Raw genomic sequence first — 57671 nt, 5'->3', positions numbered from 1 at the left:
GGATGGAGCGTTTGTTCGGACACTTGCTCCTCTCCCAGTTTCGGTAAGAAGTCTGGGGAGAGGTTAGTCGGCGCAGGCCGACTTTGTGTAGTTGTTGCCGCGGTTTTAACCGCAGGGCATGCGGTTTTGCGTAGCCTCATCTTGCACCCCCGTCCGGCCCCAGCACGATGATTACGGCTTTTGTCGGGTCGAAATATTTGCGCGCCGCTCTCATAATGTCGTCATTAGTTACCGCCTGAATGCAGTCGATATACTTGTTTGCAAACTGCGCATCGGATACCGCAAAATAGAAGCCTGCAGTGTTTGCCCGGCCTCCGTATGTCTCGTTCTGAAACGCATAGTCACCAAGGACCTCCCGCTGTGCAAGAGCCAGATTCCCAGCCGGTATGCCCTGTCGTCTGATCTCGTCTATCTTTTTGAATATCGCGTTTCTAGCTTCCTCAAAATTGGTGCCGGTGGTCGCGGCCACAAGAGATATCATGGATGGGTATTTCTGAGTAAGAAAATCACCCGAAGTCTCAGCAGCCAGCCCCATCTTCTTTGAAAGCTCGTCCTGCATCCAGTTCCATCGACCATAACCGATGTATGTCATCAGCACATCCGTCGCGCATACGTCCGCGAAGCTGTCACCCGACGGCCCCAGGAAAGCTATTGCCAGATAGTCATATTTGTATGGCGCTTTGAATGTCTTGTAAACCTGTGCGGCAGGTGGGGTGATTTCGACAGGTTTTTGATCCGGCGCAGGTGTTTTCGGCAGAGTCTGAAATGCTCTGCCAATTTCGGATATAGCCTGTTGGCTGTCTATATCGCCGACCAGCACAACAGCTATATTCGACGCCACGTATAGCTTGTGATATTGGTCCACCATCTGCTGACGAGTGATTTTTGCGACTGTCTCTTCCGTGCCTTCGATAGGCAGTGAATACGGGTGACTGCCGTAAAGCTCTTTTGCCAGATAATCTTTGCAGATGTCGAACGGTTTCGTTTGCTTCTTAATGATCTCGTCTGTAACTACAAGGCGTTCACGGTCCAGTTCGGCCTGATCAAACTGCGCGCCCGTAACGATGTCTGCAAGTATATCCAGCGCCTTGGGCAGGTAGCGAGAAGATACTGTAGTAGAGAAATGCGCCCAGTCGCGGGATGTGTGAGCATCGAGCGTAGCCCCCAGGCTCTCCATCTCAAGGTCCATCTCACCCTGCTTGTGCTTTGTTGTGGAGCCGAACGCGAGGTGTTCTATCAGGTGCGAGATACCGTTAGTTTCAGCGGTCTCCATGGCAGAGCCCGCCTTGACCCATACATCGACTCCTACAAGCCCGACCGCATGGTCTTCCTGCAGGATTATGGTCAGGCCGTTGTCCATTTTTACTATTTGGAACTCGGCAGGCTGCGCAAATGCAATAGATTGGAGTAAAAGAAATATAAACCCGGCTAGAAAGATTGTTCGAGTCATGACATCTCCATTGTTGGGTTGCAGTAATTCAATTATAATATGTTGGGACATGAATTGCGAGACTACTTAAGAGGACGCATGAATACGGTGCGGATGTTCCCCACAGGACTGAATTAAGATGATTGACAGCATTGATGGAATAGTCGACAGCAGGCATGTAAAGAATTTCGATTTCTCGCTGCTTTTTATAGCTCTGGCTATAATCGCGTTTAGCTGTGTGATGATATACAGCGCGAGCCGCGGCGGCACGACCGGCACCGGATATGTAGAGCGACAGATAGTATGGGCAGTGCTGGGTCTGGCGGCAGCAGCATTGATGGCTTCGATAGATACGAGCCTGTATCATCGATATGCCGGTAAGCTATATGTTGTCAACCTGTTGATGCTCGCCGCAGTGCTCGTAACTGGTCATTCCTCCAAGGGCGCACAGCGATGGATCGGTTTCGGCGCAGCCAAGATTCAGCCGTCTGAGTTCGCAAAGATTATATTGATAATAGCGCTGGCTGTTTTTCTGGTCGAGCGCAGAGAACAAATTCGGTCTATGGGTGTTTTCGCAAAGTCATTTATTTATCTGGCGGTCCCGATGCTCTTGATATTCAAGCAGCCGGACCTCGGCACCAGCCTTGTGCTGATAGCAATCTGGCTGACGATGACCTTCGTGATGGGCACGGACATCAAGAACATCCTGATTTTTGTCAGCGCAGGAATTATACTGGTGCTGGCTGCCTGGAACATCCCGGGAGTGATGAAAGACTATCAGAAGATGCGCGTGATCACATTTATCAATCCTGCGGCGGACCCACGCGGCAGCGGGTATCATGTAACTCAGTCGCGAATTGCAATCGGCTCCGGCAAATTTAGTGGAAAGGGCTTTTTGAAAGGCACCCAGCGTGAGCTTCACTTTATTCCGGAGCAGCATACCGACTTTATCTTTACCGTTGTCGGCGAAGAGACAGGCTTTGTCGGCGCTGCAGGGTTGGTCGCTCTATATTTCGCGCTGATATGGCGCGCCCTGATGATTATGAACGTGACCGAGGACCTTACAGGCCGAGCGATTGCCGCGGGCGTGACGGGTATGTTCCTCTTCCATATTGTCGTTAATATCAGCATGACTATAGGTATCATGCCGGTTACGGGTGTGCCTTTGCCTATGTTCAGCTATGGCGGCAGCAGCCTGATGGCCAATATGATGGGTGTCGGCCTGCTCGAAGGCGTAAGTATGCGCAGGCATAAGATCAGTTTTTAGGCAACAGGTAATAGGCAATAGTATCTTACCAGTTAATCTTTCAATATCTGGTATAGAAACAGTGGAAAGCTGAAAGTGGAAAGCACTGATCGTGTGGGGAATCTTTCCCCGGGTGCACATTTCAGTGGATTCTATCCCAAATCCGGCACTCTGAGCATTTATTGATTGCGTGTGATATCCAACGAGCAAAATGTGGTATACTAAATTGTTTGTAAAACTCTTCTGCATCGATCATGTGAGGTAAAACCATGTCTGTGGTTCGCGCATCGTCAAAATATCAAGTAGCTATACCAAAGGCAATCCGCAACAAGTTGCATATAAAGCCGGGGCAGAAAATGACGATTTCGGAATCCGACGGCTTGATCGTCCTTGCTCCTATCCCGCCGGACCCTACTGATTTTCTATGTGGAATTTTTAAGGACGAACCGTCTATGGCGGACGAGCTGGCCGCTGAGCGGAAGCGAGACGTCGAAGATGAGTAAATATGTTCTGGACTCTTTTGCTTTATTGGCTTTCTTTCAGCAAGAGCGGGGTTGGGAGAGGGTCAGAGAACTCATCAAGTGTGCTGAGGATGGCAGAGTTGAACTATACATGTCGGTTATCAATATGGCCGAGGTCAAGTACATGCTCGCCCGTCGCGGGAAAAACAATCCTCAGGTGATGGCAGCCATCGAAGCTTTGCCGATCAATATTGCGTCTGCAGATGAACACATTGATCAAGTAATCACCCTCAAAGCCATGCATGCAGTATCATTGGCTGATTGCTTTGGCGTAGCAGTTGCCATAGGTCTCAATTGCCCGATTATTACGGCGGACCCCGAATTTGAAAAGCTGGAGTCTGTCGTTCAGGTAGAATGGCTCAGATAGCCGTATCCTGATCTTGGCTGTCTTGATCGTCCGGGGGATCGCACATTCCAGGGGATTCTATCCCCAATATATATATCCAGTAGCTAAATGCAAACCAGCTCTTTAGTCGCGCTTGTGAGCACTTCACAGCCGCTCTCAGTCACCAGCACATCGTCTTCAATTCTCACTCCGCCCCAGTCTTCGATATAGATCCCCGGTTCCACAGTCATCACCATCCCCGGCTCCAGCACCACGTCGCACGTCTGTGAGAAGCGCGGCTCTTCATGAACATCTATCCCCAGCGAGTGTCCCAGCCCATGGCCGAAGTTATCGCCATAGCCTTTGGAGGTGATATAATCACGCGCAACCGTGTCTATATCGCGGCAGTTTTTACCCGGCGCAATCGATTCTATAGCCTTCATCTGAGCATCCAATACTACTTGGTAGACCTCACGGTGTTTTGCAGTGGGCTTGCCGAAGCAGATAGTGCGCGTAATGTCCGAGTTGTATCGCATATACTGCGCGCCGTAGTCCATCTTGAGGAACTGACCGGTTTTGAGTACGGCATCAGTCGGGCTGTGGTGCGGGCATGCCGAGTTTGGTCCCGCAGCCGCTATGGTCGAAAAACCTTCGTGTTCAGCGCCGAGTTTGCGCATATTGGTGTCGATAAATAGTGCTATTTCATTCTCGGTCATCCCCGGTCTGATCTCATTGACTATCCTCTCAAATGTCGTATCGACAATCGAGCAGGCATGTCTGATAAGCGCAAGCTCGTCTGAGTCTTTGATCCTGCGCACTTTCTCGACCATACCTGTTGTCGAGCGAGATTTGATTCCGGGTCCCAGTGCGCGCCTTAATTTCCCAAATGATGAGATCACTATATTATCAGCCTCATACCCGACAGTCTTCACACTGAGTTCTTTGATAAGAGAGGCAGCAGCAACTATTGTAGCGACACGAGTATAATCCCGCACTTCAGACGTTTTGCACTCATTTCGCGCCTGGATCGAGTATCGCGGGTCGACCAGGATATACGATTTATCGCCGGTTATGACCATAGCAGCGGTAGATCCGGTGAACCCGCTCAGGTAAAAGATGTTGCGCATATTTGTGATGAGCATGGCTTCGAGACCCTTTGCGCTCATATGTTTACGTATTCCAGCCAGCCTTGCATCACGCATTTCTAATTATCTCCACAACCGCTCTGATTCCCAACAGATAGCTTTCTTTGCCGAACCCGCAGATCTGTCCGGTCGCCACCGGCGCGATGACCGATGTATGTCTGAACTCTTCTCTTGTATAGATATTTGATAGATGCACTTCGACTATAGGCAGTTTAACAGCCGCCAGCGCGTCTCGTATTGCGATGCTGTAGTGCGTGAACGCTCCGGGGTTGATTACGATTCCCTTTACAGTCTTGCCCGCTGCCTGAATCATATCGATAATTTCGCCTTCATGATTGGACTGCTTTATCTCCATCTCGATATTGAGCTCTTTAGCAAGTCCCATACAGCGATCATTAATCATATCGATAGTTTCTGTCCCGTAGACACCGGGCTCTCTCTCGCCCAGCATATTCAGGTTGGGACCGTGTATCAAGAGTATTTTCATCATTGATTCTCCTCGTTGCGCTTTACAAGTTATGGGGTTCGATCACCATCCAGAAAAGGTTCACTTCCTCTTAAATCTGCGATAAACCTCATCATCATTGCGTTTTCCAATTGTAGCCACAAACAGGGTGTCACCATCTACTCTGTAGATAACGCGATATTCGCCAATATCTGATCGCATATATCCATCATAACCTTTCAGTGCCTTGGAGTCGGTTGGCGCCGGGTCGTCCCGCAGAGTCTGAATTTTGGCTGCTATCTGTCGCTGATGCTTAAGCTGTCTTTTGGCAAGAAACTCGCCTGCATCTTTTGTGAGTTTAAGCCTCAGCATTCAGGATCTCACTAATAATAGCTTCGCTCTCGTCTGCGCTCTTGTAGCCTCTTTTCTCTGCCTTTTTGGCTCGCGTAATCCATATTTCATCTTCAAGCGCTTCAAGCTCGGCATATCTTTCGCTGGAGATTACTACCACCGCCGGACGATTATGCTTGGTTATAGTTACGGGCTCTCTTCTAGCCGTATCTACCAGCATCCCAAATTTTTCCTTTGCTTCCTTTGACGTGAGCGATACCATATGTGCCACCTCATTCTAAAACAACTCTTATGGACATTATAGCCATAATAATTATTCCAGTAAAGAGGTGCATTTTAACCCTAATCCTAAGCGCTGTGCTGATGCGCAGGCACTGTAGACAGATACGCGTCAATCACCTCGCGAGTCTCGCCGTCAGCACGAATTTCGCCTTTGTCGAACCATATCGTGCGGGATGCCACCGACCGCGCCGCCTCCAGGTCGTGAGTGACAAAGACTATAGTGCGCCCGGCAGCCTTGAATGAGTCTATGCGCTCATAACACTTCCCCTGAAACGCCGCATCCCCTACGGCTAACACCTCGTCTATAAGCAGTATGTCCGGGTCCGTCTCGACTGCTATAGCGAACCCGAGGCGCATCAGCATACCCGCCGAGTATGTCTTTATGGGTGAGTCTATGAAGTCGTTGAGTTCGGAAAAGTCGATAATCCTGTCTATCCTGTCTCTAATCTGAGCAGTGGAAAGCCCCATAACGGCAGCGCTGAAGAATATATTTTCTCGACCGGTGAGGTCCGGGTGAAACCCCGCTCCCAGGTCAAGCATGGTCGACATCCGGCCGTCCACTTCGACTGACCCGGCGGTCGGTTTATAGACTCTGCCGATTATTCTCAGCGTCGTGCTTTTGCCCGAGCCATTTCTTCCTATGATCGCGACAGTCTCGCCGTGTTCCACGGTCAGGTTCAAGTCCTTTATCGCAACAAGCTTTTGCGGAGGTGTCCGCCTGAACGATAGAATAGCCGACTTCAGCGAGGTCTGCTTCTCTCTGAACAGCTCGAAAATCTTGGTTATATCAATCAGTCGTATCGCGGGCTTCATCATACACGCTCCGCGAATACCCACTTGCGGGCATTGAAATAAGCATATCCGCCGACAGCCACCAGAATGCATATTATCGCGCATACGCCGAGCATGCCGTAATCCAGTGGCACGCTCTGAATTTGTAAACCTCTCGCGCCTCCATGAAATGCCGGCAGCAGCGTCTTGCGATAAGCCTCAGTCAGCATATTCAGCGGCAACAACAGATAGAGCTTAAACAGCAGCGTGCGGTGCACATGCGGCAAGCCGGCATAGACCAGTTCCGATACATACATCACCGGAGTCAGGTAGAAGAGCACATTCAAGAGGACCGTGAGCAGATACTTCGTATCCTCAAAGAAGACGTTCAGGCACGATACCACAAATGTCAGCCCTACCAGCAGCAGCGTTTCCAACAGGACCAATACAGGCAGCCATGCCGCGCTGTGAGCGACAGGCGCGCCATGCAGGAATATTTGATAGAAGAGCAGATATGCAAAGAACACCACCAGTGCCAACATGAAGTGTATCAGGTTCGCAATTACGACCGACAGCGGCAGGAGTTCCCTGGGGAAATAGACTTTTCTGAGCAGATCGCGGTGCATCAAAATGACCTGGCTGGAGTCCAGCAGAGCCATCTGAAAGAAGACCCACGGGAGGTAGCCCACCAGCAGATACGCCGAGTAGTTGGGTATATCCAGCCGCATTATATATTTGACCACGATCGTTATAGTCGCCACCTGCACCAGCGGATTCAGCAGCGACCAGAAGAACCCGAGCACCGAGTTCTTGTACCTCACCTTGAGGTCTCGTATCACGAGTTGCTTGAGCAGGTCTTTATATTTTAGTGATTCTTTTATCTCTTCAATCATAGTTTATCCAGTCGCATTTTCACGGAAAATGCGATTCATAATAGCATTTTGTTCTGCAAATTATGCTCACCAACATGGTTGAGTATACGTTCAGGAGGTCGAAAAGTCAAAAAATCAGGCAACAGGGAATAGGTAACAGGTAACAGGAAATGTCATTAATGAGGTGAGACCTCCAAATTCCGCTCCTATAGATCGTGCGCGATATCCGATCGCGTGCGAAACAGAACCTCTGGACTTCAAATCCTCAAGTTGTAGTTTGTTCCCAGTCTTACCCGTAGGGGTGAAGCATTTGCCGATCACATTAGGCGGGCTGTTGGAATTTCGCCGCAAATGCTTCGTCCCCAACTGATGTTGTAAGCGGACTGTTACTTGCCGATCATTCTGCTAGCCTGTGCGATGAGTTCTCCAATAGGATCTTCAGACGGAATCGGCACTTCTTCCTCGCCGTATTTTTGTCTGAGGATGTTGGCTTAGTATACATAGCAAAGAGGTCACAGTCAAACACACCGTTAATATGCAGAATCCGTCTCATTTTACAATATTTAGCTGAGTCTCTTTATCGCACCCGGAAATGTTTAATACCATAAACTAAATGCCTGCTCATTGGCACAATTATTGCATAGCTTGTTTCCTAGTAATTGTACGGTTATGTACGCTACCAACAAAAAGCCAGGAGACAATATGAACACTCAGAAAAGATCAGGCTGCTTGCGTGCAGCATCTTTGATTGTCGTGATAGTAACACTTCTTGCAGCGAGTTGCATCTCGGCATGGGCGTCTGTCAGCGCTTATACGGCTGAGTCCGCGGATTTCTATCCGGGAAACACAGGAGTTACAATCCCGGGTTTTGATGAGTCACTCAGCCAATATGATCCCGGTACTGCGGGTGTAGCCACAGCTTCCTACAACTACCCAACTCAATCGGGAGACGATCCGCCTCCTCCGTTTTTTTATGCTGGTGTAGACACGGTTACTGCAGACAAAGGCTACAGCACCTATGCATATGTCAACGAATCCGCCGGTATCCTAAAGGCTTACGCGTCTACATGGCTGCAGGTAAGGGGCGCTATGACTTCCATGATCAACATCAACACCCATGCCGGCGCCAGCGCTGAGATTTCCGATACTATCATACTCTCAGCGCCTGCAACCCTCTTGCTGTCGGGTAATGTCAGCGGTTGTCTCGGCGGCAGCTCTAATTATTCCAACTATGATGTGTTCCAAAAGTATATATGGACGCCGATGAGTGTGGATTCATGGGTTCGGTTCAGCTACAGAACGTCTGGAGAAGAGGGGTCAAGCAGTCAGGGCTTTGAAGCCTATTTTGACCAGGCGGGAAACATATCAAACCCATTCTCAGTTCCCATCTATCTCCCTGCCAATACACCGATAACTGTCTCAGCAGGGCTTAACATTACGACTACAGTGGATCCTGACACCAGCACTATCCTTGGGGTGAGCTGGCGCGACAAAGTTGGTCCTCTAACCAGCATTACGGGCAACATATGGGCCGATTTTGCCAACACCATGGATTTCGGCATCCAGGTGCCTGATGGGGTAACAGTGACCTCCGAATCCGGATTGCTTCCACTCCAGACGGCAGCCGTGCCCGAACCTTCTGCCCTGCTGGCTCTTGGCTCCGGCCTTGGCTTGCTGGGCACATGCTTCAGACGCAGACAGTAAAGAGGTTATCCGGCATTTGACCTGTTCAAATGGGGGGCATATGTCCCCCCATTTAATGTACTAACCATACCCTTAACTAATGCCTCACATAGTTGCGCCCGTCGAGGGTCGGCTTCATCCAGAGGTTATAATCATGTTCGGGCAGTTCCTTAAGTCCGAGCCTGGTCGGGTCGCCCGTGTTAAGTGCTGGGTCTTTGATCGCAATTGCCAAAGTTATGGTTGTCCTTTGTTGTCACCGTTTATTTGCTTAGCCAGAGCTTCAGCTTCAGCGAGACTGCCGAATCCTGTTATCTCGAACCTGGTGATATGCATCGCTTGTAATATAACCGGAGCAGAAATCAGCCTGCCGTTGGCAAAAACACCTGTACACTCGCCAATATGCTTGCCGGTGAAATCAGCAAACACTTGTGCGCCGCGCTCAGTAAACTCAGCATTCAGAGTCGGCTTTCCGTCACCTTTTCTTATCTGGGCCTCGGCATTCGGAAGCAGGTCATTGGTTGTGATAACCGGAGGATTTTGTTGGGGGTTAACTATTTTGTCCATGATCTCCTTTGGCTGCTTTGCGCTGTCAATCGCTTCTGTTGTGCCGTTAATTACACGTTCAAAGATATAACCTTCACCTGCCTGCTTTGGAGCAGTTACCCGCCAGGTTCCGTGAGTTGTATCCGGCAAGAGGTAAATCTGCAGCACTGAAGAGTCTCTCTTGACCACTTCGCCGCTAGTGGAAGCGACCTCGCTTGATGCAGGGCTCGTGGTGCCGTTTGCATATATCATGTGTCCCACTACCAGAGACGCGGCGAGAATGCTCAACGCAAGAGCGGCCTTCCCAAGGCCGGTACCCAAAGCAGCTTTTGCAGTCGCAAAGAAACCGCCTGACAACGTCGTTGTCCCGATCCCCGAGACCGCAATCTTGCCGATCGCTGCCGCTACTGAAGCCGGGACCGATGCCTTTGCGCTCTCTGTGAGAAGAACGGTGAGCGCACCTACCGTCAACACAACTCCGGACTTCTTTAGCTCTTCGCGAAGAGAGTCTATTGCCCGGTCAAGGTATCGAGAAATTGTCGACTGGTTGATGCCTAGAATAGCTGCAGTTTCTGCCTGCGTCAGCCCTTGGAAATAGTGTAATACTATCGGCTCACGCAGCTTATCCGGCAGTTTGTCCAGCGCTTCATCGACAATCGGCACTATTTCTGCCCACCCAGGCTCAGACCGGTTGTCATTCGCGTTAACAGCCGCCTGCTCATATCGCCTGCGTACAGTATCCTTGCTGACGGCATTGAGCGCGCGGTTTTTTGCCACTTTATGCAGCCAACCGGGCAGGCATGACCTTACGGTTCCAGCTCTTCGCGCAAGCTCCAAGAAACAATCCTGAGTGATGTCTTCGGCTTCTTGCGTATTGGCGGTAATGCGAAGACACGTGCTATAGACCAGCCGCACGTAACGTTTTGCCAGTTCTGCGAAAGCCTCCGCGTCTCCTGTTCTGGAATATCGCTCCAGTAGCGCCATGTCGTTTTGCATCGCGTATCCTCCTGGACCGCTGAGGTGAATTGCGGTCTCTCGTAATATAGACATGCGCCGGTAGTTATTTTATGCAAATATGTTAGCCGTCCTCATAGAGGAATCCTATGCCCGTCTGCTGAAATTTCAAAATCTGCGGATGAGAATACTGGGAATTGCGATGTAGGGGCGAAGCATTTGCCAGTCGCATCTGGTTGGCCTTTGAAATCTCGCCGCAAATGCTTCACCCGCTGAGTTTAGATATCCGGGGACGAAATCATACCAGTGTCGATCAAAACAGCTCGTCCAAAAGTCTGTAGTATACACCCTCACATTTTGCACAAGGAAAGTAAATTGTGAAGGCGTTTGAGCAGCCGATCTTCACCTGCTGCCATTCGCGGCCTGCTATTATGCAACGAAGCTCACTCGGTGCAGCATCCAGAATTGTGGTGCAAATATCGGGTGTTGGCATAATGCTTTTGATCTTAACCTTGTCCAGGCAGATTGTCAATCTTCGATATATCCACCCATCTCAAAGCGCCAGTCAGCTTGTGGCGATACGTCGACAACTGTAAAATATAAACTATACTCTGTGTGCATGCCGAACTATTATAGACGCAGAGTTCGTATTCAATACGTCTGTGCTGAATTCCGCTCTCAGTTATTTTAAGGAATAAATATGACACCAAGCGAATTGAAAGAGATGCCGCGCCGCTCGGAGTATAAACGACCCGAGCCATGTCCACCGGAGAATATTCCTCCATGCCCGCCTGAAAGGGCAAAACGAATCAAGACTTTTCTTGCCAAGCAGTGGAAACGGCTCATTCAACTGGCAGTGGTGCTGTCCATATCATTCGCCTTGTATGAGTATGTAGCGCTGCCGAATCCGGTCAATGTCGCAGTGGTGAAGACCGTGACCACCACCGAGACAATCGGCGCCACCGGCAAAATCCGGGGCAATAGAGTGGCCGATCTGGGTATGGACAGTTCGGGAATCATCAGCAGCATATATGTCAAAGAGGGCGACCATGTCAGTGTGGGTACACCCATCTTATCGCTTTCCCAGCCCGAACTTAGGGCAAGTTCCGATGCAGCCTTTGCGGGCCTTGAGAGCGCGAACGCTGAACTCGCCCGAGCGAGCAGAGGTCCACTTCCATCCGAAATTCGTGAAGCCAGAGCCAATCTTGCGCAGGCAAGCTCCGTCGGTCAGGCTAGAATAGCTCAGGCTCAAGCCAAACTCAGAACAGTGAGGCGCGGCCCACGCTCTCAAGAGATAGCTGAAGCGAACTCCGAACTCCAGCGCAGACAGGATATCCTTTCCAAAGCACAGCTCGACTACAAGCGTCTGGACAAGCTCGTCAAACAGGGTGCTGTCTCTCAGTCTCAGCTCGATGACGCTAAGACCGCAGTCGATACCTCCAGGGCAAGCGTCGATGCCCAAAAGGCCCGCGTGAGCCTGCTTAGGGAGGGTGCGACCTCCGACGAGATAGCCGAGGCGAATGCAGCTCTAGCAGAGGCCAAAGCGAGCCGCGACACCAACGTTGCTGCTGCAAAAGAGCGTCTGAACACACTGCTTTCCCAACCTCGACGTGAAGATATAACAGCCGCCCGAGCGAAAGTCAACCAGGCGCGAGCCGAGTATGAGCGCGCACTGGATATGTCCTCCAAGTCGGAGCTTAGAGCGCCATTTACCGGCGTAGTGGCGGATATTCCGGTCGAGCAGGGTCAATCGATCTCACCCGGCCAGAAGCTCGTGGTCCTTCATGAGATGACAAGACCTGTGATTGAAGTCGAGACTGATGAAGAGAACCTCAGCACCCTTGCCGTCGGTCAGAAAGCGATTGTAACCGCAGACGCATTCCCCGGCCGCGAACTCAGCGCAGTCGTGACCGATCTTGGCTCAAAGGTCAACTCAGAGCGCGGGACCATCCAGGTCCTGCTTACCCCCACAAGTCACGTGACCTGGCTCAGGCCCGATCTCACGGTGGACGTCAACGTAATCACCCAAAAGTCTGCCCGGCGGATCATACTCCCGGCGGATACGGTGACTCGTCACGGCGGCGGTTCGGCGGTGTTCGTCGTAAGGCATGGCAAGGCTGTTCCCGTCCGTGTGACTGCAGGTGCAGTCGGCAGCGCAGGCGTAGTCGTGACCGGTAATCTCAAGGATGGCGAACTGGTGGTCCGCAACGCAGACAATGTCACCGCCAATTCCGATGTTCAGCCGAACCGGAGGCGCTAGTTGAGCAAATTTGAACTGAGGGTCGCCTGGCGGCATCTGCTTACCAGCCATGGCCAGACCGAGCTCACAGTCGGAGCAGTGGCGGTAGGCGTGCTGCTGGTAGTCTTTCTCTCTTCGCTGATCAACGGCCTGCAGATAGGTCTTATAGATGACGTCGTCGGCTCGATCCCGCATGTCAGTGTCGAGGCCGATACACCCGGCGCAAAACCGCTGTGGCAGGTTCCGGGCCAGGGTGGGGTAGGCGGCATGGTCGTTACCAAGATCGAGAAGATGTCCACCCAGAAGCGCAAGATCGCGCAGTGGCAGCGGGTGTGCCGCACGATCCGCGCTCTGCCCGATGTAGCGGGTGTCGCGCCGTCAGCCGAGGGCAGCGGGTTTGTGAGCCGCGGCGCCAAGACCATGGGCGCGATCATCATAGGCGTGGTCCCGTCGGAGCAGATCAAAGTCCTCTCACTCAAAAATAGAGTCGTCGAGGGTGACTTCAATGCAGTCGACAGCCAGAACGCCGCAATCGGAATCAAGCTCGCCGACGATATCGGTGCAAAGCTGGGCAGTCGCATCAGGCTCGTCTCAGATCAGGGGATCATCCAGACGTTCAGGGTCGCATGCCTCTTTGACATGGGGATCGACCAGGCTAACGAGTCCTGGGTCTATACAGGTCTGTCCGCAGCACAGGCTATGTTCAACATCGGCAAGGATGTCACTACCCTAAACGTGCGCGGCAGTGGCCTTTTCGATGCCCAGCGCATAGCCGATGAGATCAGGAGCTTCTCGCCGCTGATGGTATCGAGCTGGATGGAGTCCAACAAGGCCTTCCTCGACACTCTGCGTGCACAAAATACCGCCGCCGCGATTATCCAGGCTATGACCCTGCTCGCATCCGCGTTCGGGGTTGCCAGTGTGATGATCGTGTTCGTGGTCCAAAAGTCGCGCGATATAGGTATCCTCAAGAGCATGGGCGCGACAGCCCGGCAGATCCGAAAGATATTCGTGCTCGAGGGGCTGGGTGTAGGGATAGGCGGAGCGGTCCTGGGCTCGGGGATCGGCACGGGGCTCTGCTTCCTGGTGACCAATATCCAGGTCCCCGGCGAGACGTTCGGCGGCAGGCAGGCGACAATCGTGCCTATGAGCTGGGACATCCGGTATGTGCTGCTGGCCTCGGCTGTGGCAATCATAGTCGGGCTGCTGAGCAGTGTAGTTCCCGCGATGCGCGCCTCAAAGCTCGACCCGGTGGAGGCTATAAGACGTGGATAGTGTAGTGCAGACCGTAGATCTGGTCAAAATATACGGCGACGGAGTGGGGACGATGGCCCTGCGAGGGGTCAATTTCAGAGTGGAGCCAGGCGAGTTTGTGGCCGTGGTCGGCGCATCAGGCTCGGGTAAGAGCACGATGCTCAATATGATCGGCGCACTGGACAGGCCCAGTTCCGGCCATGTCATAATAGACGGCTGCAACACCTCGACCCTTGATGACGAGGGTCTGGCGGCACTTAGGGGCGACACCATAGGCTTTATCTTCCAGTTCCACTATCTGCTGAACGAGTTCACCGTGCTGGAAAACGCCATGATGCCTCTCTCGATCCGCAAAGGCACCCCGACCAAGGACGAACTGGAATGGGTCAAGCACCTGCTGGCGCGTGTGGGCCTGGCAGAGCGCATGAAGTGCCGCCCGAGCCAGCTCTCCGGCGGTCAGCAGCAGCGCGCGGCTATCGTGCGGGCGCTCGCCAACCGTCCAAAGTTGATTCTTGCAGACGAGCCCACCGGCAACCTCGACAGCCAGAACGGCGCGCTGGTCTTTGACATGCTCCGAGACCTCAACTCGCAGCTTGGGATCGCGTTTATGCTCGTCACGCACGATGACCGCCTGGCGCAGGAGGCCGAGAGGATAGTGATGGTGGAGGACGGGCAGATTGTGGCCGACTACGACGTAGACAAAGTGGCCGAAGAGATAGACGGGCAGGCGTCTGCGTAGGTATCGGGAAGGGGCTTTCCTATACAACAAATTTACAAATATATCAAAACGAACTGAGCGTGAAATTTGAAATATTGAGCGTGAGGAGTTCGTTTTGGCTGTTTTTTTTATATCTGTAATTCCTTCCTCCTGCAAAGATGCTTTGAGAGCGTATGCTCCGAAGCGGCTGCACGGGGCTTCGGGACATACGTCCGCGAAGCATATGGCGCTGAGATTGTTCTCTCATGATTATAAGACGACAACTCGACCAAAATGTGGTTAACAGACCATGGTATTTTAGTTAAATGTTGTTCACGGGTTGTGAATGGGTGATGGGTGTCAGGTGTCGGGTGCTGGACTTGGGCTAGCTGATGGTCCGGGATTTGAATCCCGGATCTGTGTGTCAGGGACTTGAGTCCCATTTCCAGCTTTCATTGCCAAACACGACAGTATCGCGGTTCGGCGGATTCGGCAGCGGGGCTGGTGTAAATTGGGATGTGCTGCGCTAGTAAAATTAATAATCCTCTTTTTTATTACATAACTTGCCTGCCGGTAGAGCTGGACCATATGCCCGCAATCTCACCATTAAATCAAAACATAGCCCATAAATACCTCCAGCAGTCACCAATGTATTGTTTGGTATGTGACCAAATCTGTATAATGAAAACATATGCCACAATATAGGTATACATGCATCCAGCCTGTCTACAACTTGACATATATAGAATAAACAACTAGAATAATATTCTATGGTCTAGACCTCAGCTTTGGCAATGGCCTGTAGTTAGCGCAAACTCAGGCGATTTGTATTTATCTCTTCTGCATATTAGACATTCCGTATATTGGCAGAGAGTCTCGAAAGGGGGCGGTTTCCAGCATGGAAATCGGTGACGCAGTATTACATCCAAGATATGGTATTGGGACCATAGAATCAATTGAGGGACGCCTGGAAGATGGCAAAACTCGAGATTATTACGTTATTCCTAAACCATCCATTTCCTCAACAATACTAGTGGCAGTAGAGGCGGCAGATGAACTCGGAGTGCGGCCGCTGGCCACCACTGAAACACTCAAACAAGCAATAAGTATCCTCTCCGGCGAAGCCGATGATACCGATCTTTGTGCTGAAGAGCAAACAATAAGATGGAGTGATCCGATTGATCTCGCACGTGCTATCCGATATGGTGTGATCCAACCTAAACAACGTTATCCAAGGACAAGTATGCAGCGTCAGCTGAAACATGCCAAAAAGTTACTTGGCGAAGAGCTGTCTGCTGTACTTGGTATGTCCGAAGAAAGCATTACTGCATTAGTCAATAGAACAACAGCTTAGGTTTTTAGCAGAGGGAATATGTCCTGATGGACTATGTCCCCTCTGCTTTGTTTTGTACAATGTGTGTTATCCCTAAAGGTTTGTCCGAATTGCGCAAGAAGAATTATCCCACCTAGATTATCCACAACAACAGGACACTATTGATGGTCTTGGATTGGCTGCTGCACGAAGCAACAATACGCTTGGCCAATTACTGCTCGCTGATATCGCTGCTGTTGTTGCGTGGGACCAGGAGCCTTACAGGCATACCTGAAGGGTTGGGGATCGCACGGAGTATGCCGGTCACCTTCACAAAACCGGATGGAGTATAAAGCAGGCCCGGAGGCATCAGCACTGCAAGCCCTGAGGATGCGCTGTTCTGAGAGGTTGTGAAGCCATCCTTGAGGTTGGAGCCGTCGTTTATCCAGAACACCGTGCCCAGGGGCGTCTCGCCGGAGCCTGTAACCATTCCCCATGTTCTAATCAGCTTGCCTATGGATGATGCGCCTAATGAGCTTATAGGGGATGGCACGGATGTGTCGTCATAGACAGCGGGTTGATCGCCGAAAACCGAGCCTCCGGATGCGCTGTTGTTCATACCCAAAGGCTTGGTCGCATTGCCAGTATCCCCCGTGTAGGCCGAAATTACGTCAGGCTCAAGCACAAGTTCGGAACCATCCAGCAGGCTTGTCTTGCCGTATATGTCCGTGCATTGCCCTATAGAGTATGCGGCATTGCCCGACGCCAGCACTCCGATTCCTGCCGTGCGGTCATCCTTTTGGACATAGAACATATTGAGTTTGCCCGAGGGCGGACGGAGGTCGCCTGTAACTATCGCGTTAGTCATAAACACCCGGCTCCCGGCAGGCGCTGATTTGGCTTGAGCGACGTTGACCGCATTTTCTGTCAGTGAGGTTAGAAGCTGCGCCCTCGCCGCGCGGAAAGTCGCCGGGTCGCGCGTGTAGCTTGTCCATGAAGTCACCACCGAGTCACATATCAACCGTGCCCTGGTCGGGTTCGACTTCTCGAGGAGCTTTAATAGCTCATAGTCTTCGATCCCATCTCGCAAGGCTTCGAGCCTGATGGAACTCATCGGGCCGTTTGCGCCCTTATAGACTATATGCGAATCACCGGGAGGGCTGAATGCAGTGGTGGTGGAGCCGTAGTTGGCCTCGATCTTGGTAAAAGGGTCCCCATGCCAGGCGTTGAAGCCCCAGTGCAGATAACCGGGAATCTTATACTTATAGTTAGCCCAGTGCAGCAGCCGCGTATCGATCAGAGGGAAATCGACGAACCTGTTCATATACAGACCTTTGGGTGTCAGACAGGTGTATATCCAGACCTCATCGCCGGCAGTTTTTCTCTGCTCATAGAAGGTCGAATTGGCGGCATAATCCTGAGGCTGCGGGACCCATATGTTGATTGCGCCCACGAGGTTGGTGGTCATAACCGCATCGACAATCTTGAGGCGTGGGGCGTATTGATGCACTATTGCCGCCACGTTTCTATAGCTTGCCGCGCTCTGCGAAAGCGGTTCATCGCCAACGTGCTGGATATACATGTCGATCCAGCCCTTATCGATAAGGTGCTGCTGAAGCGCGGGCAGATATACAGAGTAGAATGCTCTGGCCTGATCTGATGTTGCTATTACGTTATACGGCCTGACGTTATTGCCGCCGGTGTCGTATATATCGGGATACCACACATAATAATCCGTGCCCTCCCAGGATTTTCTGCCGGAGAGGTGTCCGCCCTCGATGATGTCGAGCGCGCCCGCGTCAATAAACGTCTGGACCCATTTATCGAACCGCTCGAAGTCTTTTTCCGAGAATGTCAGGTTTCCATTGTCGTCTTGATGACCCACAATGAGTTTATTTAACCGCGTAAGATGCACATTCATTCGGTGGCTTGCCATACACTGAGCGTAGGATGACACCAGGTTCCAATATTTCGTGGTCCATAGAGAAGTGTTGTAGTAATCCGCTATAGGGTCATAGCTGAGCCAGTTGGTGCATTTGAACGTGCGTGTGCTGGGCAATATTGCTGAGGCCACATCTATGACCAGTGGAACCGATATCGACGCGCCGTCGCCGGTTATTGTCACGGTTCCCGTGTAGGTCCCGGGTTTTGTATTAAGGGGGACATGTATCGTAAGCCATATCGGCTGGTTGTTGGGCGCTGTTACTGAAACGGATGTCGACTCCAGCAGCGGATCCGGAAAATTGGCTGGAGCTGTGGCTACAAGGTTCTCCGACGGTGTATACGGCGTGCCGTGCTCGACGGGTACATACCCCACGAAGTTGAGCGATACCGCCGGTTTTGGGCTTGCCGGGCCCGATATCGTGCCTACGCTTGCGGTGAGTGTGGTTATATTGGCCGTTGGCGTAACGACAATCTGTGCGCTTTCATACTCGTTTCGCGCGGCAACCACGTGTATTTGGGTCGGCGTGCTCGATGGCTGTGCGGTGTTTTGCATAATATTGACGAGCGGATCGGATACCCATACTTGGAAGTTGGCGCTTGCATAGGCTATCTGGGCTGCAATTGTAAGCAGCATTACTACCGGAAATAATATCTTGCGCATCACTTATCACCTTTGATGTGAAATTACTTCCATTTTACTATTACTCTTCTCCATGTTTGCCTGTAAATCATCCTGATTTAACTATTACAATGGGTTGTGCGGATTAATTTACTGCTTTAGTCCCCGTGCGCCGACTGAAAAGAGGACGCTATTTACGCTCAATTTAATCCGCATTATGTGTATTACTATTATCTTCAGCTTGATTTTGATATAATTTGAGCACAGAGTATGAGTAATAGCTCAGAAATCATGAGAAAAAAGCCAAGTTGCTTCGGCAGCAATTCGTTTATTTCAACGTTATGGTATTGACAGACACCGCTGCCGAAGCCGCCGGAGAGTCGTACCTGTCAACTCTGAGCTTTTACAGTATAATTTACCCTGAACATGACTGAAAGAAGACGGAGTATGTCTAACGATTTACGAGTAGGCACGCTGGAATACACAAAGCGCGGCCTTGTAATGGTTTTTATTTGGCTGTTGTGGGGTGACTTCTGTTTTACTTTGATGGAGACGGTAGAGCCGGCGGTTCTGCCGTTTATGCTTAAAAGCCTCGGCGCTTCCAATCTGATCATTTCTACCTACATCAGCACTATCGCAAACGCGTTCAATCTTACCGTATGTCCTGTGGTAAGTTTTATGAGTGACAGATACCGCAGCAAACGGGGCAGGCGAATTCCATACCTGGCTTTTGCTACACCGTTCGTGGGCTTATTCCTGATATTGACCGGTTTCGCCAGGCCAATCGGCAATTACTTCTTTACTCACTACTTCCATCACAGTGTTTCTTCAGAAGCGGCGCTTACTATAGGCCTGTTAGCTGTTTTGGTGGCGGGCTATCAGTTTTTCAATATGATAGTCGGCTCGGTATACTACTATCTGTTCAATGATGTGGTTCCCGAAAAGCATCTTGGCAGGTTTATGGCATTCTTCAGAGCAGTTGGAGCAATTGCAGGCTCTTTATTTAGTTTCTTTGTCTTTCAGTATGCCAGGAATTACTCATCAGAGATATTTATCTGGTTCGGCATCATTTATATTATCGGCTTTATGATGATGTGCATGAAAGTCAAAGAGGGTGATTACCCTCCTCCTCCCGAGATGGAAAAGAGCAGAAACTCTACATTTGCTGGGATCAAAACTTTCTTTAAGGAGTCTTACTGCCACAAGTTCTACTGGTATTTCTATCTGTCGGGTTCGTTCTGGATGGTATCGCTTGCAGTAAATACCTTTGTAGTATTCCGGAACCTCGATATCGGGCTGACCATGAAGGAGATGGGGATCATTGGCGGTGTGGCCGGTGTGGTCACGACTGTGCTGTTGATCCCGGCAGGCTATTATGCCGACAAAAACCACCCGATACGGGTCGGTATTACGGCTATGACCTGGACTCTGATATTTGTTCCGTTGAACGCTATCTTTTTGCTGCACATGGGCCACCACATGGTTTTAATACTGACCATTATAACCACAGCTATTACTCTGCCGGTAAATGCGGTTTTGTATGCATCAGAGCTGCCTTTGTTTATGAGGCTGCTTCCACACACCAGATACGGCCAGTTTTCCAGCGCCAATGCTGTTGTCCGCTCAGCTATGATGATGGTTGCCGGAGTTTTATGCGGAAGCTATATGGACTGGCTGAAGTACTTCTTCATGCATCACTTGCACATTGGCGGCGATTATTATTATCGGCTGTTCTTTTTCTGGATACTGGTATTCGGCGGCCTGGCGCTATTTTTCAGGGTAAAGCTCTATAAACTCTGGCTGAAGTTCGGAGGGGATGACAACTTCCTGCCGCCCAGGTTTGAGGAAGACGAGCTATCATTCAGGAAGATGCACTCTCACATCGAAGAGGATGCGGGCTCTGCGCTTGCCTCTGAAAATGCTGAATAGACACAAATAAGCCCGGCACACACAGCGCCGGGCTATTTTTATAGGCTTCTGAGAAAGCGCACAGCCATGGCTATGTCGTCAACCGGGTTTTCGCCGACTTCTCTTTCGATCACAAAGAATCCGTCATAACCAATATCTTTCAGGGCTTTGAGATAGACTGGGAAATTGACCGAGCCTTCTCCAAGAGGAACCTCAAGAGGACTGCCGTTTTTGATGATCCCATCCTTGGCATGGGTATGCACTATATAATCTGCCAGAATGCCTACACCGCCGATCTGATCGAAACCGCTCATTACCAGGTTTGCGGGATCGTAGTTTACTTTGATGGAATTGTGTTTAATGGTGTCGAGGAACTGTTTCATAAGAGCCGGTTCTTCAGGCCCGGTCTCGGTTGCCAGGCAGACGCCGATCTTGTCGCCGTATTCGCCAAGTATATCGAGCGCATATCGCATTACACGCCATTCTGACGAGCCCGGGTCGTCCGGTATCTTGCCGATATGTGTCTGCACGATTGTGCAGCCAAGAGCCCTTGTGATATCCATGATGTGCTTTGTCCGAGTTATCCGCTGCTCGACATCACTTTCATCTGTGAACTCATGTCCGCCGAGGTCTCCGCAGACTGAGCTTATCTGCAGCCCGTATGATTCGACCAGCTTCCTATACTCTGCTGCGCTGCTTTCAGTGAGTTCCTCTATGCATAGCTCACCCCGCACATCGGAAAGCTGAACTCCGTCCAGCCCCAGTTCTTTGCATTTCGCAAGTGAGTCTTTTAGTCCCAGCCCAAAAGAACTCAGGAAAGCTCCGATTTTCATTTTGCCCCCCTCTGGAACGATCCCCTCCAGGTAAGATACCTGGAGGGATTTTCTAACTGGCGTTTGTGCTAAGAGTTCTGCTCGTATACCGAGAAGATCACTTCCGCGCATCGCAGGCCGTCATTAGCCGTGATCGCAAGCGGATGCTTGCCGCTCATAGCGCCCAGGAAATGATCGATCTCCTCATTGAACCCGTTTGAGGAGGGCAGCTCGATAGTCGTCCACTCGCTCTCGCCTGTGGGCTTGTACTTTACGTTAGGTCCGGCGTTGTAGTCGAAGGTCATGCGGCCCTTGGTCCCGGAAATGTCGATATACGCGACCCAGTCACCCAGCACGAAACCGCTCTGTATGTTACCCATAGCGCCGTTTTCTGTCGAGACGCAGATCATGCCTGCATCCTCGACATCCGTGCTCTTGAAGTGTCGTGAGATAGCCCCGTTCTGGTTCTTTATCTCTCCCACGATGAACCTGAACAGATCGACCGAATGGCTGCTTGTATCCAGCAGACATCCGCCTCCAGCGATACTCTTCTGGGTGAACCATTTACTCTCCATCTCGAACATCGGCCCGCCGAAGGCGTTATTGAAGACCACCACATCGCCGATCTTGTCTTCGGCAATCATCTCTTTGAGCTTGATGTTAGCCGGAACGAATCTGTGCCTGAACGCAGGCATAAAGAGCGCCTTGCTCTCATCGGCTGCCTTTTTGATGGCGCGAGCGCTTTGGACACTGTGAGCCATCGGTTTTTCGCAGATGACGTTTACGCCCGCTTTAAGAGCGTAAACCGCCGGCTGCTCATGAAAGGCGGGTGGGGTGCAGATGCTTACCACATCAGGTTTCGCCTGGTCGATCAGCGTTTTGAAATCCGGATATACTGTGGCTCCAAGATCGGATGCGAATTTTGTTGCCGCCTCTTCGCAGACATCCGTCACTGCGATAACTTCTGCGCCGGCGGCTTTATAGCCATCAGCATGAAACTTTGCAATCCCGCCGCAACCTACTATTGCCGCTTTATAAGCCATCTTAAGCCTCCTTGCCCGCTAATCTGGTGGGTACCCACTTGTTATGGTTTTTGGGGTCATTAGTTATATCAAGGATTTCTCTAACCGTCAACGACTCCTCGCGCGGGATGGTCGGCTCGCCCTTTGCGAAGAAGTCCATGATATGCTTTGTCTGGGTCACAAATATCGGTGAGTTGACGCTAAGAAATTGAGATTTCTTTTCGGTAGTGAGCACAGCCATATACGGCACTTCGATGTTCACATAAAGATACGCCGTTGCAGTTCGCCCGCCTGCAAACTTCATATCTACCTGGCTGAACTGCTTGTCTCCCCAGCGCATTACATGAGTTACATCCGAACCCATAGTGGAGATGATCCCCTCAACAGGGTGTATGCTGTATTCTTCGAACGAGCTTCCGCCGCCCCACATGGACATGTGCTTGATGCCGCTCTTGCCCACTTCGTCGACCACTGCCTTGAACTCATCGCAGAAACGCAGAGCGGAGGTGGTTATTATCGAAACGCCGTTTTTGTCAGCCAGTTCGAATATCTTCTGCGCCGTTGCAAGGTCGGGTGCGAATGTCTTGTCAATAAAGGTTGTCTTGCCCAAGGGCAGAACCGCTTGGGCCATCTCAAGGTGCACTTCAGGATTGCTGGGAGCAAGCACCATTATGTAGTCGCACTTTTCGGCGAACTCTTCAAATGACTCGGCGTAAGGGATGCCGGTTTTTTCTGACCATTTGCGTCCCTCTTCCGGGAACATGTCTTTGCAGACTGCAATCTCGTAGCCGCTGTCCGGAAGATTATCTCTCATAATTTCAACGTAAGTGTTGGCATGCCAATTTTCCAGCTTGTAATCGTAAAATCCTATTCTCTTTACCATATAGGACCTCCTCAAGGTTATCACAAAACCTAAGTATAACACGAGGTTAAGTCTGCTGCACCTATGCATTGCCGTAATATGCTGAAAATCGTGAAGTTGCCAGATATGAAAATGTGTCTTATAATGCTAATAATTGCCGCTAATTCAGAGAATGCATATGGGACGAGATTACTATCACCACGAACTCCTGTCTGTCAGTGCGGATCGCGATATCAAGCCGTTCCCGATATATGTCGGCGACGTCTTGCATTCGCCCGATGATCAGGTTGGCCTGCATACACACGGTCACTACGAGTTCAGCCTGTTTTTGACTGGAGAAGTGGACGTGGTGATAGGCCAAAAAGAATATGTTCTGTATCCTGGTGATGTGCTGGTTACAAAACCGGGAGATATTCACCAGTTCAGTCCGAGGAGAAAAGAGGATTGGGGATTTCTATACTTCGGAATTGAGCTGATAACCCCCGAGGAACTTGGGTTTGCATATGTGAAGAACCGCCGAAGGCAGTTTCATGATTGTTGGGACCTTCAGCCTATGTTCGCTCAGATGCTTGATGAACTGAAGCAGTCCAACTTCGGCGCGCAGTACGTGGTAAGTGGGCTAATGACTCGAACCCTTTATTTTATCGGACGCAAGATAGTTCCGAGCGCCAGAGACCGCCAAGCCACATGCGAGGTGGTTGGAAAGGCAAGAGCCTATATTGACGCCAATCCTCGTCATGGATTGAGCTTAAAGCAAGTTGCGGATGCCTGCTTCCTAAGTGAATCTCGCCTCTCTCATGTTTTTTCCGAAAAGACCGGAATGACCCTCAGCGGCTACATCACGCATGTGCTCATGCACTCCGCGATCAGGATGCTGGAGGACACTCATAATACTGTCACAGGCATTGCCGATCGTCTCGGCTATCCGTCGCCTCAATACTTCAGCCGCGTCTTTAAGAAGTTCTGGGGCTACAGCCCGCGCGAGTGTCGCACAGCACTACGCAAAATGCATGGCGGCTTTAGTAAGCAGGTGTGGGGTGTCAAATGAGAACCGTTTAAGAAAGAGCTCAGTTATACGGGAAAAATTGCCCGCTGTTTTTTCGCCGATTTTCTCGCTTATTGTAGGAGAAGGAAAATCGGCGAAAAGGAAATCCCATGCTACAATACAATCATAATGCGCGTATAACTGAACTCACTCCCGTTTAAGCCGCTTTCTGATCCAGCAGATTGGAGGAAGGCAGATCGAAAACGATTGTAAAGTGGAACGTCGAACCTTTGCCGACTTCACTTTCAACCCATATGCGTCCGCCCATAAGCTGCACAAGGTCGTGTGCGATTGCCAGACCAAGTCCAGTGCCACCGTAGTTTCTGGTCAATGAACCATCGGCCTGTTCGAACGGGAGAAAGATTTTTTTCTGTTTTTCAGCAGGGATGCCAATGCCTGTATCGGATATCGTGAAGTGCAGCGTTGTTTCCTTGCCGGATGTGGTTTCTGTTTCAGCATTTACCGCAATCTTGCCGCATTCGGTAAACTTGATTGCATTTGCCACAAGGATCATCATAACCTGGCGCAATCGCACAAGGTCGCCGACAAGGTTATTGGGCACATCATCAGTGACTTGCCGGGTCAGTTTCAGACCCTTGGCATCCGCTTTGGCAGCAAAGCAGGCAATCGTATCCTCCAGCACATTCCTTAGGCTGAAATCGATTGATTCCAACTCTTGCTTGCCGGCTTCTATTTTGGAAAAGTCGAGGATATTATTTATCAGGGACAGCAGTGTATCGGCGGAACATTTTACGTCCTGCAGATAATCACGCTGTTCATCCGTAAGTTGTGTGTCGAGGGCCAATTGGGTCATGCCTATTATGCCGTTCATCGGCGTGCGGATTTCATGACTTATATTGGTAAGGAATTCACTCTTGGCCTGACTTGCAGCCTCTGCAGTTTCCTTTGCCAGCCTCAGTTTTTCTTCGACTTCCTTGTGCTTACGGATATCGATGAAGTTTTCAAGCAGACACTTTCTGCCGTGTAGTGTGATTGGCACAACTGTCTTCAGAATAGGAACTTTTGCTCCATCGGCTGTCAGGCAGACCCGTTCGGATGAGTAGTCCACGGTCTGCCCGAGATCTGTGACAGGGCACTTGCCCTTCTGAGCAGGGCAGATAAAATGATGGCACTCATGTCCGATTATTTCTTCTTTTGATGCGCCGATCATGTCCGCGACAGTCGGGTTTGCATCAATTATCTCATGTGTATCAGCGTCAATAATTACAATTCCAATCAGGATCGAATCAAGTATTGTTTTAAGGTCTGCCGACTGTTGAATATACCTGCGTATGAGCGAGGCAAACTCTCCGAACTCGCTCCGGTCATGATCGAGCACACACAAAGGCTCCATCGATTGCGTGGTCATGGAATTCGACAGAGCTTTAATTGGGCGGCTAATCCAGTGATTGAGGCTGACGTAGAGAACAGACGCAATAAAAATTACAAAGGTATCAAATGCTATAAGAGTGCGGCTGCCTTGGCTTGCTTGGTTAGCCAGTTCCGCCGTCAGGGCCGAATGACTTATTTTGGCGGCATCCCGGATTGCTTCCAACTGTACAGATTGGTGCCAATGCCCTGAACCGATCATAAAGATCAGCAGTCCGGCCAGCACAAGTGATAGGAGTAATATACGCGCTCTGACGGAATACAAACGACACCTCTGTCGCAGGTCAAACCCGGCGGTATAACAGCTGCACCAAGAACCGGTTTACCAAGTGCTCAATATGATCAATTATCGGTTGTGCCAGACTATATGATTAGGTTTTGCAGTCTCAGTGGTAGAGCTTTTTCCCTGCCGACACGATGTAGAGCGGCTCCTGGTTTTTTGCGAGGCCGAGTGTAGCCGCGATCTTTGCTTGATCGAACCCGGCCATTCCCACACCGATAAGGCCGAGAGCGACTTCTTCAAGCAGCACGTTTTGCGCCGAGTGGCCGACTTCTATGCAGGCAAACTCTTTGGCTTTGTCCGCACCGAACTTCTCGCCGGTGACTTTGTAATCGGCAATATAGACAAATAACGCGGGGGCATTTATCATCTGGGGCTGGCTGCCGATGTTGGCACGCTGGTCACCCTGTTTGATCAGCTTCAGCTTGTGCCCTTCGGGTATATATTCGTAGACGCCTGCAGCCAGGTCTTTTACATTTGCCGCTACCAGGTATACCGCCAGCGGATAAGTAGCCATGGCCGAAGGCGCCGTGCGATGGCCTGTCGCCGGATCGGTAATTCCCTGAGCCGCCCACAATAGTTGTGATACCTGATCCATGCTGATCGGTTCGGATGCGTAGGTGCGCACGGACCGCCGCTGTTTTATCGCTTGCTCAACAGTAACTTTGGTGTCCATTTGCGGTTGTGGCAGCATGATATATCCACTATCTACCTTTTCTCCGCCGGATGCGAACGCGCAGCAGCACATCGTCAAAAGAGCCAGCACACAGTTCATCAATAATAATCGTTCGTTCATAACATACCTCCGTTGACTGCTAGATATTGGGTCACGATACGGAAGTCCTGACCCAGGACATTTTACTTTTCTTGATACGGCCCGGCGATTACCAGAGTCCCGTTATCTGGATGCAGATACTTCCTTGCGGCTGCGTTCACCTGATCGAGTGTTACCGAGCGATATATCTTAGAGTAGTTTTGCAGATAGTCCATACCCAGGCCGTAGAACTCAGCGTTCAGGAGTGTGCGAGCGACGCCCTCGTTGGTTTCCAGAGCAATCGGGAAGACGCCTATGATGAAGTTTCTCGCCTGGATGAACTTATCCTTGGGCACGCCGTTCTTTTTCATCTTCTCTATCTCAGCTTTGAGTACGCTAATTGCCTGGTCGGCGTTTTTGGGGTTGGTCCCCAGATAGACATACCACGGACCCGCGCCCAGAGTGGCGTCGAAAGTCGAATACACGTTGTAAACAAGCCCGCGCTTTTCGCGAATTTCAGTTCCCAGGATACTGCCGAGCGCTCCACCTCCGCCAAGCACCTGGTTCATGACCCGCAGCGCGTAGAAGTCGGGGTCAGAGCGTTTTACTCCTAGAGCGTAGCCGTAGAGCACATCCACCTCGCTCTTGTCCGCCATTGTGATCACTGTTTTCTTGGCTTGAGTCTGCGGCTGGATAGTCGGGATATCGATTACTGGGGTGGGACCGGTCGCGTTCCAGTCACCGAAGTATTTCTTGATCATCTCGGTGGCCTGCAGGCCGGTCACATCACCAACGATCGTGATGATTGTCGTGTCGGGCCGATAATAGGAGTTATAGAAGCTTATCAGATCGCTTTTGGTGATGTTTTTGAGCTCCTGCTGAGCCTGATCGACTGTCAGCTCATGATATGGGTGACCCTCCGGGAAAACATTATTATAAAACGCACGATATGCCATGGACTCCGGGGACTCTTTGCTCTGCTCAAGGGCAGATGCCTTTTCACTGACGGCCTTTTCAAACTGGTCCTGCGGGAAATTGGCATTGCGGAACTCATCGGAGAGGATATCGAGTATTAGTGGAAAGTCTTTGGTAAGCGATTTGGCGCTAAAGTCCATAGACTCGACTTCGGCCGAAGTGTCGATATTCGCCCCAACATACTCCACCTGTTTTGCCAGATCAAGAGCCGAGCGTGTCTTTGTCCCTCTGCCGACCATATCCGCCACAAGCGCAGCCGTTCCGCCTTTTTCTTTTGGATCGAAATAACTGCCGGCTTTGATATAGCCTGAGATCGCGACAGTCGGGTTGGAGTGGTTTTCCTGCACTATTACGACCAGGCCGTTAGGCAGCACTGTCCTATAAGGCCGCGTTATACTTTTGCTTACTGTGTTTTTAGTCGGCGAAGGCCTTGTTGCCGCGGTTTCAACCGCTGTGCCCGAGGTATAATGACACAGATCGGGCATGCGCTCATAATGCATTGGGCCTGCCGGCGCGCTGTTGCCGCCACCTGTGGAGCCGTTTGTCGGAATAAATGTCGCTTTGGTCATGTTGTCCGTTGCCAGATATTTCTGAGCCACTGCCTGCACCTGATTGGCTGTTACGGCCTTTATCCGAGGGACTAGAGTCTCAAGGTAATGCCAGCCTGCGACAGTGTTATAGTAACCGAGCTGTTCGCCCTGGTCAGAGACGCTGTCATTTTGAAAGATCACGTATGCTTCAAGCTGGTTTTTAGCAGCCTGCATCTCTTCATCTGTAGGCAGAGTCGATTTGAGTTTATCGATCTGGTTTATCAGCTCTTTTTCAAGCGAGTCCGCGTTGACACCGTTTCGCGCGGTCGCTCCAACAAAGAAGAGGCATGGGTCTTTGCGAAGACTCGCATTCGACCAGGCGGAGGTCGCCAGCCCGGTCTCGACCATAGACTGGTAAAGTCGGCTCGCTCTGCCGCCGCTCAACACCTGGTCCAGGACCATCAGCGGATATGAATCGGGGTCGGTGATGGATGGGATATGATAGGTCAGAATGATTCTCTGGGCGCTGCCCTCCTGTCTGATAACCACATCGCGCTCGCCTTTCTGAGGCGGTTCGGTTGTGTATAAAGGTCTGGGGAGCTGTTTTCTGGGCTTGCCTCCAAAATATTTCTTTACGAGAGCCAGAGTTTTTTGAGTGTTGAAATCGCCGACCAGGACAAGGGTCGCGTTATTGGGGTAATAATATGAGTGATAATATGCGCGAAGCTGACTCACGTCTATATTTCTCACATCCGATTCCCAGCCGATTACCGGCCACTGGTACGGGTGAGCCATAAAAGCAGTCGACATATTGTCGCGATAGACAAGCCAGCCGGGGTTGTTTTCATCGCCTTGAAGTTCTGAAAGGACTACCGTGCGCTCGTTTGCGAACTCGTTCTTGAGCAGCAGGGCGTTGCCGACTCGCTCGGCAAGAGTCTTCATCGAGAAGTCGAGGTTTTCACTGGAGAGGAGCTGCCAGTAGTATGTGAAGTCCGTCCAGGTGGCGGCATTTTCGATACCGCCGCGCGTGCGGATCATGGCGCTGATCTCGCCCTTTTTATAGTTCTTGCTGGAGTTGAAGAGCATGTGCTCGAGCATGTGAGAGATTCCGGTGATGCCGGTGTGCTCATTGCGCGAGCCGACCTTGAACCATACCTGCGCGGTGAACACAGGCGCAGAATGCACCTCTTTGGTGAGCACAACGAGACCATTGTCGAGTTTTGTCTCGACAACGCCTGATGTCTGTCCCCAAGCGCACGATATCGCCAGAGCCTGAAATATGATCGTAAGAACAATAAACCGGTTGGTTCTTCTCAATTGCCTGCCTCCAAAAGTTTGTTCCCGACTATATACCCATTTACCGTATAGGTATCTTCACGCTCGGCTGCCGTTTTCCCTTCGGTGATGATTTTATCCAGACGTGGCTTTCACTCTATATAGTTGGAGGGCAGTGAGTCAAAGGAGACTAGGAATTGAGTAACAATGAGGTTAACTGGTATGACTTGGATCGGCATATAGCCCAGTGGTATGACTTTACTCAGCGCGGCGTTGATGATGTTGTGCAGATCCGCAGGCTGATCGGTGAGCGCAGAAATTTAAGGATTCTGGAACCTTTCTGCGGCACGGGTCGAATACTGATTCCACTTGCACAGGACGGTCATGAGTTGGTTGGAATCGATAGATCAAAGGCTTTTCTGAATAGAGCCAGACGCAAAGCAATGGCGCTGTCTCAGGAGATATACGGCAGGGTATCATTTATCGAGGCTGATGTTACCGAGTATACATGGCCGCAGGGTTTTGACATGGTGATACTGGGCGGAAACTGTTTTTATGAGCTTGCCACGCCGGAGGAACAGGAGGGCTGCATTGCCTCAGCAGCTAATTCGCTTGAGCCCGGCGGATATCTCTATTATGACAGCGACCACATGGAAGGTGATTTGGCAGAGTCTTGGAGGCAGCCCGGACGACATTCAGGAATAATCGGCAGTTGGACCTGCTCAGACGGCACTTGCCTCGAATGGGAGAGTGAAACTATCTGGTTTGACGCTCCAAAGAGGTTATGGCGCGCCAAACGCAGGATTATTGCGACCAGCCCGGATGGAAACGTTAAAACCAAGGAGGCCGTCCAGCAGAAGCATCCAATAAGCACGTACGAAGTGCGCGAGTGGCTTCAAAAATATGGTTTTGTTATTGAAAAGCACTTCGGCAATAACAATGATGCTCCGTATGAAGATTCGCTGGATCGGACTACATTCTGGGCCAGAAAGAGCTGAGTGTGTATGGGGCGCAGATTCAATTTGCGTCCCATACATCATTAATCTGCAGGCTGATCTTGTGAGGTTTCCGAGCTATTTGTTTTCTCTGCATCTTCACTCGGCTTTTTCCTCGGGCGCCTGGTATATGTGCGACGTTTCTTCTTTGGCGGTTCCTCGGTCGATGCCTCCGGGGCTGGTTCCGGCACGGTTTCGGCAACAGGCTCTACCATCGGCTGAGCCTCAGTATCCGGCTCGGTCTGTTTCTGTGCTGCTGAGCGCCTTCTTCCGCCTCGATGCGAGCGTCGTCTGCCGGATTTGGGAGCCTCTTCCGCGGATGTTTCAGCGGCAGTGTCAACAGGTGCTTGAATCTCAATCGGTTCAGGTATCTGATCTGATACCGGTTCAGCTACAGACTCGGCTTCTGATGGGACCTCAGCGGGAGTTTGAGTCTCTTCAGGAGACCTGGATGAGCGCCGCCTGCCCCCTCGGCGTGAGCGCCTTCTACTCGGCTTCTTCGGAGCCTCTTCAACTGCGGCTACGACTTGCGTTTCGCCTGCTTCAACTGTTTGGGCACTGATTATGGTCTGCTCACTCATCGGCTCGGCTGCCGGTTCTGCCGGCACTTGAGCGGCTGCCGTCTCCTCCGGCGCAGGCTTGTTTCGACCGCGTCCTCCACGGTGGGACCGTCTCCTGCGAGTCTTTGCCTCGGCCTCGGGAGCGACTTCACTTACTGCAGCGATTTCTGGAATAATCTCGCTCGCTTCGACTGATGTATCAAGCTCAGGAATCGGAAGAATCTCGACAGGCATCTCTTCAGTTTTTGACCTGCGAGAAGTCTTGATGCGTGATCGTTTCGCGCCGGTCCTCTCATGGCGGCTTGTTGTGAGACCAAGGCTCCTGCGAGCTTGGGCTGAGAGGTCATCGAGCAGCTCCACAAGTGGAATAGGGACCGGTTTCGGCAGCTTGTCGAGCGGCTTTGGTTTCGCCGGCCGAACGGCTGTTACTTTGACGGTATGCTTTCCACCGCCCAGGGTCACCAGGCATGATGGGTGAGCCTTGCCGTTGACCGTTACTTTGGTATTCATTGGGCAGGGCGGGTATACGTCCACTTTCAGCCCGTCCGGGACCTGCGCCTCGATTGTAAACGACCTGGGTGTCGAGCGCCATTCGACCGCCAGCAGTCCTGTTCTGGTCGCGACGGCTCCTCTGGCCCATCCGAGATCGCCCTCGTGCGGGGTGACAGAGAACCGGTGCATGCCCAGGATGGGCTTTATCCCCACGTATTCGGCGATGAGGTCTCGCGTAGGCCCTGTGGACCAGCCATGACACCTGCTGCCGTCATCACCGAAGAACTCCGGGAATGTTCCTTCACCCGACTTTACGATCTGTCCCCACTTCTTACGCATTATATCGAGCGCTTCCTTGTGGCGGTCCATAGAGTAGAACACTTCGAGCATGTGGGAGGTGAAATACGGTGTCTTGATTTCGGGCATCACGCCGCCCATTAACAGGCGTATGATAGCGGCCTTACTGTAGTGATCTGGGATATCGAAGAGCGCGGCGAGTATATTTGTCTGGCTGCTGAATTTATCCGCCAGCTTGCCGTCTATCAGGCAATCCGCATACAGCCCCTTATCGGACGAATATAGATATTTATTGATTGCCAGCCTGAGCTTGCGGGCTGATTCGCCGTAATCCTCAGACTCATTTTCCTTACCCTGGATAGCGGCAAGGATCGCGGTCACCCGAAGAGCCTGATAGTAGAGGCAATTGAGGGAGGTCAGCACACCGCGCCTCTCCAGGTCCGCTGAGTCTATAAATATCCATCCCGGCACTTCGCCGATGAGACCAAAATCATTCTGATAGCGAGCGAACCAATCCATGAGTCTGCGAACATTCGGATATAGATCGCGCACAAGTCCCGCATCATCTGAAAATGCATAATAGTCCAGGATCGAAAAGACCCAGTTAAGCGCGAAGTCCGGGACAAGTTTATCCTCAGAGGCGGGATAGATGCCCATTATGGCTCCGCTGCGGTCCTGTGTGTCGGCTATCTGTCTGAGACCCTGGGCCAGCAGCTTGACGTCGTCAAAGGCGTAGTAGGCAGTGCGCGACTCTATTCTGGCATCAGCCCACCACTGCGATCTGCTCTGCCATGGCGAATCGATGAATGTGTCTTCCATGCAGAGCTTTGCCGTATACGCGCCTATTCTCCAGATATCGTTTAAGAGATTGTCGCTGCACTCGAAATCACCGATAAGCTCGACGGGGTAAGTGGTCTGGTTGACCCGGATATAATCCAGCGTGACTGTCCTGGAGCACCTGCGAAACTCGATCTGCATATATCTGAATGCGCGAGGCTCGAAGCTCTGCCAATCCAGCTGTCCCTTTTTGAGGACCACACGGTCTGTGTATTTCATCTCGCCGCGTGTGGGCTTTACGCGGCCATCTTCGAGGGTCTCGCTGTAGCCGATATCTATAGTTCCGCTGCCTGAGCCGCCTATGCCGATCTCGATATTGCCGAAGACTTCACGCCCGAAATCGAGTATGACAGCGACGCCTCTGTCGCCGCGCGGAGTCTTGACCTGTGCGCTTCCGGCCTCGGTCAGCAGCGCCTCCGGGTGCTTTACACTTCCGGCGGTCAAGTCTACAAGCTCGGATGCCGCCATGATCTCAGGCACGGCCTGCGGCGCTGTTTCCTTGTTTTGGTCCGGTGAGTTATAGAGCCCCACTATTGAGGCGGGAAGCACTTTTTCTTCGTAAAGTTGAGGGATGCCGCGCTCTATGAGCCTGCCCCATGGCATTGTTGGAGCAGTGCCCACTATGCAGGCCTCTTCCCAGCCCTTTTCTTTGAACTTTATTTCATTCCAGCCGTCCAGGCGCTCTGCGCTGTCATAGATTTCCTGGAAACCTAAGTTCTCGTTGATGCGAGCGCCCTGGTCTGTCCAGTCGGATGCGCGGTGCACTTTCCAGGTCTGGTCGGTGACTATTTCCTGCTGCTGATCACCTGTTTCGATCTCTGCCCTGCAGATGAGGCCGGGCTTACGGAGCACGCACACAGACGTGCTCTCACCGAAGTAGGTAATATGAAACGCGATGACGTTTTTGCCTTTGGTCAGCAGTTCGGTGATGTCATATGTATCATAGTAACTGCAGCCTGCTGCGCTGCGCACGGGGCCTTTACCGATGTATTTGCCGTTTACATAGAGCTTATACCGGCTGTCCGCGCACGTTTTGACGATTGCACGGTCAGGCTTTGCGGGCAGTTCGAATAATTTGCGCGCATAGAGATAATAATTTCGGGTGGTTTCGGCGCTTTGTATCCATATCCAGTTGCCCATGTCTTCACGGACGGTCTGCTGTCTGCGGGAGTGGGATCGACGTGATCTGCGAGGGTCGCTGCCTGCGCCGACGATCGGTAATATTGAAGATACTAAAGATTCCAGCATGCGTCCATTATCGCAGAAAATGCATTAAAATGCCACTATAGCCTGCCGAGGCACTGCTAGTTAGTGCCGCTGATGCCCAGCAGCGCCATTCCTGCTTCGGTTCCGCTGGGGACCATATCAATAAATGCTATAGTCTTGTCCGGTGAAGGATTTGTCCATTCGAATACTCGTAGCAGCAGGGTTTCATCCGCCTTGCTTTGCATCGACCATACCGGCATCGCATTAGGGCATTCACTGGGATCAGTCCAAGCGGTGATGTTGTTTCTATAAATAAGCGGGATATCTACCTGGGTCCCGTCCGAGTAATGCGCAATGTAATAGCCGGATTTTGTGACGGGAGCGTCGCACCTGGCAGTGGTGTGCAGGAAGAATAGCGAGTGCGCCTTTGTGTTCAGAGGAATACTCACTTTCTCCGGATAGACGGCATCAGTGTCCATGGAGGACGCCACACGAATCGCTGAGTTTTTACTGGTGGAGTCGGCAAGTCGGAAACGTATTCCTTTGAGAATGGCCGATCCGACAGGAGCATTCGACAGGTCATCGCCGGGTCCAAGTCCGGCCCATCCCGATCCCTGAGGGTTGTCGGCGAGCTTGACGTTATAGTAGGCGCTGATATCGGTCATGAAACCGTCATGAATGACGAATGCCGGCTGCTTGCGCTCATAGCTCTGATCGAAGACCTCTGTGAAATCATATGGCAGGTTCTCCAGGCCGGTTTTGCCGTCATTCCATGCGAACTCTCCGCCCAGGACCATGGCGTTAAACTGTTCTTTGCGCCCAACCAGGTTCTGCTCGTTGCTGTTGGTCCCGACCCAGAGAGTGAGCAGATGACCCATCGAATGGTTAGCCTTTGCGGCATTTGCGAAGCTCCAAATATTGCGAGGAGTATACCATGTCGAGGCGATAACATCGAAACCGGCATCCTGAAAGACCTTGAGTGAGTTGTAGTCCTGAACTCTCGCAGGGTCGTAGTGCCAGTCGGTTATGATCACATCTTTTGGTATGAGGTCGCGGCGTTTTTTGCTCTCAATGGCGTTGGGAGCGTTTTTGCTTGATGATGCTTCGCCGTCGGCAAGGAGCATGTCGCCCCACATCATCATACGAATGCCCTTCTTGCTGAAGTAATCATGAATCCGCCGGATGTCCCCGCACATCAACTCGGTCATGCTTTTATCTTTGCATAGATCGCAGGTGGGGAATTTGCCCCGGTTAGCAACCTCGTCATGGCCTATGTGGAAGTACTTGGGCTTAAAGACATTGATGGCTTCATCGTAAATCTTAAATATAAAATCGTAGGTTTCTTCTTTAGAGGGGCAATATGCGTAGTGGCAGGACTTATCCTCGACCAGATTCAAGTTCTGGCCGTTTTTGAACATCCATTCCGCGTGCCCGAGAGTCGCTACAAGAGGAATTACTTCAAGGAAATTATTCCCGGCATATGCAACTTCTTTTTTGACATCCTCCTGTGATTCGGCATAATCCATCGCCAAGTCGGGGTTGGTCTTCCACTGCATATACGAGCAGTCCATGATCAGATAGTTGTATTTATACTTGGTCAGGATGCGATCTATCAACTTTTTATGGAACGCTGGGGCGTCTTTGCCTGTGTAGAGGTGGACCCCGCGGAACTTGAGGCTGGGCCAGTCGTTTACCCTGCAGCCGGGGATATATACCTGATCACCTTGCGAGCGCACGATCTGGCGCAGCGTCTGCATGCCATAGAAACTGCCTGCCCGGTCGAAACCGGCGACCACCACACGTTCAGGCGCGACTGACAAAGCATAACCTTCATCTTTTGAAGGTGGATTAATACCGTCTGCTTTAGCTGCTTTCCCCAGAATCTTATTTCGACCCGGTTCGCCTACCAGGATCACATTACTATTGTTTTTAGCCTGGCTCTCGCGTATTATTTTCAGATCCAGCCCGCTCAAAGCGAACACATCCGATGTAAAAAGAAGCGCGCCTGAATAGTCTTTTTCGGTCGCATCGTCCGCAACAACTATTTTGGTATCGGCGTTCAGTCGGAAGTCACCGGCAAGTAGTTTGAGTTCCTTCGGCTCAGGGATTATTATCATATCGCTCGGTGGCGTTTGCACATTGCTTGTCGGGATAACCTTTATTTCGCCCCCCTGCGGCATGCGCGCGGTGCGTTCTTTTTCAGGTGCGGGTTCTATCGAAACGGTTATTGTCTGAGAGTGATTTATGCCCGGTTCTATATCTTTGTTAAATATCCCGACTCTAAATATGGGCGCCCACCGTGACGGGCCGACCTCACCGCTGCGATAATCGAGCAGCCTCAGGCCAATCAGATCGCCTTCTACTTTGATTTTGAGCTTGCCGAGCACGCTATCAAATGTGGCCTCCGTAAGGTAATCCGGTGCGTAGTTCTTGCCGCTCTTTTCCCAGTGAACAGGGATGATCCCCGAAATGTCGCCTTTGGTGCCCGAGGCTTGGTAAGCTCTTCCTGCAATCGGCTGAGCCGATAGTAGGGCATACATATTCATTTTACCGTCGGTGATTTCTTTTGGCAGTGCATAATCGAATTGGAAGATGACGCGGTCCGGTAGAAGTGTGATTGTGTGGGAGCCGCTGAACGATTTGGATGAGTGCTTGATGGTGACAACTTTTCCCTGAGCAATATCCTGGACCGATATGTCGTTGTTGCCGTAATAATAGGAGAAGTATTGCGAATTGGAGTTGCCGTTGTGGATGGTGAGCCCGGTTGATCGAATGATGTTTACGTTGTTGTAGCTCAAAATAAAGCCGAGATCATGTGTGAATGACAGGTTCCATTTGCCCACTTTTGTATTATGAGTCGAACCGGTCGGTTCAGCCGATGCATTTCCCGTGCAAATGCATAAAAAGGCTACGACAATAGCTAATGAAAGATTGCGCACGATTTGCTTCCTCAACCTTTATCACTCAAAAACAAATTGCCATGGTTCGCCGCCCGTGCCTACCGTGCCTCCGACATAGTCACCATTAGCATCCAGCGCGGATACCTGGGCTTCGTAAGCCTGGCCGTGCTTGAGTTTTTCTGCAGGTATATGCGCCTTTGGTTCTTTTGAAGCGAGCGATAAAAATGGCTGTTCACTATTCATTCTGGCGATTGTCAGTTCATAGGAGACTGCTGCGTCGCATTTGGTCCACTCAAGCAGCACAGAGCCGCCTGAGACTTTTGCTCTGCCGCCCGGTTTCGGAATTTTTGGGGCTAGGATGCGACCCAGAGATATGGGTTTAAGATGAGCTATATTGCCTTTATTCAGAATGGCAGCTTCAGAGACACGATTAAAATAAGCGGGGTTGTCTTTGGTATAGACGAATGCGGCGTACTCTCCTGTGGGAAGATTGTCGAACTTGTAGCTGCCGCTTGTGCCTGTGACGGTGTCATCCACAACATTGAAGTCTTTGTCTACCGCCCGCACTTTGATCCCGGCCATACCCTTGCCGGCGTAAATGATTTTGCCTTCCATTGAGTTAGCTTCGGAGGTTGCGGCCGGGCGGATGTGGGTCTTTATTGTAGCCACTGGCTTGTAACTGATCTCACACTCATACCCGAGCGCCTTTGCCACAAATGACAGCGGCACCATCAGTTTTGCGTCGCGGGTATAGGTGTCCACAGGCAGCTTGACCGAGAGCGAATTGACCTTGGCCAGTCCACTGCCTTTGGTAAACGAGAGCGTGACGCCGTTGCCTTTGAAGACTACCTCGCCGGACTTGTCCGAGTAGGCTTTGCCCCAGCCCAGGTTTTCCAGATCGCGCAGCCAGACCATCACCTGCTGGCCTCGCATAAACTGCAGCGATTGCGCTTCAATCACTTTGCCGTCTACTATGAGCACGACCGGCGAATACGGTATATCTGAGACCGGGCTCACCGTGACTGAGGCACGCGTCTGCGCGACTGCGGCAGATACTATGAATGCGAAAATAAGAGCGGTTAAAGTAAAAAAAAGTGGGAAGCTGAATATGGAACGCATCCCGGGCTTTCCACTTTCCACTATCCACTTTCGGCAGCATTTGTTGTGTAAGAAGTAATTATTCATCGGTTGTCTGCGCGTCATTCAGGCCTGTAGGTTTGGGCAGTTTAGTCGCGTCCTTTTTTTCTTGTTCTTTCTTTATATCCGATTGTCCTGCCACGGATACCGGTTCATCCGGTATTACGGATTTGCGTTTGTCATTATTGCTGTTTCTGTCTGTCGGGCCTGTAACAGCCGGAACAGCCATTCTTCGAGCATAATCGGCCATGTTCTCGATCTTTTTCGAGCGCGATATACTCTGGTGGCCATCGCGGCTTGCCGATGTTTTATCGTTATCCTGTCGAGCGGCAGGCGCTGCCTCGGTAATTGTTACCCTTGCTTTGTTCGAGTTGTTTATGGCGGACCTGCTGGAGCCTGCAAATAGCCCGCCGCTACTGCCGATGTGTCTGCCGATTGCAAAACCGGCCAATACAAAGCCCGCAAGGGCGACTGCAGACGCAGGCCGCCACCACCACAGAGCAGCGCCTGGCTCGTTTGCACGGTTTAATCCGAGATTATCACGTCCTGACTCGTCAATGGCTTTCTTTACACTTCGAGCGAGCTGCTGCTTATCTTGATCGTCTAGAACGGGCGCTTGAGCATTCAGCGAAGAGACGACCATACCGCGACTCTCCAAATCGGCGCGGCACTGCTCGCAGACTTGCGTGTGCAGTCTGATGTCGCGCATATCTTCCGGTTCCAGATCACCGTAAAGATATGCTCCCATAAGCTTACGGACCTGTCTGCATTTCATTTTATTTCCACCTCCCCGGCTTCAAAGACAATCGTCCCTGAAAGTCGGTCGCGCAGGCGAGCGGTTGCGCGTGAAAGATGCGCCTTGACCGCGCCGGTGGTGCATCCGAGTGCCAGCGCGATCTCATTTATAGAAAGAAGTCTGTAATGTCTGAGCAAAAAAACCATTCTCTGGCGTTCGGGCAGCTTATCTACGGCAGCGCGTATTACTTGCCCGACTTCGCTCTGATATACGCGGTATTCAGGCTCGTCCCGCTCATCACCTTGTAGTCGGTCCCAGTCATCATCCGTCAGCTCAGTCCTTGACCTTTTGGCTCTGCGTTTGCGGTCGATGCAGTGATTAAGGCAGACCCGATACAGCCAGGCGTTCAAATTATCAGACTCAGACAGCGACGGCAGCGACTTGTATAGCTTGATGAAGACCTCCTGGACTGCGTCCATTGCATCTTCCCTGTTCATCAGGGCTGACCATGCCAGCGCGAACACCTTGTCGGTGTGCGCTTCCATCAGGCGGTTAAAGGCTTCCACTTCTCCTCGTTTGAAGTTGCCAATAAGCAGCCCATCCTGTGTTGTGACGGCCTTTACCGGTCGCATCTTTTCTGCTTTCATCCTCTGATCTATTAACGTTGGGCAACTAGAAAAAGTTTACCACTTTTAGGCTTGCATCTAAAAGGGGCGTACAAAGGAAAACGGACCCAAACAAGGTCCGGGTCCGGTCTCCGAAAATATTCACTTTTTCAATCTTTTATTTTGGCTCAATCTAAAAAAACTTATGTATGAGCTATATTCGTACTACACTAGGATTATGCCCAGTATTATGCCATACGTAAATGGGACTTTGGGCGTATCTTTGTATAGTCCATTAGTATTATGGCTACTTGGTGGCTATTTATTATAGCTGCAGACTCGCTCAACGATTTTGCGTTGACAGTCGTGGTTTTTCGCATTATTATATCGCCACATCATTAAGCTCTAAAGCCATAGATAGTCATATACTTTCAGGAGGAGAAGAATGACACTCAAAAGATTTGCTTTCGTTTTGCTTTGCATTATTACAGGACTAGACGGCACAAATTGTTGTTTTGCAACCGGTAATCCCCCATCCGTTACTATCACCGATCCCTCGTTTTATCAGTCCGGAACATCGGGCACTTTTATCACACCAGAGACAGCGATCGGTCTAAAAGGTATGGCTGGTGTCTTGCTCACTGGTGCTTATGTAAAATATGCAGACTTGTCGAATTGGCCGAGTTCTCAGCCGGGACAGATCTACATAAATGCGACTCAGGTTGCAGAGCAGGCAACACTCAAAACGAAAGATTTTGGCGATGATGATAGCGCTTGTATTGGCGCGTCAGGCACATTTTATCTTAACGGTGTTGCCATAGGATATGGCGCTGCCGATACCGTATACCAACTATGTTCGTATATAAACTTCCACACCCATCAAACAGGGGTAATTGCAAATCCCCAATTCGATGGGACATTTACGCTGACGAGTCTGGCATATGGCAGCTCTGCAAATGTGTTTATTACAGATGGAGCTGATATCTTGCCGGGTGGCATAACATCGGCATCCGATAACGGTGCGGATGCGGCTATTCAAGTGACAAACAGCTCCAATCAACCCATTACAGATGCACTATGGCTGAGTCCCGACGGCCTCAGCTTTCATGACAGTCTGAATAATAAAATTGATATGTGGTGGCATGCAAACTGGGTGCAGGATATAGGGGCTCAGATAGAAATGACGGACCAGAGAATCACTAAAGTGACCTGGTCCAATTCAGTCACGGGCGAGAACGGCACATGCACTGGCACGCAGGCATGGTCGGCAAGCGGGATCAACCTGGTAAGAGGTGATAATACCATAACGGTTACTGCGACGAATGCGGAAGGCCTGACAGGCTCAAGCAGCATTGTGGTGGCATCTAATCCCGCAAGGCGGCTTGAAATTACCATCCCTACAACCCAGTCCACTTATTCCACCAATCGTCCGACAATAGATATCGGCGGTAATGTTGGTGTTTCAGCGTCTATTGTCGGCAGCGCTGTTGTGTCTTCAGATTTTTCATATCTACCCGATATTCCTCTTGATAACTATATCTCCATCAATGTGATATGCGCGGCTCAAAAAGCGACGTTGTTCACCAAAGATTTCGGTGCAGACGACAGCGCCTGCATCGGCGCTAGCGGCACGTTCAACCTGGTAGGCTCGAGCAGTACATTCAACCCGAATGGGAGTGTAGAAATCGAGTATACTCCGACAATGACTGTAGCCCAGCTTGTGGATGCCATCAACTTACATACTGCAGAGACTAATGTAATTGCAACAAGTAATGGGTGTGGTCAAATAGTATTTTCCAGCAGGTATTATGGCAGTAGTTCGGCTATATCCGTGTCAAATGGGGCTGATATACTGTCTGGCGGCTATAGTGATGCAGCAGTTGGTGTGGATGCTGCGGCGACAGTTACCTGCCAGGAGGGTTCAAATATCAGTGATGCCGTTTGGAATTCAGGCTCCGGTCCGGTATTAATGGACAGCCTGGGCAACAAAATTGAGCTTACTGAATCTGCAGCTACCAGCATTAGCTGTTTGAATCGTCAACTCTGGTTGAATGCCAATGCAGTGACCTGGTCAAACCAGCGCACAGGCCAAACCGGCATGTGCGCGCGTGCGACAAATTGGACTGCTGAGGGAATACAACTTCTGCCGGGTGAGAACAACATTTTAGTGAGTTCTACTTCTTCAAGTGGGCAAGTTGAGACTAAAGAACTGCTTGTAAACTATTATCCGCCGGTGACATCCGGCACGGCCAAGCAGATGTCCGAAGGCTCCTACATATCACTTACCAAGCAGGTCGTAACTGCCGGTAATGCAGATACCGGTGACACTTCGGCGATATATGTCGAACCAACCAGCAGGGCATGCGGGCTGAGAGTGACAGGCGCCAGCGCTAACCGCGGAGATGTGCTTGATATAAACGGCATTATAACCACAAGCAATGGCGAAGTTGCAATCGACGCCGGTGAGCCCGGATCTGTCAAACATAGCTCTGCCCCTGATTTAAAGGAGCCTTTTTTAGTTACGGCGCTGGGAATGAACAATAAAGCGATTGGTGGCGGCGCTATTGGCAATCAGTGCGGCATGACAGACGCCAGGGGCAAGCAAATATTTGGTATAAACAATATCGGTCTGCTGGTGCGCACCTGGGGTAAGGTGAAGTCAGCCTCGTCGGAGACGCATACTATTGTCATTGACGATGGTTCAGGCGTTGGCGTCACATGTCAGATTCCACAAAACGTCGATCTGCCTTCGGAACGGACAAATATCAGCGTGACAGGAATATCGTCCATTAAATGGGTCTCTGATACGAATGGCGATCCTGAGTTGGTTTATCCTACCCGGCTGATAATTGTGCGTGATCATGCGGATATTGTGCCGTTCTGATCAAATCGGGCACATGCTCTTTTAGGGGCTTTTGCGATGGGGGAAATATGGCCGCGATTTTACTACTCTCCCCGCTTAATTGAGGAGCGGCCGAGCAGGAAAATCGCTGGATTTAGCATTTATCGCAATTGCCTCTTTTATTGAACGGTTGACCTGCTGCTTATTCGCCTGTAGAATGCAGTTATGCAGACTTTGCGAATACTTGGAATAGACCCCGGAACGGCCACCACCGGCTACGGCGTAGTGGATAAGATAGGTGTGAACCCCAAGATGGTCGACTACGGCGCAATCGAGACCAGCCCGAAGAAAGCCGATGCCGAGCGCTTGCTCGATATCTATAACGAACTCAACAAGATCATAGACCAGTATAATCCCGACGTCATAGTGATGGAGCGGCTGTTTTTTGCCAAGAACCAGACCACTGCGATTGCTGTCGGCAAGGCATGCGGGGTTATGCAGTTTGCAGCCGCCCAGCGAGGCATTCCTGTTGTGGAATACACTCCGCCAGAGGTCAAACAGTCTGTTGTTGGCTACGGCGGCGCTGAGAAGAAACAGGTTCAGTTTATGATCCAGCGAATCTTAAACCTTCGTGAGACACCAAAGCCTGACGATGCTGCCGATGCGCTTGCGCTGGCTGTCTGCCATGCGCATTCTGAAAAATTGCGGTCGATTTGACGCATCATCTAAACAAATTCCTCGACACAAGACGTCTTCTATAATGGGAAGACCATGAGAGATCAAACAGCAGAAATTTCTATAGTACATGGAGCCGGAGTATTGGTGGACGGAACCGACAATGCAGAGCTTACCTTCGATGAACTCTACGATGAGTACGCTGCGCCTCTGTTCCGCTATGCTTGCGCACTGACATGTTCTTGCGAAGATGCGGAGGACGCGGTGCAAGAAGTCTTTGTGTGTGTTGCTCGCAAATGGAGTCGGTTTTCAAGGGTAGGCAATGCTAAAGCTTATCTATTTCGTGCGACACGAAATGCCGCTTTCGATGTCCTCAGGACCAGGCAGCGCATGGATAAGCTGAGTGAAACCGCGCTCGCGGAGTTTCTAAATGAGATTTCGGATGAAGTCGCTGATTTGCCGGTCGAGGCGGCGGCGCTTTGCGAGGCGCTGGCCCGCCTTCCGGTAGATCAGCGCGAGGTGTTGGTTTTGAAGGTTTTCAATGAGATGACTTTCAAGGAGATTGCCGATACGGTGCACGCTTCTTTGAATACGGTTGCAAGCAGGTATAGATACGCCGTCGATAAAATGCGTAAAACCCTGGAGGTGAGAGAGGATGGATGACAGGCAAATAGAAGATATGCTTCGCAAATCCTGGCAGCCGGAGCCGCCGAATGGGATGCGCGAACGAGTTATTACAAAAGCAAAACTTGAGCTGACAAAGCATCGGCAGGAGCGGTCGCTCGGCGTAATGAGATTGTGGAAGACGGCTTTGGTGGCGGCGATAGTGCTTTTTGTGATTATTGCATGGGTTGGGGACTCGGCCAGACAAAATCGCATCGATATTGCTCTCAATGGGGCATCTGTAAACTCGCCTGATTTGAGGGTGGCGCAGACGTGGTCTCCCGAGCAGTGGGAACGCCAACGCAGTCGCATCATGTCTGAATTTTATCCGTGTATGAAAGGTGATAGGCCATGACGAAGCTGAAAAAAGTGGTCAAGATTATACTTGCGGTTATTCTAGTGATGTTTGTCGTGAGCATTGCGCTCGGGCTCTATTGGGGGAAAAAGGTTGAGTCGCAGATGGCGGCGATCAAAGCAGCGGGCGCGCCGATTACACTTGCCGATCTTGCGGGACCGGCAATTCCTGATGATAAGAATGCTGCCGTTATCTACGATAAGCTATTCAAGTTGATGTCCGACCCGTCTGTAATCAGGGACAGAGACGTGATGTTCAAGGTTCTTAGTAAAAGCGGGGAAGTTGATCAGAAAACCTGGGAAGAGGCAAGAGTAGCTCTAAGCCATAATGGCAAGGTGTTCTCTCTGTTGGACGAAGCACTAATGCGTCCGGAATGTCGGTTTTCTTCTTCGATCGCATCATTAGAAGTGCTGCAAGAGCAGTGTGAACGATTTGCCGGCTTGCGCGACGCGACGCGTATGCTGTGTGCAAAGGCGCTGATTAACGCTCACTACGGCCAAACCGATGGAGTAGCCTCATCTCTCGAAGATGCTATGGCTGTCAGAAATGCAGCCAGCGGTGAAAATACCATGCTCATCGGTTTTCTTGTCAAAACAGCAATTGTCGATATAACACTTGCAAATATGAGGCAGGCTCTTTGTTATGGCGGGTTTAGCGAAGCTCAGTTGCGGCATATGTCTGATGCATTGGCGCGGATCGACATAAACAAGGATTACCGGTATGCCCTAGAGGGAGAAAGAGTGTGTTTTCTCCAGCAGACCTCGAAGTTGCATAGATTTAATGCAATTGTTCCATTTGGTTACTATGATACGTCGGCCTATCTTGATTTTGCGGCGCGACAACTGAGTGATATTGATATAAGTTATAGCGCTGCTCGATCACGAGGGACTCTCAAGCCGGGAACTGAAAGAGACCTTCCATTGTGCGCGACCCTGACTCGGCAGGTTGCGCCGGTTTTTCAGAATTCCAATATCATCCGCTACAAAACTCAAGCCGAGATCAATCTGGGACGAACGGCTCTCGCTCTGGAGTCATATAAAATCAAGTTTGGGAGTTACCCGAAATCGCTCGATGATGTGGAATCGTCAATGGACGAAAGACTGCCGGTTGATCCGTTCAGCGGCAAGAGCCTGATTTATAAGCTCGAAAGCAGAGGTTTTGTTCTCTATAGCCTCGGCCCGGATCAGAAAGATAATAATGGGGCTATGCTCAAATCCATAGAGAACGATACATCAAGAGGTGATGTCCTATGGGGAGTCGCCAAGTAGACTGCAAATGCCCCGGAAAATGCGTCCGGGGCATTAGACTTTCGACTATTTCTTATCTGTGTCTTTCTTTTCTTTGGGTTTCGGCGGGTCGACAATCCGCACGGTCTTCATCACATCGCCGACTTCTATCTTTTTCACTACATCCAGCCCCTCGACCACACGGCCGAATACCGCGTAGTTCATGTCCAGATACGGGATCGCATCGAGAGTGATATAAAACTGGCAGCTTGCGGAGTTCGGGTCTGATGTCCGTGCCATTGCAACCACACCGGCTGCGTCATGTTTGAGCTTGGGCGATACTTCCAGCTTGATCTTGTTGGGTGAGCCGCCAGTGCCGTCGCCGTTAGGGTCACCACCCTGGATCACGAACCCCGGAACCACACGATGGAACTTCAGTCCATCATAAAACTTGGAGTTGGCCAGGTCTATGAAATTCTTTGTGGTGATGGGGGCGTCCTTTTCATAAAGCGCGAATTTGATCGTGCCCTTGTTTGTCTCGATAACTGCCCAGCGTCCCGTCTCCGGCTTCTGATCTTTAGCGGATTCGGCGGCGAGGGTGGCGTTCGTCGAAATGAGAGCCGCGAGGGCGACTGCCGATATTGTGCAAAATCGCATATTCCTTACCTCTGAGAATTGTTGTCTTTCAGAGAAATATCTCACAGTGCGGCGTTATTGTCAAGAAAAAAGGGGGGCACTCGCGGCCCCCAAATTGAAAGGAGATAGAAAGGAGAGGGGATAATCTTATCCCAACCTGGTAATTATACCAGGTTTTTATATCACAGTGCAAGCCCGCCATGGATACGCATGAAAATTTGTCGGCGAGTTTGTTGATTACAGACTTTTGTAATCCACCTGGGCATCATAATCAGGACAAGTGTGAACTCCTACCACAAGCGGCCAGTGCCTGCCTTCGTGCAGGCGGCTGAGCCCGACAGCGACAAATATCCTCTCAACTCTTAGGCGATTGCGTATTTCTTCGGAAGTCAGAGTCAACTTATCACTGCCGTCGAGCAGAGTCTTGCCGAGAGCGCGCCATTTGATGTCCGTTACGGCAATCGGCCTATCGCCCATCCCGGCAACACGCGCTCTCACATCGTATTTGCCTGAATAGCTGTCGAGAGAGAAGATGACTTCCAAGTTGGAGGGTTCGAAGAGAGCCAGAGAACGCTCGGCTTTAAGAATATGACTGGGCGATTCGGGTTCGGAGTGTCGTTCCAAGAGACGCAGGCGGTCGCTGACGACTCCCTCGTGGATAGGTCGGGAGTGGACAAAGTCGCAAGTCCAGTCTTCAATGTGCGGCGGCTTTGGGCGGTGTTTGATGAGCGAGAAATCGACTATATCGAATGGACGGATGGGGGAGCGGTCCTTATAAGTCATGTCGCCTGCCAGGATTGTGCCGAACTCCTTTACGGGCCTGATCCACTTGTCCGTCTTGAGCGATATACCGGCGGTGCACATCCCGCTGAGCATTTTTGTTACAGCCAGAACTACAAGTCGTTCCGACATCAAAGATGACTCACCTCCAAGTTATCGGATTGCTCGGCTATTGCTTCGGCGAGAAGCCTGCGGTGGCACTTGTCGGGTTTGTCCTCGGCGCAGAGCAGGCAAGGGGCCTGCCAGTCGGCCTGTTCGGATGCTTTCATGAACGTGGCGGCCATCCGCTCTCTATCCATCAGCATGCGGTATCGCAGTTCGTATATTTTCCAGTTCTTATCGGACTTGTAGGCGCTGAGGATATCCTCACTCGGAGCAAGATCGGGCATGTGAACATAATCGATATCGAAGCCCTGTGTGAGCAGGTATTCCAGGTCGTCTTTCTTGGAAAACCCGGCAAGTTGAGAGGTATTATGTCGGCGGACATCCACCACGCAATCTATGCCCGCATGTCTGAGACGCTCTATGAAATCCTTGAGGCACTTTTTTGTGTATCCGATAGTATAGATAGTCCGCATAGAGACCTCCGCATCTTAAGGTTCCGGTATACCTAAATCACGGCAAATCTTTTCAGCAAGAAAATCATTGATCTCCGAATGACGAGGAACTGAAGAAGAGCGTTTGGATGATGAATTGCAATATACGCTGTGCTTAGCTCCTTGACGAAGCAGTTCACAGCCGTTCTTTTGCAAATGCGCTATAAAAGCACGGCGTTTCACGCAGCACGTTCCACCAAGGCGAATGGTTCCTCAGTCACATCGACTTTTCCTGAGAGACCACGTTTTGAAATCTCTCTGTTCGCTTCGAGGAACTCATGCAGCGCATCTTCCAGGTTCTCTTTTGCCTCTTCTACCGTGCGGCCCTGTGTATTGACACCGGGAATTTCTTCAAGATAAGCCACAATCCAATCGCCGTGCTTCTCGTATACAGCCGTCAATTGCCTTACCATGCATTCCTCCGCATATCACTATTGAGCATTTGCATTATATCACACTAAAACAACCCGGGCTGTTCTACTTTCGCGATGTTGCCGTCCGGCATGATATGCTTCACATCGATTCCCCAGCTTCGCAGGACCTGTGCCAGGATCCTCTCGCGGTGACAGCTCATCGGATCAGCCTCGCTGCACATTATTACCAAGCGCTTTGTCCCGGCGATCTCGACAAGCGCCTTAAGCTCATTTTGAAAAGGTTCCGTCTTTGCGAGTTTGTCATAGTCGGGGGCGCCGGAAGGAGTGTAGAGCGACATGTCTTTGGGCTTGCCGCCGATTGCATGACCGGAGTAGCGATACGTAATGCCTGCAGCCTCAATGTGCCTTTGAATTTCGGTCTTATTGAACTGCGAGGCATAGCGGCTATACGGTTCGCTGCGGACATCGACCAGGACCTGAATTCTGTTGCGCTTTAGGATACTCAGGAAGTCGAGTATGTCGTGGTTGCTGTGGCCTATCGTGAAAATCTCGGTCAATTTAACCTCCGCCGGGCTTACACCGTTCCCTCCAATGCCGCGGAGGGATATCTATTTCACAATCGGCAGGATGCGCTTGAACTCAGGGATGGATGAGTCGCGCGTAAGCTCAAAGATCGCCATCTCAGTAGATGAAATCACGCAGCCCGAGTCGCGCATCTTCTCGACCGCGCACTTCCAATCGTCACGTCTCCTGGATGAAATCGCATCATCTATCACATGAACCGAGTAGCCATGTGCCAGAAGATCGTGAGCCGTCTGATTGATGCATACATGCGCTTCTATCCCACAGAGGATCACCTGGCTGCGGCCGGTTGCCTGCAATGCCTTTTGAAAGTCAGGCGAGCCAAGGCAACTGAATGTCATCTTGTCGAAACGCTTATCGGTCGGCAGCGCGTCTGCTATCGGCTGAGTGACATCACCGAGCCGTGCGGCATATTGAAGCGGCACCAGAATGGGCAAATCAAAGACTTTTGCCGCTTCTATGAGCTTGATGACATTGGCGACCATCCGTTCGCCTTCATAGATCACTTTCAGAAGCGGGTTCTGAATATCTACGACCACGAGAACTGCGTTCGATTTGTCTAAAATATTCGTGTGGCTCATTCAACCGACACTATTTTGTAGTTCATTACTCCGCCGGGAGCGCGAACTGCAATCATGTCACCCTGCTTGTGACCCATCAGGGCGCTTCCAAGGCAGGATTCGTGCGATATTTTGCCTTCAGCCGGGCTGGACTCTGTCGGCCCGACGATAGTGTATTCATCCTCGTAGTCATCGGCAAGATCTTTAACTGTTACTTTTGATCCAATTCCTATACAGCCGTTATTGTCGACGCAATCGACAACGCTGGCGTGGCTGAGAATGGTCTTAAGTTCCTTGAGCCTTGCTTCGAGCATTGCCTGGGAATGTTTAGCATCCTGATAGTCAAAATTCTCGCTGAGATCGCCCAGTTGTCTGGCCTCTCTGATCCTGTCGATTATGGCGGGCCGCTTCACGGTCATAATTTCGTTAAGCTCTCGCTGAATCTCATCGTAACCCTCGTGCGTGAGCACGATTCTCTCGTCTGAAAAATCCACGCAACTATCTCCCCGCAATATATAACGGTATGCCCACCAAATAATAGGTGGGCTTCAAACTCGCATTTTATCACATGTATCGGAAAAAGTGAAGCAAATTTATAAGTGATATTTATGTAAGCCTAACGCTTTATTCCGTGCTCAAAAAGCTCTACCGCTATTTCGCCGATGTCAACAAAATTGAGGTTCGCATCAGTCGAAAGCCGGACAAGACCGGAGAGCATTCCTTGAAGCGCATGCGATGCGATCCGTGGGTCTATTTCGCGATACCTGCCCTGCAGCATTCCCATTCTAAGCAGCCGTTCAAAAGCTGATGTAGTTGCCGCGCGGCAGCGTGACAAGACAGCTTCTTCAAGCTCCGGCACAGATGCTGCGTCCATAACCGGCGCTGTCAAGCCGGGGTTTTCCTGCAAAAAAAGCAATATGACGCCTAGGGTCGCGTGAAGACCGGCGGATGCGTCCGAAGAAGTTTCGCTAATGGCGGCGGAGATCCGTTTTTCGAGATCGTCCAGACACTGACCAAACACCGCCTGAATAATTTCAGCCTTGGTCTTGAAATACAGGTAAAATGTTCCCTTCGCGACTCCGGTTGCGGCGACTATATCCTCCACGGATACGGCGTTTGGCCCGTTCTCTCGAATAAGCCGGGTCGCGGTCGTGATGAGGTCCTCTCGAAGCTGCTCTTTTCGCTTGTCTTTCCAGGATGTTGCGGGTTCGTTTGCCATGCCTGCTCCCCTTGGGTATACTCTACATTAGCACAAATCATTAAAACAGCCAAGCTATGTCAATAAACCCTAACGACATTCTGATATCGTTTTCACTGGCGCTCTACAGTCAGTGGTTCTATCATAAGCCGACGCGGTGTCTCTTCGATGCCGGTGAGGGCGTCGCAACGACCCTGGGAACCAAGGTTTTCGGCATTCGCCATGTATTTCTAAGCCATGGACATGAGGACCACATCGCCGGTATATCGAACCTGGTCAACATTCGCAATCTCGCGTCCGGTGAACGTGATAAACCGCTCATTATCTATTATCCCAAGCATGACCGTTGGATAAATGCGCTGCTGGAGTATGTCGAGCGTAAACAGTCTGGTATGCTCAGATATCCGCTCTACGTTCAGCCGATGGAAGTCGGCTCGGAGGTCGAAATACCTGATACAAAACGTCCGACACGCGTGGTCGCATTTGAAATGAGGCATGTCCGCAGTCAACTCTGCCTTGGCTATGAGATCCAGCAGGAGCGCAAGCTTCCCGACCAGGTCACCGGTGAAAATGTCTGCTGCTATCATCCGATTTTTTTGTATACGGGTGACGGGTTCGAAGCGGTCCACATACCATTTGGCCGTCTTGATTTAGCGGTCCACGAAGCGACTTTTTTGGCGCGTGATAGAGAGCTGGCCTCAATTGAGTCCAACCGGCACGCAACCCTTGAGATGGCGGTGGAGTGGGGCGCGAGCCAGGATGTAAAGGCCTTGGTTCTATGCCATATATCGGATCGCTATGCAATCGACGACGTGATCGAATCCGCATCCTTGGCGAAAAGAAATTCGGGCTTTCGAGGCGATTTGTATATAGCCCATTGCAATGAGATAATCCCCGTCCCATCTCCGTAGCCGCTGCCCCTGGACTGGAACCCTGGAACCCGCAAATTTGACAGACTAGCGACCGACATGTTAGCATATGGTGTTCTCGTGGCAGTTGTCCTGGTGATTTATGTAACGATTAAAGGTTTACATTGCATCTTCCATTGGGTAATTGGCGCGGGAAAGGAGGCGATGATTTGCGAAGACGAAAGTTTCGGCTCGCGCGAACCGCCGCACTGACAGCGATCATGCTGCCGATGCTGATGGCGGTTGGAGCCAACCGAGATGACGTCGTGCAAGCCCAGCGCCTGGAGACGGTAACTGTTAGAATTTGTTCGGATAGGACCGAGCGACAAGTACGAACCGCCCAGATGTCTGTTGGCGCGACCCTCAAGGAAGAAGGGGTCGTGGTGGGGCCGTTAGATTTGGTCTCGCCAGCGACGAATGAGCGACCGTATGATGGGATGAAGATCACGGTTGTTCGGGTTTCCGAATCGATTGAGGAGCACAGGCTGCCGATCGGTTTTGAGACCGTTAAAACATTCACTAAATCTCTCCGGCCAGGAATGGTCAAAGTGACCATGAACGGAGTACGTGGAGAGAAGGTCGTGCGTTACAAGGTCCGCTGTCATGATGGCGTACCTGTGATGCGCACCAAAGTCGAGAGCGTTGTTGTAAAGAAGCCTGTGAACAAGGTGGTCAGTATCGGTTCACGAGGGCGTTATACGAGCCGCGGTGAATACCGCACGCTGCGAGTTCTGCGAATGTCTGCCAGCGCATATGATCCCGGTCCAAGAAGCTGTGGACGATGGGCGAGCGGCAGGACAAGCTGTGGTATGAGAGCGGGCTACGGTGTGGTTGCTGTTGACCCGGATGTGATCAGCCTTGGAACCAGGCTTTATATCGAGGGATATGGTCATGCAATTGCAGGCGATGTAGGCCGCTCGATACAGGGAAATCGCATCGACCTTGGGTTCGACACATATCAAGAGGCGATCCGTTTTGGACGTAAAAAGGTAAACGTCCATATACTGGATTAAACCACGCCGGAATCGTATAAAAAAGCACAAGGGCCGCCTTATGGCGGCCTAAACCATTCAACCGGGTAATATTATGAACCTCGCATCCGCGCCACAAGTCAGAAAGCTCCTTGCAGACCATGGTTTGCGTCCGAAGAAGCGTCTTGGGCAGAATTTCCTGATAGACCGAAATGTGCTGGGCCGAATTGTAGCTGCAAGCGGCGCGTGTGAGGGTGTAAACGTCCTTGAGATCGGTCCGGGGCTTGGCGTGGTAACGAGAGAGCTTGCCGATACCGGCGCCAGGGTAGTATGCGTCGAAGCGGACCAGGCCTTGATCCCTGTTCTTGAGGATATGCTTTCCGGCAGCGATGTCGAGATAGTAAACCGGGATTTTCTAAAAGTCGGTCTGCCTGAATTCTTTGGCGAACGAGGCGGCGGCAAGTGGGTCGTGGTGGGCAATCTGCCGTATTACATTACCAGTCCGATAATCACTACACTTCTCGGTTCAAAGTGGTTTATTTCATCTATCGTGCTGATGGTGCAGAAAGAGGTTGCTAGAAGACTGCAGGCCGGTCCGGGCACGGATGACTACGGCTCACTAAGCGTATTCGTGCAATATCACTGCGAAATCGAGAGCGTGATGAGAGTGTCCAGAAATGTGTTTTATCCGGTGCCGGATGTCGATTCCGAGGTCGTCAAGCTGATTGTGCGCGAAAGGCCTGCTGTGCAGGTGCATGACGAGGCACTTTTCTTCCGAATAGTCAGGGCGGCTTTCGGAAAGCGCAGGAAGACCCTGCTTAATGCGCTCAGTTCCTCAGCGGATCTGGGTTGGGACAAAGAAATAGCCCATCACATGCTTGCTGAGGCCGGCATTGATGAAAGCAGGCGAGGAGAGACTCTATCGCTCGACGAGTTTGCTGCGCTCGCGGGTTCGAGTTTTGCAGGTTTGAGAAAGGTTCCCCTTGACAGCAAACTTGCAGACTGATAAAATACCGATGTCATATAGGGCATTGTAAGTGCCGGCATGAGTCCGGAAATACCCGCCATTTGAACTGAGATGCTGGAGGGCAACGCCCTATCCTTCGATTTGCGGGAGTAGTTCAGTGGTAGAGCGTCAGCTTCCCAAGCTGAATGTCGCGGGTTCGAATCCCGTCTCCCGCTCCATAACGAGGCGACGTAGCCAAGTGGCTAAGGCAGCGGTCTGCAAAATCGCTATCACCAGTTCGATTCTGGTCGTCGCCTCCACTCCACGAAGGAAAAGCATTCGAGAATTGCCGTTTATCGGCACAACTGGTATAATTTAACGGCAATATAATGGCAATAATCTGTAGTGTTATTGGCAATGGTTCTCGACTTATGACTGACACTCAATCTCAGTGGCAACCTAAATACTCCATCACTCCGTCCATCGCTCGCAACCTGATGGATATTGAAGCCGCTCGTGTAGTTGTTGAGAGCACTCCTTTACCACCAGCGGTTCAAGCCGAATTGACACGAAAGGCACGTATTCGCGCTACCCACTACTCTACTCGCATCGAAGGCAATAGACTTACGCTCCAAGAAGCAGAGGAAGTGATCTCCAGCAGGCGAAAGCAGTTCCATGGTCGGGAGCGCGACGCAGCCGAAGTCCAGAACTACTGGAACGCACTTATCCGAGTGGAGGAATGGGCAAGCAGGGCTAGGCCCGTAACTGAGGATGCAATTAAACGTATACATGCGATGGTGATGAATGGCTCCAGGTCGAAACCCATGCCGTATCGGGATGGTCAGAACGTCATTCGCGACTCTTTCACTGACGGCATCATCTATCTTCCTCCAGAAGCGCCGGATGTGCCTGGACTGATGAAGAAGATGGTCGCTTGGATCAATGCAGCCGAGATAGAGCAGGTTCCCGCTGTCATCATTGCTGCGCTGGCTCACTATCAGTTCGTTAGCATTCATCCTTACTATGATGGAAACGGGCGAACCGCGCGATTGCTGGCGACATTCATCCTGCATAGAAGCGGCTATGGCTTGAACGGCCTTTTCTCACTAGAGGAATACCATGCGCAGGACCTAGATGCTTACTATAGTGCACTTGATGTCGGTGGACACCACAATTACTATATGGGTCGTGCCGATGCAGACCTTACAGGCTGGCTGGAATACTTCGTGAGTACCCTGGCATCCGTTTTCTCTGCCGCCAAAGGCGAAGCCATTAGGTGCGCGGAGGATGGTTTACCTGGGGAACCAGAGCATTTGCGAAAACTTGATCATCGGGCAAGGATGGTGATCGCTCTGTTCTCTCGACAGGAGACAATCACATCATCGGACGTGGCTCAGACTCTCGGACTTTCAGGCAGAATGGCTCGCTTGCTACTCAAGGATTGGGTTGATGCAGGCTGGCTTTTGGTTGCTGATCCATCTAAACGGGCTAGGAGATATTCCCTGTCGGCAGAATATCGACAAAGCAGCCTGGGGAGTATATAGGGGCTTATTTTATGCTCAATTATCTTGGCGGGGGCGTGTGAGAATCGAACTCACCCGAGGACTTATTCAGCCCTCACAGCGGTTTTGAAGACCGTGCGAGCCACCAGGCCCGAACCACCCCCCTATCATTTTATATTTAGTATTTTATATTTTATAATTTCTATTTGGGATTCATTGATTATGTGATGTTGGTGAGGGTCACACCCTGCCTAACCTCCATTATACACTCAAGCGAGCAAAAACCTGCGCCTAACGTAGTCGCGTTCGCTGCCCCCGCCGCCGTTGCCGAGATAAGAGCCTCAGGAAGTGACATGCCCTGAATAATCGCAGCCATAAACATCGCCAGGAACGCATCTCCCGAACCGACAGCGCTGGCAAATTGAATCTCAGGCGGAACGGCCTTCCATACCTGAACGCCGTCGGTAACAATCGCGCCGCTGCGGCCCATGGTAACGGCAGTAATACTCACGCCGAACTGCTTAAGACTCTTCGCTGCTCGGACGATCTCCTCCAGCGTCAATAGCTCACGCCCGGCTATCTGCGATAGCTCGGTGACATTGGGCTTGACCATAAACGGAGCAGACTTGATCGCCTCTCTCAAATGGGAATTGCTCGCGTCCAGCACTGTCTTTACACCGGCGCTCTTGGCGATCCGGATTATATCGCCATAGAAACTCTCCGGCACACCGGGCGGACAGCTCCCGCACATCGCAATAAACTCACATCCGGCGACAAGGCACTTGGTCTTCTCAAACATCAGGTTGACCTCGTCGGCAGTGACCTGCGGACCGTTTTCATTGATCTCAGTCTGAGTGCCGTTGATCGGATCAACCACGGCTATGCAGAGCCTTGATTCGTCTTTGACCCGCACAAAATCGTGCCGCAAGCCCTCTTCGCTTATCAGCCTTATAATGGCCTCGCCCGTCGCGCCGCCCACAAAACCGGTCGCAGCGGCTTCATGACCGACCGTCTTGAGCACTCTGACGACATTTATGCCTTTGCCGCCCGCCACGGTCCGGCATACGCTCGGCCTGTGAACTCTGTCCAGCCCAAAGCCTTCCACCGTATATGTCTTATCAATCGCCGTATTCGGAGTTATGGTTAATATCAACAAGAGCCTCCATATAACTACAGAAAATTCTACGCTCGATACAAGCCGGATGTCAAACAGACCGCTTGCGAGAATTACCCGGAAGATTTTACTGTCGGCATCGAATAAATATAAGGTAAATTGAGTGAACCATATTGTGCTTGGCGGCATCAATTCTATATAGTATAGGAAGTATATTGACCGTATGTGACGAGGGAGGGTTATTGTGAGAAAGGTTTTCCTGTATACTTTTGTAATTATTCTGCTTGCGTGCCAGTGTGCCTGGGCGGCAGGTAAAATTACAGCCGACCCGAATGTGTCGTCGGACCGCGCAGGGCTTGAGCAGTGGGATAGTGATTCGCGTCTGTCTCAAAAGGTGACCTACGAGGCTCGGCACAAGGCCGTCAAAGTCATACTTGCCGACCTATCGGATATGACGGGCGTCATCTTCAATGCCGGTTACAATAAGCTGGACTGGCAAGTCAGAGACCGCAAGATGAATATCTTCGCCAAGGATGTCGTACTTGCCGACCTTCTGAATTCCATTGCTCGAACAATGAAATTCAAGTGGAGTATTAGTAAGGATGTAACCCCATGGACTTACAGGATTTTCATGGACAGGAAGACACTAGCATCAGCCAATACTGAACTGAGCAAGTCACAGGCGGAATATGACAAGGAAGTGCAGCGGCGGCGCCAGGATTTCCTCAATACGATGGAAAACTGGGATGATGACCTCACGGATGATGAGCTGGAAGCATTAAGAGAGGACGATCCCTATACATATATGCTGCATACTTTTGGCACAGGCGCAGCATTCAAGGGGCTGCTCAATGACGTGCCGAATATGAAAGAGAATTTCCTCAACAAAAAGGATATGGCTTATCCTATCGCCAAACTCTCGCCTGAGACTCAGCAGCTTATTTTGAATGTTGTGAAGTCGGGGTATGGCGAGGCTTTTACCAAAGACAGCGAAAGTAAGTTCACCAATGGAGGAGTCGGCCTTGATTTCGAGCCGGACGAGCTTGACTGGAAAGCGTATGAAGACAAGAAATTTGCAGGGTTCGGCATATGCATCTACGAGGAGTTTTATATGCTGGATGCTTTTCTGGGAGAACCGTCTAATCCGACTATTCAATGTATGGCTGAACAAAGACTTCTCCAGCGTGAGAAAAACATTTCCGGCAGAGAGGCATGGAACCGGACTCGAGACAAATATTTTGATGCATGTGTCGAAGAGTCGAAGCGGATGGAAAAATTCTTTCCCACCGAGCCTCAACCGGATGTGCCGGATGAGCCGGACCTGCATAAAAAAATTAAGGTGGAGCCTGAAGAGAAGCGGCGGCTTGAACTTGCCGACTATGAAGCCGCGACCGCCAAGGCCAGTGATTTTGCCATAGTATCCGACAGCTATAAGTTCATCGATGGTTATGCCAAGATCAGCAAGTCTGAGACGGAACTGAAGGATGTCCTTGCTGCAATAGGTGAGGGATATCGATATAACTGGGACAAACACAACTCGTTCATCGAACTCAGGAGCAAGGACTGGTTCAAGAGACGCACTACCCAGATCCCGGACGAGTGGGTCGAGAAGTGGCGTGCTAATCTCAAAAAGAACGGCTATATGTCCATCGATGACTACGCTCAGATTGCCACCCTCACCACGGAACAGATCAGGGAGAATTTCCAGACAGATGATGATTTTGCCAAAATGGGTATTTTTACCGGCTCGGGTTCTAAGGATATATGGCTGATGAGGCTTTACGCCACCTTGAGCGCGTCTCAAAAGAAAGAGATGTTCTCCGATCTGGGTCTGAACGTATTGACTCTTGGTGCGGATCAGTGGGAGTATGCGTATAGGACTTGCCCGGAGCTTATCAGTGGCAAGTCTGTGATATTACGCTGCGCGCTTTCATCCGATGAGAATGGTGCTCCTGTATATACATTCCGGCTGACCGATACGGATACACGCGACCGTATGGGTATATGGGTAGTCAAGATGCTCAAATATGAACCGCCTGAGCCCCAGCCTGAAAACCTAAAGCCGGAAGAGAAAAAGAGCGATAGCACTTCGGGATCGGGTGCCACAGGCAATGCAGAGAAGAAGTGACAGATAATACGCACAATATGAAGGAGAAGCACAGTGAGGAAGGCAGTAGTTATATTAACTTTAGTAATGATGGTTTGCGGAGGCGCATGGGCGTTTGGCAAGGTCACTGTTGATCCGAATGCTTCCGACCAAGCCGTGATCGAGCAGTGGGAGAATGATACTCGCCTGTCTCAGAAAGTCACATATGAAGCCAGGCATAAGGCTGTCAAGGTCATACTCGAAGACCTATCGGATATGATGGGCGTCACTCTCAATGCCGGTTTCAATAAGCAGGACTGGCAGGTCAGAGACCGCAAGATGAATATATTTGCTAAGGATATCACCCTTGCCGACCTTCTGAATTCCATTGCTCGAACTATGAAATTC

The 57671-nt window shown here is 51.1% G+C and carries 54 protein-coding genes and 3 tRNA genes (1 of these 57 running past the window's edge); 24 read left to right on the top strand and 33 right to left on the bottom strand.

Going from position 1 to position 57671, the window contains the following annotated elements; genetic code table 11:
* Together ABFD83_07680 and ABFD83_07675 are read right to left on the bottom strand one after the other, a co-directional pair.
* Positions 1-23, bottom strand: the 5' end (the start) of a protein-coding gene (locus ABFD83_07680) for a pitrilysin family protein (GenBank protein MEN6356948.1). Its footprint begins 1399 nt before the window's first position; 23 of the gene's 1422 nt are visible here — the first part of the coding sequence; the start codon lies at positions 21-23; its stop codon lies beyond the left edge, outside the window.
* A gap of 113 nt (positions 24-136) precedes the next feature.
* Positions 137-1450 (bottom strand): pitrilysin family protein, encoded by a 1314-nt coding sequence (locus ABFD83_07675; protein MEN6356947.1) that lies wholly within the window; start codon positions 1448-1450, stop codon positions 137-139.
* A gap of 118 nt (positions 1451-1568) precedes the next feature.
* Here ABFD83_07675 and rodA point away from each other — a divergent pair, with 118 nt between their 5' ends.
* From rodA to ABFD83_07660, 3 genes are all read left to right on the top strand, one after another.
* Entirely contained in the window at positions 1569-2696 is a 1128-nt protein-coding gene (gene rodA, locus ABFD83_07670) for a rod shape-determining protein RodA (GenBank protein ID MEN6356946.1), read from the top strand.
* Between the two features lie 248 nt (positions 2697-2944).
* Positions 2945-3178: an AbrB/MazE/SpoVT family DNA-binding domain-containing protein gene (locus ABFD83_07665; GenBank protein MEN6356945.1), complete on the top strand. Its 234-nt coding sequence runs from the start codon at positions 2945-2947 to the stop codon at positions 3176-3178.
* Positions 3171-3563, top strand: a complete 393-nt coding sequence (locus ABFD83_07660) for a type II toxin-antitoxin system VapC family toxin (protein ID MEN6356944.1) — start codon at positions 3171-3173, stop codon at positions 3561-3563. Before ABFD83_07665 ends, ABFD83_07660 begins: the two co-directional genes overlap by 8 nt.
* Before the next feature lie 83 nt (positions 3564-3646).
* Here the strand turns inward: ABFD83_07660 and ABFD83_07655 are convergent, their stop codons facing one another.
* From ABFD83_07655 to ABFD83_07630, 6 genes are all read right to left on the bottom strand, one after another.
* Complete coding sequence (locus tag ABFD83_07655; protein ID MEN6356943.1) at positions 3647-4723, bottom strand: Xaa-Pro peptidase family protein; 1077 nt, start codon at positions 4721-4723, stop codon at positions 3647-3649.
* The gene (gene aroQ, locus ABFD83_07650; protein ID MEN6356942.1) at positions 4716-5156 is read right to left on the bottom strand and encodes a type II 3-dehydroquinate dehydratase; all 441 of its coding nucleotides are present in this window, start codon (positions 5154-5156) and stop codon (positions 4716-4718) included. Before aroQ ends, ABFD83_07655 begins: the two co-directional genes overlap by 8 nt.
* A gap of 57 nt (positions 5157-5213) precedes the next feature.
* Positions 5214-5483, bottom strand: a complete 270-nt coding sequence (locus tag ABFD83_07645; protein MEN6356941.1) for a type II toxin-antitoxin system RelE/ParE family toxin — start codon at positions 5481-5483, stop codon at positions 5214-5216.
* Entirely contained in the window at positions 5470-5724 is a 255-nt protein-coding gene (locus ABFD83_07640) for a type II toxin-antitoxin system prevent-host-death family antitoxin (GenBank protein ID MEN6356940.1), read from the bottom strand. Before ABFD83_07640 ends, ABFD83_07645 begins: the two co-directional genes overlap by 14 nt.
* A gap of 86 nt (positions 5725-5810) precedes the next feature.
* Positions 5811-6560 (bottom strand): ABC transporter ATP-binding protein, encoded by a 750-nt coding sequence (locus ABFD83_07635; GenBank protein ID MEN6356939.1) that lies wholly within the window; start codon positions 6558-6560, stop codon positions 5811-5813.
* Positions 6557-7408 carry an ABC transporter permease gene (locus ABFD83_07630; GenBank protein MEN6356938.1) on the bottom strand — a complete coding sequence of 284 codons (852 nt, stop codon included), beginning with the start codon at positions 7406-7408 and terminating at the stop codon, positions 6557-6559. The genes ABFD83_07635 and ABFD83_07630 overlap by 4 nt, the downstream gene beginning before the upstream one ends.
* A 681-nt stretch (positions 7409-8089) precedes the next feature.
* Between ABFD83_07630 and ABFD83_07625 the strand changes: the two genes are divergently transcribed.
* Positions 8090-9091, top strand: coding sequence for a PEP-CTERM sorting domain-containing protein (locus ABFD83_07625; protein MEN6356937.1), 1002 nt, complete (start codon positions 8090-8092; stop codon positions 9089-9091).
* A gap of 76 nt (positions 9092-9167) precedes the next feature.
* On the opposite strand, the gene ABFD83_07620 is transcribed toward ABFD83_07625, so the two are convergent.
* Both ABFD83_07620 and ABFD83_07615 read right to left on the bottom strand, forming a co-directional pair.
* On the bottom strand, positions 9168-9302 hold the full coding sequence (locus ABFD83_07620) for a hypothetical protein (GenBank protein ID MEN6356936.1): 135 nt from the start codon (positions 9300-9302) through the stop codon (positions 9168-9170).
* 2 nt (positions 9303-9304) lie between these two features.
* A complete protein-coding gene (locus ABFD83_07615; protein MEN6356935.1) occupies positions 9305-10609 on the bottom strand; it encodes a sigma-70 family RNA polymerase sigma factor in 1305 nt (434 codons plus the stop codon).
* A 658-nt stretch (positions 10610-11267) separates the two neighbouring features.
* On the opposite strand from ABFD83_07615, the gene ABFD83_07610 reads away from it, so the two are divergent.
* The 4 genes from ABFD83_07610 (at position 11268) to ABFD83_07595 (ending at position 16111) form a co-directional block, all read left to right on the top strand.
* Entirely contained in the window at positions 11268-12827 is a 1560-nt protein-coding gene (locus ABFD83_07610) for an efflux RND transporter periplasmic adaptor subunit (protein ID MEN6356934.1), read from the top strand.
* Positions 12828-14081 carry an FtsX-like permease family protein gene (locus ABFD83_07605; GenBank protein MEN6356933.1) on the top strand — a complete coding sequence of 418 codons (1254 nt, stop codon included), beginning with the start codon at positions 12828-12830 and terminating at the stop codon, positions 14079-14081. It begins immediately after the preceding gene.
* Positions 14074-14799, top strand: coding sequence for an ABC transporter ATP-binding protein (locus tag ABFD83_07600; protein MEN6356932.1), 726 nt, complete (start codon positions 14074-14076; stop codon positions 14797-14799). The genes ABFD83_07605 and ABFD83_07600 overlap by 8 nt, the downstream gene beginning before the upstream one ends.
* 856 nt (positions 14800-15655) lie before the next feature.
* Entirely contained in the window at positions 15656-16111 is a 456-nt protein-coding gene (locus ABFD83_07595; protein MEN6356931.1) for a CarD family transcriptional regulator, read from the top strand.
* 190 nt (positions 16112-16301) lie between these two features.
* Here the strand turns inward: ABFD83_07595 and ABFD83_07590 are convergent, their stop codons facing one another.
* Positions 16302-18674 carry a glycoside hydrolase domain-containing protein gene (locus ABFD83_07590; protein MEN6356930.1) on the bottom strand — a complete coding sequence of 791 codons (2373 nt, stop codon included), beginning with the start codon at positions 18672-18674 and terminating at the stop codon, positions 16302-16304.
* Positions 18675-19079: 405 nt separating this feature from the next.
* Between ABFD83_07590 and ABFD83_07585 the strand changes: the two genes are divergently transcribed.
* A complete protein-coding gene (locus ABFD83_07585) occupies positions 19080-20561 on the top strand; it encodes an MFS transporter (protein MEN6356929.1) in 1482 nt (493 codons plus the stop codon).
* Positions 20562-20599: 38 nt separating this feature from the next.
* Here ABFD83_07585 and ABFD83_07580 read toward each other — a convergent pair whose 3' ends face one another.
* The 3 genes from ABFD83_07580 to ABFD83_07570 all read right to left on the bottom strand — a co-directional run bounded on the left by ABFD83_07580 (position 20600) and on the right by ABFD83_07570 (position 23257).
* Positions 20600-21373, bottom strand: a complete 774-nt coding sequence (locus ABFD83_07580) for a sugar phosphate isomerase/epimerase family protein (protein MEN6356928.1) — start codon at positions 21371-21373, stop codon at positions 20600-20602.
* A 68-nt stretch (positions 21374-21441) separates the two neighbouring features.
* The gene (locus ABFD83_07575; protein ID MEN6356927.1) at positions 21442-22395 is read right to left on the bottom strand and encodes a Gfo/Idh/MocA family oxidoreductase; all 954 of its coding nucleotides are present in this window, start codon (positions 22393-22395) and stop codon (positions 21442-21444) included.
* Position 22396: 1 nt separating this feature from the next.
* Entirely contained in the window at positions 22397-23257 is an 861-nt protein-coding gene (locus ABFD83_07570; protein MEN6356926.1) for a Gfo/Idh/MocA family oxidoreductase, read from the bottom strand.
* Positions 23258-23414: 157 nt separating this feature from the next.
* Between ABFD83_07570 and ABFD83_07565 the strand changes: the two genes are divergently transcribed.
* A complete protein-coding gene (locus tag ABFD83_07565) occupies positions 23415-24284 on the top strand; it encodes an AraC family transcriptional regulator (protein MEN6356925.1) in 870 nt (289 codons plus the stop codon).
* 154 nt (positions 24285-24438) lie between these two features.
* Here the strand turns inward: ABFD83_07565 and ABFD83_07560 are convergent, their stop codons facing one another.
* The 3 genes from ABFD83_07560 to ABFD83_07550 form a co-directional block, all read right to left on the bottom strand.
* Entirely contained in the window at positions 24439-25935 is a 1497-nt protein-coding gene (locus ABFD83_07560; protein MEN6356924.1) for an ATP-binding protein, read from the bottom strand.
* A 121-nt stretch (positions 25936-26056) separates the two neighbouring features.
* On the bottom strand, positions 26057-26746 hold the full coding sequence (locus ABFD83_07555; protein ID MEN6356923.1) for a SagB/ThcOx family dehydrogenase: 690 nt from the start codon (positions 26744-26746) through the stop codon (positions 26057-26059).
* 62 nt (positions 26747-26808) lie between these two features.
* A complete protein-coding gene (locus ABFD83_07550; protein ID MEN6356922.1) occupies positions 26809-29526 on the bottom strand; it encodes a pitrilysin family protein in 2718 nt (905 codons plus the stop codon).
* 155 nt (positions 29527-29681) lie between these two features.
* On the opposite strand from ABFD83_07550, the gene ABFD83_07545 reads away from it, so the two are divergent.
* Positions 29682-30482, top strand: coding sequence for a class I SAM-dependent methyltransferase (locus ABFD83_07545; protein ID MEN6356921.1), 801 nt, complete (start codon positions 29682-29684; stop codon positions 30480-30482).
* Between the two features lie 41 nt (positions 30483-30523).
* Here the strand turns inward: ABFD83_07545 and ABFD83_07540 are convergent, their stop codons facing one another.
* Genes ABFD83_07540 through ABFD83_07520 form a run of 5 tightly spaced genes read right to left on the bottom strand, consistent with a single transcriptional unit; the run spans position 30524 to position 39291 of the window.
* Entirely contained in the window at positions 30524-33913 is a 3390-nt protein-coding gene (locus ABFD83_07540) for a family 78 glycoside hydrolase catalytic domain (protein MEN6356920.1), read from the bottom strand.
* 56 nt (positions 33914-33969) lie between these two features.
* Entirely contained in the window at positions 33970-36810 is a 2841-nt protein-coding gene (locus ABFD83_07535) for a beta-N-acetylhexosaminidase (protein MEN6356919.1), read from the bottom strand.
* A 21-nt stretch (positions 36811-36831) separates the two neighbouring features.
* Positions 36832-37956, bottom strand: a complete 1125-nt coding sequence (locus ABFD83_07530; protein MEN6356918.1) for a stalk domain-containing protein — start codon at positions 37954-37956, stop codon at positions 36832-36834.
* Entirely contained in the window at positions 37949-38683 is a 735-nt protein-coding gene (locus ABFD83_07525; protein ID MEN6356917.1) for a zf-HC2 domain-containing protein, read from the bottom strand. Before ABFD83_07525 ends, ABFD83_07530 begins: the two co-directional genes overlap by 8 nt.
* The gene (locus ABFD83_07520; GenBank protein MEN6356916.1) at positions 38680-39291 is read right to left on the bottom strand and encodes an RNA polymerase sigma factor; all 612 of its coding nucleotides are present in this window, start codon (positions 39289-39291) and stop codon (positions 38680-38682) included. The genes ABFD83_07525 and ABFD83_07520 overlap by 4 nt, the downstream gene beginning before the upstream one ends.
* A gap of 403 nt (positions 39292-39694) precedes the next feature.
* Between ABFD83_07520 and ABFD83_07515 the strand changes: the two genes are divergently transcribed.
* The 5 genes from ABFD83_07515 to ABFD83_07495 all read left to right on the top strand — a co-directional run bounded on the left by ABFD83_07515 (position 39695) and on the right by ABFD83_07495 (position 45052).
* Positions 39695-42133 (top strand): hypothetical protein, encoded by a 2439-nt coding sequence (locus ABFD83_07515; protein ID MEN6356915.1) that lies wholly within the window; start codon positions 39695-39697, stop codon positions 42131-42133.
* A 192-nt stretch (positions 42134-42325) separates the two neighbouring features.
* Positions 42326-42808 (top strand): crossover junction endodeoxyribonuclease RuvC, encoded by a 483-nt coding sequence (ruvC, locus tag ABFD83_07510; GenBank protein MEN6356914.1) that lies wholly within the window; start codon positions 42326-42328, stop codon positions 42806-42808.
* Between the two features lie 54 nt (positions 42809-42862).
* The gene (locus ABFD83_07505) at positions 42863-43429 is read left to right on the top strand and encodes an RNA polymerase sigma factor (GenBank protein MEN6356913.1); all 567 of its coding nucleotides are present in this window, start codon (positions 42863-42865) and stop codon (positions 43427-43429) included.
* On the top strand, positions 43422-43784 hold the full coding sequence (locus ABFD83_07500) for a hypothetical protein (protein MEN6356912.1): 363 nt from the start codon (positions 43422-43424) through the stop codon (positions 43782-43784). Before ABFD83_07505 ends, ABFD83_07500 begins: the two co-directional genes overlap by 8 nt.
* Positions 43781-45052, top strand: a complete 1272-nt coding sequence (locus ABFD83_07495; protein ID MEN6356911.1) for a hypothetical protein — start codon at positions 43781-43783, stop codon at positions 45050-45052. The genes ABFD83_07500 and ABFD83_07495 overlap by 4 nt, the downstream gene beginning before the upstream one ends.
* A gap of 45 nt (positions 45053-45097) precedes the next feature.
* Here ABFD83_07495 and ABFD83_07490 read toward each other — a convergent pair whose 3' ends face one another.
* The 9 genes from ABFD83_07490 to ABFD83_07450 form a co-directional block, all read right to left on the bottom strand.
* Complete coding sequence (locus ABFD83_07490) at positions 45098-45667, bottom strand: peptidylprolyl isomerase (GenBank protein MEN6356910.1); 570 nt, start codon at positions 45665-45667, stop codon at positions 45098-45100.
* Between the two features lie 216 nt (positions 45668-45883).
* Positions 45884-46558 (bottom strand): hypothetical protein, encoded by a 675-nt coding sequence (locus ABFD83_07485; protein ID MEN6356909.1) that lies wholly within the window; start codon positions 46556-46558, stop codon positions 45884-45886.
* On the bottom strand, positions 46558-47004 hold the full coding sequence (locus ABFD83_07480; protein ID MEN6356908.1) for a DUF488 domain-containing protein: 447 nt from the start codon (positions 47002-47004) through the stop codon (positions 46558-46560). The genes ABFD83_07485 and ABFD83_07480 overlap by 1 nt, the downstream gene beginning before the upstream one ends.
* Before the next feature lie 15 nt (positions 47005-47019).
* Positions 47020-47205, bottom strand: a complete 186-nt coding sequence (locus ABFD83_07475) for a type II toxin-antitoxin system HicA family toxin (GenBank protein ID MEN6356907.1) — start codon at positions 47203-47205, stop codon at positions 47020-47022.
* Complete coding sequence (locus ABFD83_07470) at positions 47202-47435, bottom strand: type II toxin-antitoxin system HicB family antitoxin (protein MEN6356906.1); 234 nt, start codon at positions 47433-47435, stop codon at positions 47202-47204. The genes ABFD83_07475 and ABFD83_07470 overlap by 4 nt, the downstream gene beginning before the upstream one ends.
* 44 nt (positions 47436-47479) lie before the next feature.
* Positions 47480-47953, bottom strand: a complete 474-nt coding sequence (locus ABFD83_07465) for a DUF488 domain-containing protein (GenBank protein MEN6356905.1) — start codon at positions 47951-47953, stop codon at positions 47480-47482.
* Between the two features lie 51 nt (positions 47954-48004).
* Complete coding sequence (locus ABFD83_07460; protein ID MEN6356904.1) at positions 48005-48559, bottom strand: hydrolase; 555 nt, start codon at positions 48557-48559, stop codon at positions 48005-48007.
* Entirely contained in the window at positions 48556-49032 is a 477-nt protein-coding gene (gene greA, locus ABFD83_07455) for a transcription elongation factor GreA (protein ID MEN6356903.1), read from the bottom strand. Before greA ends, ABFD83_07460 begins: the two co-directional genes overlap by 4 nt.
* Before the next feature lie 122 nt (positions 49033-49154).
* Positions 49155-49757 carry a TetR/AcrR family transcriptional regulator gene (locus tag ABFD83_07450; protein MEN6356902.1) on the bottom strand — a complete coding sequence of 201 codons (603 nt, stop codon included), beginning with the start codon at positions 49755-49757 and terminating at the stop codon, positions 49155-49157.
* 56 nt (positions 49758-49813) lie between these two features.
* Between ABFD83_07450 and ABFD83_07445 the strand changes: the two genes are divergently transcribed.
* From ABFD83_07445 to ABFD83_07420, 6 genes are all read left to right on the top strand, one after another.
* The gene (locus ABFD83_07445) at positions 49814-50647 is read left to right on the top strand and encodes an MBL fold metallo-hydrolase (GenBank protein ID MEN6356901.1); all 834 of its coding nucleotides are present in this window, start codon (positions 49814-49816) and stop codon (positions 50645-50647) included.
* A 167-nt stretch (positions 50648-50814) separates the two neighbouring features.
* Complete coding sequence (locus ABFD83_07440) at positions 50815-51657, top strand: 3D domain-containing protein (protein ID MEN6356900.1); 843 nt, start codon at positions 50815-50817, stop codon at positions 51655-51657.
* A 73-nt stretch (positions 51658-51730) separates the two neighbouring features.
* On the top strand, positions 51731-52621 hold the full coding sequence (gene rsmA / locus ABFD83_07435; GenBank protein ID MEN6356899.1) for a 16S rRNA (adenine(1518)-N(6)/adenine(1519)-N(6))-dimethyltransferase RsmA: 891 nt from the start codon (positions 51731-51733) through the stop codon (positions 52619-52621).
* Positions 52622-52725: 104 nt separating this feature from the next.
* A tRNA-Gly gene (locus ABFD83_07430) sits at positions 52726-52800 on the top strand.
* A 6-nt stretch (positions 52801-52806) separates the two neighbouring features.
* A tRNA-Cys gene (locus ABFD83_07425) sits at positions 52807-52881 on the top strand.
* A gap of 111 nt (positions 52882-52992) precedes the next feature.
* A complete protein-coding gene (locus ABFD83_07420; protein ID MEN6356898.1) occupies positions 52993-54105 on the top strand; it encodes a Fic family protein in 1113 nt (370 codons plus the stop codon).
* 25 nt (positions 54106-54130) lie between these two features.
* On the opposite strand, the gene ABFD83_07415 is transcribed toward ABFD83_07420, so the two are convergent.
* Together ABFD83_07415 and pfkB are read right to left on the bottom strand one after the other, a co-directional pair.
* Positions 54131-54227: transfer RNA gene (locus ABFD83_07415), tRNA-Sec, on the bottom strand.
* Positions 54228-54283: 56 nt separating this feature from the next.
* Positions 54284-55216: a 1-phosphofructokinase gene (gene pfkB / locus ABFD83_07410; protein MEN6356897.1), complete on the bottom strand. Its 933-nt coding sequence runs from the start codon at positions 55214-55216 to the stop codon at positions 54284-54286.
* Positions 55217-55421: 205 nt separating this feature from the next.
* Between pfkB and ABFD83_07405 the strand changes: the two genes are divergently transcribed.
* Together ABFD83_07405 and ABFD83_07400 are read left to right on the top strand one after the other, a co-directional pair.
* Positions 55422-57305, top strand: coding sequence for a hypothetical protein (locus tag ABFD83_07405; protein ID MEN6356896.1), 1884 nt, complete (start codon positions 55422-55424; stop codon positions 57303-57305).
* A 33-nt stretch (positions 57306-57338) separates the two neighbouring features.
* A partial coding sequence (locus ABFD83_07400) for a hypothetical protein (protein ID MEN6356895.1) occupies positions 57339-57671 on the top strand: 333 nt, incomplete at its 3' end.

This window comes from Armatimonadota bacterium (assembly GCA_039679645.1).
GTDB lineage: Bacteria > Armatimonadota > UBA5829 > UBA5829 > UBA5829 > UBA5829.
Note: the sequence above shows the minus strand (reverse complement) of the source record. Positions and strands in the feature narration are given on the sequence as shown.

Coding starts and splice junctions, on each gene's coding strand:
- ABFD83_07675 (MEN6356947.1), bottom strand. CDS start 1,450: ATGACTCGAACAATCTTTCTAGCCGGGTTTATATTTCTTTTACTCCAA.
- rodA (MEN6356946.1), top strand. CDS start 1,569: ATGATTGACAGCATTGATGGAATAGTCGACAGCAGGCATGTAAAGAAT.
- ABFD83_07665 (MEN6356945.1), top strand. CDS start 2,945: ATGTCTGTGGTTCGCGCATCGTCAAAATATCAAGTAGCTATACCAAAG.
- ABFD83_07660 (MEN6356944.1), top strand. CDS start 3,171: ATGAGTAAATATGTTCTGGACTCTTTTGCTTTATTGGCTTTCTTTCAG.
- ABFD83_07655 (MEN6356943.1), bottom strand. CDS start 4,723: ATGCGTGATGCAAGGCTGGCTGGAATACGTAAACATATGAGCGCAAAG.
- aroQ (MEN6356942.1), bottom strand. CDS start 5,156: ATGATGAAAATACTCTTGATACACGGTCCCAACCTGAATATGCTGGGC.
- ABFD83_07645 (MEN6356941.1), bottom strand. CDS start 5,483: ATGCTGAGGCTTAAACTCACAAAAGATGCAGGCGAGTTTCTTGCCAAA.
- ABFD83_07640 (MEN6356940.1), bottom strand. CDS start 5,724: ATGGTATCGCTCACGTCAAAGGAAGCAAAGGAAAAATTTGGGATGCTG.
- ABFD83_07635 (MEN6356939.1), bottom strand. CDS start 6,560: ATGATGAAGCCCGCGATACGACTGATTGATATAACCAAGATTTTCGAG.
- ABFD83_07630 (MEN6356938.1), bottom strand. CDS start 7,408: ATGATTGAAGAGATAAAAGAATCACTAAAATATAAAGACCTGCTCAAG.
- ABFD83_07625 (MEN6356937.1), top strand. CDS start 8,090: ATGAACACTCAGAAAAGATCAGGCTGCTTGCGTGCAGCATCTTTGATT.
- ABFD83_07615 (MEN6356935.1), bottom strand. CDS start 10,609: ATGCAAAACGACATGGCGCTACTGGAGCGATATTCCAGAACAGGAGAC.
- ABFD83_07610 (MEN6356934.1), top strand. CDS start 11,268: ATGACACCAAGCGAATTGAAAGAGATGCCGCGCCGCTCGGAGTATAAA.
- ABFD83_07595 (MEN6356931.1), top strand. CDS start 15,656: ATGGAAATCGGTGACGCAGTATTACATCCAAGATATGGTATTGGGACC.
- ABFD83_07590 (MEN6356930.1), bottom strand. CDS start 18,674: ATGCGCAAGATATTATTTCCGGTAGTAATGCTGCTTACAATTGCAGCC.
- ABFD83_07585 (MEN6356929.1), top strand. CDS start 19,080: ATGTCTAACGATTTACGAGTAGGCACGCTGGAATACACAAAGCGCGGC.
- ABFD83_07580 (MEN6356928.1), bottom strand. CDS start 21,373: ATGAAAATCGGAGCTTTCCTGAGTTCTTTTGGGCTGGGACTAAAAGAC.
- ABFD83_07575 (MEN6356927.1), bottom strand. CDS start 22,395: ATGGCTTATAAAGCGGCAATAGTAGGTTGCGGCGGGATTGCAAAGTTT.
- ABFD83_07570 (MEN6356926.1), bottom strand. CDS start 23,257: ATGGTAAAGAGAATAGGATTTTACGATTACAAGCTGGAAAATTGGCAT.
- ABFD83_07565 (MEN6356925.1), top strand. CDS start 23,415: ATGGGACGAGATTACTATCACCACGAACTCCTGTCTGTCAGTGCGGAT.
- ABFD83_07555 (MEN6356923.1), bottom strand. CDS start 26,746: ATGAACGAACGATTATTATTGATGAACTGTGTGCTGGCTCTTTTGACG.
- ABFD83_07540 (MEN6356920.1), bottom strand. CDS start 33,913: ATGCTGGAATCTTTAGTATCTTCAATATTACCGATCGTCGGCGCAGGC.
- ABFD83_07530 (MEN6356918.1), bottom strand. CDS start 37,956: ATGAATAATTACTTCTTACACAACAAATGCTGCCGAAAGTGGATAGTG.
- ABFD83_07525 (MEN6356917.1), bottom strand. CDS start 38,683: ATGAAATGCAGACAGGTCCGTAAGCTTATGGGAGCATATCTTTACGGT.
- ABFD83_07520 (MEN6356916.1), bottom strand. CDS start 39,291: ATGAAAGCAGAAAAGATGCGACCGGTAAAGGCCGTCACAACACAGGAT.
- ABFD83_07515 (MEN6356915.1), top strand. CDS start 39,695: ATGACACTCAAAAGATTTGCTTTCGTTTTGCTTTGCATTATTACAGGA.
- ABFD83_07505 (MEN6356913.1), top strand. CDS start 42,863: ATGAGAGATCAAACAGCAGAAATTTCTATAGTACATGGAGCCGGAGTA.
- ABFD83_07500 (MEN6356912.1), top strand. CDS start 43,422: ATGGATGACAGGCAAATAGAAGATATGCTTCGCAAATCCTGGCAGCCG.
- ABFD83_07495 (MEN6356911.1), top strand. CDS start 43,781: ATGACGAAGCTGAAAAAAGTGGTCAAGATTATACTTGCGGTTATTCTA.
- ABFD83_07490 (MEN6356910.1), bottom strand. CDS start 45,667: ATGCGATTTTGCACAATATCGGCAGTCGCCCTCGCGGCTCTCATTTCG.
- ABFD83_07485 (MEN6356909.1), bottom strand. CDS start 46,558: ATGTCGGAACGACTTGTAGTTCTGGCTGTAACAAAAATGCTCAGCGGG.
- ABFD83_07480 (MEN6356908.1), bottom strand. CDS start 47,004: ATGCGGACTATCTATACTATCGGATACACAAAAAAGTGCCTCAAGGAT.
- ABFD83_07470 (MEN6356906.1), bottom strand. CDS start 47,435: ATGGTAAGGCAATTGACGGCTGTATACGAGAAGCACGGCGATTGGATT.
- ABFD83_07460 (MEN6356904.1), bottom strand. CDS start 48,559: ATGAGCCACACGAATATTTTAGACAAATCGAACGCAGTTCTCGTGGTC.
- ABFD83_07450 (MEN6356902.1), bottom strand. CDS start 49,757: ATGGCAAACGAACCCGCAACATCCTGGAAAGACAAGCGAAAAGAGCAG.
- ABFD83_07445 (MEN6356901.1), top strand. CDS start 49,814: ATGTCAATAAACCCTAACGACATTCTGATATCGTTTTCACTGGCGCTC.
- rsmA (MEN6356899.1), top strand. CDS start 51,731: ATGAACCTCGCATCCGCGCCACAAGTCAGAAAGCTCCTTGCAGACCAT.
- ABFD83_07420 (MEN6356898.1), top strand. CDS start 52,993: ATGACTGACACTCAATCTCAGTGGCAACCTAAATACTCCATCACTCCG.